Source organism: Nonomuraea sp. NPDC048916 (genome assembly GCF_040649575.1).
GTDB lineage: Bacteria > Actinomycetota > Actinomycetes > Streptosporangiales > Streptosporangiaceae > Nonomuraea.
Map to the genome: position 1 here is coordinate 1 of NZ_JBEZFS010000053.1, position 44742 is coordinate 44742.

General features: G+C 70.8%; 43 protein-coding genes. 11 read left to right on the forward strand and 32 right to left on the reverse strand.

Translation table 11 applies throughout. The features are described 5' to 3' along the window. Positions 1-906: 906 nt before the first annotated feature. The gene (locus AB0C16_RS36165) at positions 907-1533 is read left to right on the forward strand and encodes a hypothetical protein (RefSeq protein ID WP_357689951.1); all 627 of its coding nucleotides are present in this window, start codon (positions 907-909) and stop codon (positions 1531-1533) included. 23 nt (positions 1534-1556) lie between these two features. Here AB0C16_RS36165 and AB0C16_RS36170 read toward each other — a convergent pair whose 3' ends face one another. After that, the gene (locus tag AB0C16_RS36170; protein ID WP_357689953.1) at positions 1557-2150 is read right to left on the reverse strand and encodes an HAD family phosphatase; all 594 of its coding nucleotides are present in this window, start codon (positions 2148-2150) and stop codon (positions 1557-1559) included. Between the two features lie 133 nt (positions 2151-2283). Between AB0C16_RS36170 and AB0C16_RS36175 the strand changes: the two genes are divergently transcribed. Continuing rightward, on the forward strand, positions 2284-3609 hold the full coding sequence (locus tag AB0C16_RS36175) for a glycosyltransferase family 39 protein (RefSeq protein WP_357689955.1): 1326 nt from the start codon (positions 2284-2286) through the stop codon (positions 3607-3609). 37 nt (positions 3610-3646) lie between these two features. On the opposite strand, the gene tyrS is transcribed toward AB0C16_RS36175, so the two are convergent. Then, a complete protein-coding gene (tyrS, locus tag AB0C16_RS36180) occupies positions 3647-4912 on the reverse strand; it encodes a tyrosine--tRNA ligase (protein ID WP_357689957.1) in 1266 nt (421 codons plus the stop codon). Between the two features lie 83 nt (positions 4913-4995). Here tyrS and AB0C16_RS36185 point away from each other — a divergent pair, with 83 nt between their 5' ends. Then, positions 4996-5397, forward strand: coding sequence for a PH domain-containing protein (locus AB0C16_RS36185; protein WP_357689959.1), 402 nt, complete (start codon positions 4996-4998; stop codon positions 5395-5397). Here AB0C16_RS36185 and AB0C16_RS36190 read toward each other — a convergent pair. From AB0C16_RS36190 to argC, 9 genes are all read right to left on the reverse strand, one after another. Beyond that, positions 5337-6044, reverse strand: a complete 708-nt coding sequence (locus tag AB0C16_RS36190) for a DNA-3-methyladenine glycosylase (RefSeq protein WP_357689961.1) — start codon at positions 6042-6044, stop codon at positions 5337-5339. The two genes, AB0C16_RS36185 and AB0C16_RS36190, sit on opposite strands and share 61 nt — an antisense overlap. Continuing rightward, a complete protein-coding gene (gene argH, locus AB0C16_RS36195) occupies positions 6026-7468 on the reverse strand; it encodes an argininosuccinate lyase (protein ID WP_357690023.1) in 1443 nt (480 codons plus the stop codon). The genes AB0C16_RS36190 and argH overlap by 19 nt, the downstream gene beginning before the upstream one ends. 79 nt (positions 7469-7547) lie before the next feature. Continuing rightward, positions 7548-8747, reverse strand: coding sequence for an argininosuccinate synthase (locus AB0C16_RS36200; RefSeq protein ID WP_357689963.1), 1200 nt, complete (start codon positions 8745-8747; stop codon positions 7548-7550). Positions 8748-8870: 123 nt separating this feature from the next. Next, positions 8871-9440 carry an arginine repressor gene (locus tag AB0C16_RS36205; protein WP_357689965.1) on the reverse strand — a complete coding sequence of 190 codons (570 nt, stop codon included), beginning with the start codon at positions 9438-9440 and terminating at the stop codon, positions 8871-8873. Then, a complete protein-coding gene (gene argF / locus AB0C16_RS36210; RefSeq protein WP_357689967.1) occupies positions 9437-10360 on the reverse strand; it encodes an ornithine carbamoyltransferase in 924 nt (307 codons plus the stop codon). Before argF ends, AB0C16_RS36205 begins: the two co-directional genes overlap by 4 nt. Then, positions 10357-11535, reverse strand: a complete 1179-nt coding sequence (locus AB0C16_RS36215) for an acetylornithine transaminase (RefSeq protein ID WP_357689969.1) — start codon at positions 11533-11535, stop codon at positions 10357-10359. The genes argF and AB0C16_RS36215 overlap by 4 nt, the downstream gene beginning before the upstream one ends. Beyond that, positions 11528-12406 (reverse strand): acetylglutamate kinase, encoded by an 879-nt coding sequence (gene argB / locus AB0C16_RS36220; RefSeq protein ID WP_357689971.1) that lies wholly within the window; start codon positions 12404-12406, stop codon positions 11528-11530. The genes AB0C16_RS36215 and argB overlap by 8 nt, the downstream gene beginning before the upstream one ends. Beyond that, the gene (argJ, locus tag AB0C16_RS36225; RefSeq protein ID WP_357689973.1) at positions 12403-13554 is read right to left on the reverse strand and encodes a bifunctional glutamate N-acetyltransferase/amino-acid acetyltransferase ArgJ; all 1152 of its coding nucleotides are present in this window, start codon (positions 13552-13554) and stop codon (positions 12403-12405) included. The genes argB and argJ overlap by 4 nt, the downstream gene beginning before the upstream one ends. Then, positions 13551-14573 carry an N-acetyl-gamma-glutamyl-phosphate reductase gene (argC, locus tag AB0C16_RS36230; RefSeq protein WP_357689975.1) on the reverse strand — a complete coding sequence of 341 codons (1023 nt, stop codon included), beginning with the start codon at positions 14571-14573 and terminating at the stop codon, positions 13551-13553. Before argC ends, argJ begins: the two co-directional genes overlap by 4 nt. Before the next feature lie 229 nt (positions 14574-14802). Here argC and AB0C16_RS36235 point away from each other — a divergent pair, with 229 nt between their 5' ends. The 4 genes from AB0C16_RS36235 to AB0C16_RS36250 all read left to right on the forward strand — a co-directional run bounded on the left by AB0C16_RS36235 (position 14803) and on the right by AB0C16_RS36250 (position 18906). After that, a complete protein-coding gene (locus AB0C16_RS36235) occupies positions 14803-16464 on the forward strand; it encodes a class I adenylate-forming enzyme family protein (RefSeq protein ID WP_357689977.1) in 1662 nt (553 codons plus the stop codon). 264 nt (positions 16465-16728) lie between these two features. Then, complete coding sequence (locus AB0C16_RS36240; RefSeq protein ID WP_357689979.1) at positions 16729-17130, forward strand: hypothetical protein; 402 nt, start codon at positions 16729-16731, stop codon at positions 17128-17130. A 184-nt stretch (positions 17131-17314) separates the two neighbouring features. Beyond that, positions 17315-17521 carry a hypothetical protein gene (locus AB0C16_RS36245; RefSeq protein WP_357690025.1) on the forward strand — a complete coding sequence of 69 codons (207 nt, stop codon included), beginning with the start codon at positions 17315-17317 and terminating at the stop codon, positions 17519-17521. 92 nt (positions 17522-17613) lie between these two features. After that, positions 17614-18906, forward strand: coding sequence for an MFS transporter (locus tag AB0C16_RS36250; RefSeq protein ID WP_357689981.1), 1293 nt, complete (start codon positions 17614-17616; stop codon positions 18904-18906). Between the two features lie 33 nt (positions 18907-18939). On the opposite strand, the gene AB0C16_RS36255 is transcribed toward AB0C16_RS36250, so the two are convergent. Next, a complete protein-coding gene (locus AB0C16_RS36255; protein ID WP_357689983.1) occupies positions 18940-19173 on the reverse strand; it encodes a hypothetical protein in 234 nt (77 codons plus the stop codon). Positions 19174-19315: 142 nt separating this feature from the next. On the opposite strand from AB0C16_RS36255, the gene AB0C16_RS36260 reads away from it, so the two are divergent. Next, complete coding sequence (locus AB0C16_RS36260) at positions 19316-19894, forward strand: Uma2 family endonuclease (protein ID WP_357690027.1); 579 nt, start codon at positions 19316-19318, stop codon at positions 19892-19894. A 55-nt stretch (positions 19895-19949) separates the two neighbouring features. On the opposite strand, the gene AB0C16_RS36265 is transcribed toward AB0C16_RS36260, so the two are convergent. The 17 genes from AB0C16_RS36265 to AB0C16_RS36345 all read right to left on the reverse strand — a co-directional run bounded on the left by AB0C16_RS36265 (position 19950) and on the right by AB0C16_RS36345 (position 37522). After that, a complete protein-coding gene (locus tag AB0C16_RS36265) occupies positions 19950-22505 on the reverse strand; it encodes a phenylalanine--tRNA ligase subunit beta (RefSeq protein ID WP_357689985.1) in 2556 nt (851 codons plus the stop codon). Further along, positions 22505-23545, reverse strand: a complete 1041-nt coding sequence (gene pheS / locus AB0C16_RS36270; RefSeq protein WP_357690029.1) for a phenylalanine--tRNA ligase subunit alpha — start codon at positions 23543-23545, stop codon at positions 22505-22507. Before pheS ends, AB0C16_RS36265 begins: the two co-directional genes overlap by 1 nt. 128 nt (positions 23546-23673) lie before the next feature. Continuing rightward, positions 23674-24711, reverse strand: a complete 1038-nt coding sequence (locus AB0C16_RS36275) for a PAS domain-containing sensor histidine kinase (RefSeq protein ID WP_357690031.1) — start codon at positions 24709-24711, stop codon at positions 23674-23676. Positions 24712-24803: 92 nt separating this feature from the next. Then, positions 24804-25607: an RNA methyltransferase gene (locus AB0C16_RS36280; protein ID WP_357689987.1), complete on the reverse strand. Its 804-nt coding sequence runs from the start codon at positions 25605-25607 to the stop codon at positions 24804-24806. A 119-nt stretch (positions 25608-25726) separates the two neighbouring features. Beyond that, positions 25727-26110: a 50S ribosomal protein L20 gene (rplT, locus tag AB0C16_RS36285; protein WP_357689989.1), complete on the reverse strand. Its 384-nt coding sequence runs from the start codon at positions 26108-26110 to the stop codon at positions 25727-25729. A 23-nt stretch (positions 26111-26133) separates the two neighbouring features. Beyond that, the gene (gene rpmI, locus AB0C16_RS36290; RefSeq protein WP_189125704.1) at positions 26134-26328 is read right to left on the reverse strand and encodes a 50S ribosomal protein L35; all 195 of its coding nucleotides are present in this window, start codon (positions 26326-26328) and stop codon (positions 26134-26136) included. Positions 26329-26450: 122 nt separating this feature from the next. Further along, positions 26451-27038 carry a translation initiation factor IF-3 gene (infC, locus tag AB0C16_RS36295; RefSeq protein WP_357690033.1) on the reverse strand — a complete coding sequence of 196 codons (588 nt, stop codon included), beginning with the start codon at positions 27036-27038 and terminating at the stop codon, positions 26451-26453. Positions 27039-27429: 391 nt separating this feature from the next. Further along, positions 27430-28293, reverse strand: a complete 864-nt coding sequence (locus AB0C16_RS36300; protein WP_357689991.1) for a shikimate dehydrogenase — start codon at positions 28291-28293, stop codon at positions 27430-27432. Between the two features lie 48 nt (positions 28294-28341). Beyond that, positions 28342-29496, reverse strand: a complete 1155-nt coding sequence (mltG, locus tag AB0C16_RS36305) for an endolytic transglycosylase MltG (RefSeq protein WP_357689993.1) — start codon at positions 29494-29496, stop codon at positions 28342-28344. A gap of 232 nt (positions 29497-29728) precedes the next feature. Then, a complete protein-coding gene (gene mltG, locus AB0C16_RS36310; protein ID WP_357689995.1) occupies positions 29729-30796 on the reverse strand; it encodes an endolytic transglycosylase MltG in 1068 nt (355 codons plus the stop codon). A 46-nt stretch (positions 30797-30842) separates the two neighbouring features. Then, complete coding sequence (ruvX, locus tag AB0C16_RS36315) at positions 30843-31325, reverse strand: Holliday junction resolvase RuvX (protein ID WP_357689997.1); 483 nt, start codon at positions 31323-31325, stop codon at positions 30843-30845. Position 31326: 1 nt separating this feature from the next. Next, entirely contained in the window at positions 31327-33999 is a 2673-nt protein-coding gene (gene alaS / locus AB0C16_RS36320; protein WP_357689999.1) for an alanine--tRNA ligase, read from the reverse strand. Positions 34000-34016: 17 nt separating this feature from the next. Further along, positions 34017-34247, reverse strand: coding sequence for a hypothetical protein (locus tag AB0C16_RS36325; RefSeq protein ID WP_357690001.1), 231 nt, complete (start codon positions 34245-34247; stop codon positions 34017-34019). After that, a complete protein-coding gene (locus AB0C16_RS36330) occupies positions 34244-34618 on the reverse strand; it encodes a DUF948 domain-containing protein (RefSeq protein ID WP_357690003.1) in 375 nt (124 codons plus the stop codon). The genes AB0C16_RS36325 and AB0C16_RS36330 overlap by 4 nt, the downstream gene beginning before the upstream one ends. Positions 34619-34812: 194 nt before the next feature. Beyond that, positions 34813-35637: a hypothetical protein gene (locus tag AB0C16_RS36335; protein WP_357690005.1), complete on the reverse strand. Its 825-nt coding sequence runs from the start codon at positions 35635-35637 to the stop codon at positions 34813-34815. A gap of 55 nt (positions 35638-35692) precedes the next feature. Further along, positions 35693-37033 (reverse strand): replication-associated recombination protein A, encoded by a 1341-nt coding sequence (locus AB0C16_RS36340; RefSeq protein WP_357690007.1) that lies wholly within the window; start codon positions 37031-37033, stop codon positions 35693-35695. 9 nt (positions 37034-37042) lie between these two features. Continuing rightward, a complete protein-coding gene (locus AB0C16_RS36345) occupies positions 37043-37522 on the reverse strand; it encodes a hypothetical protein (RefSeq protein WP_357690009.1) in 480 nt (159 codons plus the stop codon). Between the two features lie 188 nt (positions 37523-37710). Between AB0C16_RS36345 and AB0C16_RS36350 the strand changes: the two genes are divergently transcribed. Beyond that, a complete protein-coding gene (locus AB0C16_RS36350; protein WP_357690011.1) occupies positions 37711-38607 on the forward strand; it encodes a peptidylprolyl isomerase in 897 nt (298 codons plus the stop codon). Between the two features lie 76 nt (positions 38608-38683). Here AB0C16_RS36350 and aspS read toward each other — a convergent pair whose 3' ends face one another. The 3 genes from aspS to AB0C16_RS36365 are packed head-to-tail and all read right to left on the reverse strand — an operon-like array spanning position 38684 to position 42356. Next, positions 38684-40420 (reverse strand): aspartate--tRNA ligase, encoded by a 1737-nt coding sequence (gene aspS / locus AB0C16_RS36355; RefSeq protein ID WP_357690013.1) that lies wholly within the window; start codon positions 40418-40420, stop codon positions 38684-38686. After that, positions 40417-41676, reverse strand: a complete 1260-nt coding sequence (gene hisS, locus AB0C16_RS36360) for a histidine--tRNA ligase (RefSeq protein WP_357690015.1) — start codon at positions 41674-41676, stop codon at positions 40417-40419. Before hisS ends, aspS begins: the two co-directional genes overlap by 4 nt. Beyond that, entirely contained in the window at positions 41676-42356 is a 681-nt protein-coding gene (locus AB0C16_RS36365) for an MBL fold metallo-hydrolase (protein WP_357690017.1), read from the reverse strand. The genes hisS and AB0C16_RS36365 overlap by 1 nt, the downstream gene beginning before the upstream one ends. A gap of 139 nt (positions 42357-42495) precedes the next feature. Between AB0C16_RS36365 and AB0C16_RS36370 the strand changes: the two genes are divergently transcribed. Together AB0C16_RS36370 and AB0C16_RS36375 are read left to right on the forward strand one after the other, a co-directional pair. After that, on the forward strand, positions 42496-43365 hold the full coding sequence (locus AB0C16_RS36370; RefSeq protein WP_357690019.1) for a peptidylprolyl isomerase: 870 nt from the start codon (positions 42496-42498) through the stop codon (positions 43363-43365). Positions 43366-43426: 61 nt separating this feature from the next. After that, positions 43427-44656, forward strand: coding sequence for a DUF349 domain-containing protein (locus AB0C16_RS36375; protein WP_357690021.1), 1230 nt, complete (start codon positions 43427-43429; stop codon positions 44654-44656). Positions 44657-44742: the final 86 nt, after the last annotated feature.

A 44742-nucleotide genomic window follows, 5' to 3' on the forward strand; every position in this document is an offset into this window, starting at 1 on the left:
ACTCATGAATGTCAACCAAAGGAATCCGTCACCAAAATGACGGGGTTGTGCATCATGCACTGGCTTTTAACACACTGTTGAGTTCTCAAGAAACGGACGCGTACACCCTCACAGAAACCCGGAAAACCCAGACCCCGCTCAGAGGCGTTCATTTCACGTTTAAACTTTAACAGGCGCTCCGTCTGTGTCAAATCCGAAGACTTGCGGGAGATGGATCGAACCTGTCTAGAATTGAGCACCCCGTCTCCGGGGCAACCCTCGTAACTTACCGTGCCATCCTGAGCCTGTCGAATCAACCGATTTTCCGGTGACCTGAACGTGCCCGCGACGGCTCGGCCTGAGCGCGATGGAGCGCCTCGACCAAGTGGTTCGCTTCTCAAGGGGCTTGCCCTGGGGCCCGTCCGCCTGTGGCGTCCGGCTCACTCCCGGGGCGAAGTGAAAGATTAGGTCGCGATCCGCCAGTCGTCAAATCGCGGCGGACGCCACCGGCGCCCCGGCCCACGCGGCCATCTCTGAGCGTACCGGTCTACCTGGACAGACACCCGACAAGGCCTCGGCCACTCAGCCGCTACCTCGCGCGCCCGGCTGCCCTCTGGGGAGTCCCGCCACACGACCGATGACCCGCCAGATCGGCCGGCATCCCTCCGCACGACCGACGCCCCATCAGGTGGATCGGCGTCCCGCCGGACGGCCATCAGCCCATCAACGAGTCGATCGCCGACCCCGTCTGTCATCGAGGTCCTCCGCGGGTGTCACCACAGGGGCATCACGAGTGCCGCGTGGAGCGCGGTGACTGTGGATCAGCCGTACCGTTGTCCCTGAAATGCGGGCGATTCGACACCAGGCCCGCCGTACCAGCGTCCGTTGATGACGATCACTACGGGCCGGTGACACGGAGGGGGCGCCATGGCGCGAGCGGTACTGGGGGTTCGTGACCACTGCGGGTGGGCGGTGCTCGTCGGGCTCGGCGGTGAGGTGGCTGCGCCGCGGGTGCTGCTGCGCGAGCGGATCACGCTGCTGGACGACCCCGCGCTGCCCGACCAGCCGTATCACGCCGCCGCGGGGCTCGCGCTGGGTGAGGCGGCGTCGCTGATCGCCCGGGTCGAAGGGTCCGCTCGTGCGGCGGCGCGGGACGCGCTGGCCCGGGCCGCCGGTGAGCTGACCGATCGCGGGCACGAGCCGGTGGGGGTCGCTCTCGATCTCGGGGCCGTGGGGGCCGGGCGGATGGCGTTGCCCGAGGATCTGGGCGCGGTGCTGGGGAAGCATCACTTCCTGCACGGGGCCGAGGGCGAGCTGTACCACGAGGCACTGGTGGACGGGGCGCGGAGTCTCGGGCTCGCTGTGGGGCGCTACGACTTCAAGGTGCTCGGCGACACGGCCGCCCCGGTGCTGGGCCCGGGAGCGGCAGACCTGGTCGGCTCGCTGCGGGCCCAGGTCGGGCCGCCGTGGACGCGCGATCACAAGGACGCCGCCCTGGCCGCCCTCCTTCTCCTCGCGGCAGGACCTCATGGCGGGGCTCTCCCGACGGGCTGAGGTCGTCGACGCCGCGCCGCGTGTCAGCGTCCTGCCGTGAGGGCGCGGACCTGGTCGGCCGAGGTGAACAGCTCCGCCATCATCCCCGTCTCGCGCGCGGCCAGCACGTTGGCCTCGTTGTCGTCGAAGAACAGCACGTCCGAGGGGTGCGTCCCGATCCGCTCGGCGCAGATCTCGTACGCCCGGCGGTCCGGCTTGGCGACCCCGATCCGGCACGAGTACGTGCGCGAGGCGAAGCGTCCCAGCCACGAGCCGTGCCGGGACTCCCAGATGGGCACCAGGTCCTCGATGATGTTCGACAGCAGGCCGAGGGTGCGACCCTGGTCGGCCAGCTCGCACACCAGCGACACCATCTCCTCGTCCACCCGGCACCAGCTGTCGAGGTCGGCCTCGATCAGCGCCGCGACGTCGGCGAACGAGGCGCCCAGGCGCTCCGCCACGGTCGCCCAGTAGGCACCGCTGTCCTGGCCCGCGTCGTAGGCCGGACGGCAGGCCCAGTACGCCTCCCAGAAGCTCTCCCCCGGCACACCGGCGAGATCGACGAGACGCTGTTTGGCCGCGTCCGTCTGGATGCGGGCGATCACTCCGTAAAGATCGAACACGATGACTTCAGCCATGTACTGAAGCTTATGCGCGTATCCTGCCCCGATGATCAACACGGCCACACCGACTCCGTCTGCCCCGCCTGCCTCGTTAGCCGTGCCTTCTCGTCGGCGAAACCCTTGGTGGACGGGGCCGCTGGCGGGGGCGGTGGCGCTCAGCGGGTCGGGCTCGGCCTCACTCAACGGCGACGAGCTGGCGACGCTCAGCGCCGCCGGCCGCTCCCTGTCCGGGCTGTGGGAGCTGGCACGGCACATTGACGGACATTTCCTGCCGTACTACCTGTTCATGCACTTCTGGATGAAGATGGGCACGGCCGAGTTGTGGCTGCGGCTGCCGTCGGCCCTGGCGATCGGCGTGGCCGCGTGGTTCCTGTGCGATCTGGGGCGGCGGCTGCACAGCACCCGGGCGGGGGTGACGGCCGCGCTGCTCCTGGCCCTGCTGCCGTCGGTGTCGTACTACGGGGCCTATGCCCGTTCGTACGCGTTCGCGGCGGCGGCCGTCGTCTTGTCGTTCTGGGCTCTGCACCGGGCGTCGAGGGGGCGCGGGTGGGTGCTGTACGGGGTGTCGGTCGCGCTGGTGTGCTGCACGCATCTGTTCGCGGTGCTGGTGCTGCCCGCGCAGCTGCTGGCCGCCGTGGCCGGGCGCATGCGCCTGGCGCGGATGATTCCGGCGATGGCCCTCGGCGGGCTTCCGGCGCTCGTCCTCGGTTCGGTCGGGTACGGCGAGCGGCACGCGATCAGCTGGATCACGCAGAGGGGGCCGGAGGTGCTGCTGAAGTTCCCCAAGATGGCGGCCGGAGCGGCAGAGGTGGGGGTGCCGCTGTTCGCGGTGGCGCTGGCCGGAGCGGCGCTGCTGCGCGACAGGCCCTGGGCGGGAGCGCTGCTGGGGTGGCTGGTGCTGCCGCCGCTGCTGTTGCTGGCCGTGTCCCACCTCGTCACGCCGGTCTACGTGGACCGCTACCTGTTCGTCGCAGCGCCCGCCCTGGCGTTGCTGGCGGCGATCGCCGTCGCGAGCGTGCCCCGGGCGAGCGTGGCCTCCTGCTGCGTGCTGCTGGTCGGGGCCGGAGCCGCGGGCCTGGCGCAGCAGGTCGAGTCACGTGCCTTCAACGGGCGGTTCGAGGACTTCCCCGGCGCGGTCCGGAGGGTGGACGCGCGGGCCGGGGACGCGATCGTGTTCGGTCAGAGCCCGGTCCGGGCGGGTTTCGACTACTACGCGCCTTCCGGCATGCCGGACGACGTGCTCCGGCTGGGCCGCGAGCCCGACGCCCGGGGTTTCGCCTTCCCGGAGCGGCGGGACATCGGCGAGGCGCTCGCGGACCGTCGCCGGGTCTGGATCGTGTGGCGCGGCACCAGGCAGGCGGGCCTGAAGCTGCCGAGGGTGAAGGCCGTTCAGGAGGCCGGCTTCGCGATGGCCACGTCCTGGCATTCGGCGGAGCTGCCCGGCCTCACGGTGGCGTTGTTCGCCCGGCGGTGACGCGGGCCTCTCCCCTCCGAAGAGACCCGCTCACCCGTCAGCCGACCTCGACGCCGCCGATCGCCTTCTTGCCGCGGCGCAGCACCATGAACCGCCCGTGCAGCAGGTCGCCGGCGGCCGGAACGTAGGACTCATCGGTGATCTTGACGTTGTTGAGGTAGGCGCCGCCCTCCTTGACCGCGCGCCGGGCCGCGGACTTGGACTCCACCAGGCCGCTGTCGGCCATCAGGTCCACGAACGGCGCCCCGAGCGCGGGGACGGCCGCCTTGGGCACCTCGGCCAGCGCCGCCTCCAGCGTCGAGGCGGGCAGCTCCTCCAGCGAGCCCTGCCCGAACAGCGCCTTGGACGCGGCGACCACCGCCGCCAGCTCGTCGGCGCCGTGCACGAGCGTGGTCAGGTCCTCGGCCAGGGCGCGCTGCGCCACCCGGGCGAACGGCCGGTCGGCGACGGCCTTCTCCAGCTCCTCGATCTCCTCGCGGCTCCGGAAGGTGAACACCTTCAGCAGCCGCACCACGTCGCGGTCGTCGGAGTTGAGCCAGTACTGGTAGAACGCGTAGGGCGAGGTCAGCGCCGGGTCGAGCCAGACCGCGCCACCCGCCGTCTTGCCGAACTTGGTGCCGTCGGCCTTGGTGATCAGCTTGCCGGTGAGGGCGTGCACGTGGGCGCCCTCGACGCGGCGGACCAGGTCGACCCCGGCGGTGATGTTGCCCCACTGGTCGCTGCCGCCGACCTGGAGCGTGCACCCGTGGCGCCGGTAGAGCTCGAGGTAGTCGTTGGCCTGCAGGATCTGGTAGCTGAACTCGGTGTAGCTGAGCCCGTCACCGCCGAGGCGGGCGGCGACCGACTCGCGGGCGAGCATGCGGTTGATCGGGAAGTGCTTGCCGATGTCGCGCAGGAAGTCGATGGCCGACATCTCGGCAGTCCAGTCGAGGTTGCTGACCAGTGTCGCGGCGTTGGGCCCCGGGTCGAAGGAGAGGAACCGCTCCACCTGGACCCGGATCTTCGCCACCCATTCGGCCACGACGTCGGAGGTGTTGAGCACCCGCTCGGTGCTGCGCCCGCTGGGGTCGCCGATCAGGCCGGTCGCGCCGCCGACCAGGCCGATCGGCCGGTGGCCGGCGCGCTGGAATCGGGTGAGGATCAGCAGCGTGGCCAGGTTGCCCATGTGCAGCGACGGGGCGGTCGGATCGAAGCCGGCATAGACCGTGATCGGACCCTCCGACAGCGCCCCGCGCAGGGCGTCGACGTCGGTGGTCTGCGCGAGAACGTCGCGCCATTCGAGCTCATCCAGAATGTCGGTCACGGTGCTGGCTTTCCGATAGACGTCAGTGGTTACAGCCTGCCTGATCGCGCCTGATGACCGCTACTTGGATACTCTCGTGCCCCATGTGGAAGGTCCGTCGCGAGCCGGCCGTTTTCAAGATCTTAGGGGCTCTGGCCTGTGCCGGTCTCGCCGTGTACTGGTACGCCGGCGGTGATGTGCGCGGCGTGATCCTCGCCGTCCCCGCGGCCGTCCTGCTGGGCGGAATGGGGCTGCGCGATCTCCTCGTCCCGGTGCGGCTGGCGGCCGACGAGAGCGGCATCACCGTGGTGCACGGCTACGCGGGCAGGCGGCACGTGCCCTGGGAGCGGATCGAGGAGATCACGGTGGACGTGCGCAGGAGGCACGGGCTGCGCAGCGAGATGCTGGAGATCGACACCGGTGACGGCCTGCACATCTTCAGCGCTCACGACCTGGGCGCCTCTCCCACCGAGGTGGCCGCGGAGTTGCGCCGGCGCGGCACGTGAGCGCGATACGGCGACACGGTGGGGTCGCCGTCGATCCAGAACCTCCAGGGTGTGTCCTTGGCGGTCGAGATCCCGGTCCGCGGCCCCGACCTGATCGCGCCGGGCTCGGGCGGGCTGCCTTCGAGCACGACCGCGGCCCCGGCAGGCCGGCCGGACAGACGTCCGGGAGCGCCGGCCGGGCCCCTTCCCACGGCGTCGAGCCCGTTGTGCTCGCGCCCCAGCCCGAGTGCCACCGCCAGCCTGGCCGGGCCCCGGGCGAGATCGCGCTCGGCCACGGGCCTGCCGCCGGACCGGCGGGCGCGGGCGACCTCGGCGCCGGCCACGACCTGCCCGGCTCGTAACAGCACGGCCGCGCCGTGTCCTTCCGGCAGGCACACCAGGTTGGCGCAGAAGTGCATGCCGTAGGTGAAGTACACGTACAGGTGGCCCGGCGGGCCGAACATGACCGCGTTCCTGGGCGTCTTGCCCCGGTAGGTGTGGGCGGCGGGATCCTCGCCGGGCCCGCCGTACGCCTCGACCTCGGTGAGCCGCACCGCGACCGGGCCGTGCACGAGCACGCGCCCGAGCAGGTCGGGCCCCACCTCGGGCGACGGCCGGTCGAAGAACCCGCGCGGCAGCGGCGCGGAGCTCAGGAGCCCGCTGCCCATGCCGCCTGGGCGTCGACCGCCTCGCGCAGCGCCACGAGCTGGTCGCGGACGCGGTCGGGGGCGGTGCCGCCGTGGGCCTTGCGGGCGGCGAGCGCGCCCGGCACGTTGAGCACGTCGCGGACGTCGGGGGTCAGGTGCGGCGACACCTTGACCAGCTCGTCGTCGCTCAGGTCGCCCAGGTCCTTGTCGTTGACCTGGCACCACACCACCAGGTGCCCGACGGCCTCGTGCGCGTCGCGGAACGGCACCCCGCGGCGCACCAGCAGCTCGGCCAGGTCGGTGGCGAGCGCGAACCCGTCGGGGGCCGACTCCTGCAGCCGCGCGGTGTTGACCCGCATGGTCGCGACGAGGCCGGCCATCGCGGGCAGGACGAGCAGCAGCGTGTCGACGGTGTCGAACACGGGCTCCTTGTCCTCCTGCAGGTCACGGTTGTAGGTGAGCGGCAGGCCCTTCAGCGTGGTGAGCAACGCCATGAGGTTGCCGATGAGGCGCCCCGACTTGCCGCGGGCCAGCTCGGCCACGTCGGGGTTCTTCTTCTGCGGCATGATCGACGAGCCGGTGGAGTAGGCGTCGTCCATCTCGATCCAGCGGAACTCCTGCGAGGCCCAGAGCACGATCTCCTCGCCCAGCCTCGACAGGTGCACGCCGACGAGAGCCGCGGCGAACAGGAACTCCGCCGCGAAGTCACGGTCGGCCACGGCGTCCATCGAGTTGGGCGCGGCGCTGTCGAAGCCCAGCTCGGCGGCCACCGCCTGCGGGTCGAGCGGCAGCGACGAACCGGCCAGCGCGCCGGCGCCGAGCGGCGAGACGGCGGCGCGTTTGTCCCAGTCGGTGAGCCGGTCGATGTCACGGGCGAAGGCGTGCACGTGCGCGAGCAACTGGTGGCCGAACGACACCGGCTGCGCGTGCTGCAGGTGCGTCATCCCAGGCGCGGCCGTGTCGGCGTGCTGCTCGGCCTGGGCCATCAGCGCGGTCTCCAGCTCGACCAGCCGCGAGACGATGGTGCGGGCGTGGTCGCGCAGGTAGAGGCGGAGATCGGTGGCGATCTGGTCGTTGCGGCTCCGCCCGGCGCGCAGCTTGCCGCCGAGCGATCCGAGCCGCTCCAGCAGGCCGCGCTCGAGCGCGGTGTGCACGTCCTCGTCGGCGACGGTGGGCCGGAACTCGCCCGCCTTGCAGGCGCGCTCCAGGTCGTCGAGCGCGCCGATCATGCGCTCGAGCTCGTCGTCGCTCAGCAGTCGCGCCTTGTGCAGCACGCGGGCGTGCGCGCGTGACGCCGCCAGATCGTACGGCACCAGCCGCCAGTCGAAGTGCACGCTCACCGACAGCCGCGTCAGCGCGTCGGCCGGGCCCCCCTCGAAACGCCCGCCCCACAGCCTCATCGGCTTGCCATCACTCACCACTGTCTCCTTCACGTCGGCTTTCATGGTCGCGCCCGCTCGGGTGCTCGTCGGCATGGCGCCCGGCTCACTCCTCCGAGCCCCCCGGGCGCGACCTTAGTGCACATCACCCGCGCTTCGCGTCCCGGGCCGCGGCGATCTTGGCCGGCAGGCTGAACAGCTGGACGAAGCCCTTGGCCAGGGACTGGTCGAAAGTGTCGCCGGTGTCGTAGGTGGCCAGGGAGAAGTCGTACAGCGACTCCTCGGAGCGGCGCCCGGTGACCGTGGCCCTGCCGCCGTGCAGCGTCATGCGGATGTCGCCGGAGACGTACTTCTGGGCGTCGGCGATGAGCGCGTCGAGGGCGTTCTTGAGCGGGGAGAACCACAGACCGTCGTAGACGAGCTCGCTCCAACGCTGGTCGACGCCGCGCTTGAACCGGGCCAGGTCACGCTCGACGGTGACGTTCTCCAGCTCCATGTGCGCGGTGATCAGCGCCATCGCGCCGGGCGCCTCGTACACCTCGCGCGACTTGATGCCGACCAGCCGGTCCTCGACCATGTCGATCCGGCCGACGCCCTGCGCGCCGGCCCGCTTGTTCAGCTCCTCGATGATCTGGTACGGCGTGAGCGCCCGCCCGTCGATCTTGACCGGGACGCCCTGCGCGAAGGTGATGACGACCTCGTCGGGCTCGCGCGGCACGGACGGGTCGGCGGTGTAGGCGTAGACGTCCTCGGTGGGACCGTTCCAGATGTCCTCGAGGAAGCCGGTCTCGACGGCCCTGCCCCACAGGTTCTGGTCGATCGAGAACGGGTTCTTCTTCGTCGTCTCGATCGGCAGGCCCTTCTGTTCGGCGAACTCGATGGCCTTGTCGCGGGTCCAGGCGAAGTCACGGGCCGGGGCGATGACCTTCAGGTCGGGCGCGAGCGCCGCCAGGCCGGCCTCGAACCGCACCTGGTCGTTGCCCTTGCCGGTGCAGCCGTGGGAGACGACCGTGCCGCCGAACTGCTTGGCCGCCGTCACCAGATGCTTGACGATGAGCGGCCGCGACAGCGACGACAGCAGCGGGTAGCGGTCCATGTAGAGGGCGTTGGCCCGAAGGGCCGGCACGCAGAAGTCGGCGGCGAACTCCTCCTTGGCGTCGACGACGACGGACTCGACGGCGCCGCAGTCCATCGCGCGCTTCTGGATCTCCTCCATGTCCTCGCCGCCCTGGCCCAGGTCGACCGCCACCGCGATCACCTCGGCGTCCATCTTCTCGGCGAGGAACGGGATGGCGACGGATGTGTCGAGCCCTCCGGAGAAGGCGAGAACCACTCTCTCGGTCATGTCGATGTCTCCATGCTCGGTCTTGTCAACGGCGAGCCCGCCTTCCGGAGGGTTGCCGGCGGGCCGCTGGTGTCTTCGGTCGGTGTGTTCGGTTGGTGTGTCCAGTTGGTTCGGTCGGTGTGTTCAGACGGTCTCTTCGGGGCTCGGCGGCACCGGGCCTCGCTCTCTGCCGCCGGGCTCCTGGGCCGCACGCCGGTCGGCCGCCTTCAGCAGGGACTCGGCGACCGAAGGGCCACCCTGCGGATCACGGCTGATCACGAGGATCGTGTCGTCGCCGGCCACGGTGCCGAGGATCGACTCCCAGTCGGCGTGGTCGATGGCCGAGGCCAGGAACTGGGCGGCTCCCGGCGGGGTCCGGACGATGACGAGGTTGGCCGAGGCGTCCGCCGAGACCAGCAACTCCTCCGCGATGCGGTGCAGCCGCGCGGCCGGCGACTCGCCACCGGTGCCGAGTCTGGCCAGCGGGATCCGGCCGCCGCCCTCTCCGGGCAGCGCGTAGACGAGCGAGCCGTCCTCGGCTCGCAGCTTGAGCGCGCCCAGCTCGTCCAGGTCGCGCGAGAGCGTGGCCTGGGTGACCTCCACGCCGCTCTCGGCGAGCAGTTTGGCCAGCTCCGGCTGCGAGCGCACCGGCTGCCGCTGCAGCAGGTCGGCGATCTTCGCCTGCCGCGCGACCTTGGTCATCGGGATGCTCATGAGGTGGCCACCAGCCAGTGGAGCAGTGCCTTCTGGGCGTGCAGGCGGTTCTCGGCCTGGACCCACACCGCGCTGTGCGGGCCGTCGATCACCTCGGCGGTGATCTCGTAGCCGCGGTAGGCGGGCAGGCAGTGGAGCACGATCGCGTTCTCCGCGGCGTGCCCCATGAGCTCGGAGCACACCTGGTACGGCATCAGCGCCGCCACCCGCTCGTCCTTGCCGCTCTGGCCCATCGACACCCAGGTGTCGGTGGCGACGACGTGCGCGCCGTGGACCGCGGCGACCGGGTCGGACAGCGACACCACCGAGCCGCCGGTGGTCGCGGCGATCTCGGCGGCCCGGACCAGGATGGTCGCGTCGGGCTGGTAGCCGATCGGGGCGCCGATCCGCACGTGCATCCCGGCCGTGGCGCAGCCCAGCAGGTAGGAGTGGGCCATGTTGTTGGCGCCGTCGCCCAGGTAGGTCAGCGTCAGCCCGGCCGTGCCGCCGAACCGTTCGCGCACGGTCTGCAGGTCGGCCAGGATCTGGCAGGGGTGGAACTCGTCGGTCAGCGCGTTGACCACGGGCACGGTGGTCCCGGCCGCCATGGCGTCGACGCGTTCCTGCCCGGAGGTGCGCCAGACGATGGCGGCCACCTGCCGTTCGAGCACCCGGGCGGTGTCCTCGACGAGCTCGCCCCGGCCGAGCTGCGACGATCCGCCGTCAATGACCAGCGGCAGCCCGCCCAGCTCGCCTATGCCGACAGAGAAGGACACCCTGGTCCTGGTGGACGGCTTGTCGAAGAGCACCGCGACGGTCTTCGGCCCCTCGAACGGCCGGTAGCCGTAGCGGTCCTTCTTCATCGCGTCGGCCAAGTCGAGCACCTCGGCCTGCTCGGCGGGCGAGAGGTCGTCGTCGCGCAGGAAGTGTCTGGTGGTCACTTGGCAGCCTCCATGAGGATCGCGGGGAAGGCCGCCACGAGCGCGTCGATCTCGGCGGCCGTGACGACCAGCGGCGGCGCGAGCCGTACGGCGTCCGGTTGCAGGGCGTTGACCAGGAAGCCCGCGTCGGCGGCGGCCCGCTGCACCTCGGCTGAGCGCGGCTCGCTCAGCACGGTGGCCAGCCACAGGCCGCGCCCGCGCACGCCCTTGAGCAGCGGGTGATCGACCGCCTCCAGGCCGGAGCGGAGCCGCTCGCCGGCCGCCTTGACGTGGTCGAGGTCGAGGTTGTCCAGCACGGCCAGCGCGGCGGCGCACGAGACCGGGTTGCCGCCGAACGTCGAGCCGTGGTCGCCCTTGTCGAACAGGGTGCCGGCGTCGCCGAAGCCGATGCACGCCCCGATCGGCAGGCCGCCGCCGAGGCCCTTGGCCAGGGTGAGGATGTCGGGGGTGAAGCCGTCGGCCTGGTGGGCGAACCAGTGGCCGGTGCGGCCGATGGCGGACTGGATCTCGTCGGCGACCAGCAGCGCGCCGGTCGCGTCGCAGATCTCGCGGGCCGCCACGAGGTAGCCGTCGGGCGGCGGGACCACGCCCGCCTCGCCCTGGGTCGGCTCCAGGAAGACCGCGATGCAGTCGCCGGTCACCGCCTCCTTGAGCGCGCCCGCGTCGCCGTACGGGACGAACCGGACATCTACCGGGAACGGCCCGAACTGGTCGCGGATGGACTGCTTGCCGGTCAGCGAGAGCGCGCCGATCGTGCGGCCGTGGAAGCCGTTCTCGGCGGCGACGAAGTAGCTGCGGCCCTCGCGCCTGCCGTACTTGAGCGCGAGCTTGTAGGCGGCCTCGTTGGCCTCGGTGCCGGAGTTGGCGAAGAACACGCGGCCGGGAGCGCTCAGCAGGCCGAGGAGCCGCTCGGCGAGCAGCACCTCGGGCTCGTGCAGGTACAGGTTGCTGGTGTGGGCGATCGTGGCGACCTGCCGGGAGACCGCCTCGACCAGCGCCGGGTGGGCGTGGCCGAGCGAGCTGACGGCGATGCCGCCGACGAAGTCGAGGTACTGACGGCCGTCGACGTCCCACACCCGGGTGCCCTCGCCCCGGGCCAGCGCCAGCGGTGGGATGCCGTAGTTGGGCATGAAGGCCTGTTCGAACCTGTCCTGAAGGCCGCTGTTGTCACTCATTGGGCGTCACCATGGTTCCGATTCCCTCGTTGGTGAAGATCTCCAGCAGCAGCGAGTGGGGCACCCGGCCGTCGATCACGTGCGCCGCCGGGACGCCGCCCTGGACCGCGGTCAGGCACGCCTCCATCTTGGGGACCATGCCGCTGGACAGGGTGGGCATCAACGCGGCCAGCGCGTCGGCGTCGAGATGGTCGATCACGTCGGTGTCGGCGGGCCAGTTGGCGTACAGGCCCTCGACGTCGGTGAGCACGACCAGCTTCTGCGCCTGGAGCGACACGGCGAGCGCGGCGGCCGCGGTGTCGGCGTTGACGTTGTAGATCTCTCCGTCCTCGCCGCGCGCGATGCTGGAGACGACCGGGATGCGGCCGTGCTCGACCAGGGTCTGGACGGTGCTGGGGTCGACCTTGACGATCTCGCCCACCTGGCCGATGTCGACCTGCTCGCCGTCGACCAGCGCGTGCTTGCGCTCGGCGGTGAACAGGTGGGCGTCCTCGCCCGACATGCCGACCGCGAACGGGCCGTGCCGGTTGATCAGGCCGACCACGTCGCGGTTGACTTGGCCGACCAGCACCATCCGGACCACCTGCATGGCCTCGGGCGTGGTGACCCGCAGCCCCGCGGTGAACGTGGACTCGATGCCCAGCCGGTCGAGGTGCTCGTTGATCTGCGGGCCGCCGCCGTGCACGACGACCGGCCTGAGCCCGGCGTAGCGCAGGAAGACGATGTCCTCGGCGAAGCCCTCCTTGAGCGACTCCTCGGTCATCGCGTTGCCGCCGTACTTGATGACGACGGTGGCGCCGTGGAAGCGGGCCAGCCAGGGCAGCGCCTCGATCAGGGTGCCGGCCTTGGTGTGCGCGCTGGAGGCCCTCATGACGAGTACGCCGAGTTCTCGTGGACGTAGTCGGCCGTCAGGTCGGTGGTGTGGACGGTGGCCGAGGCGGCCCCGGCCGACAGGTCGATGGTGATCGTCACGTCGCGGGGACGCATGTCGACCTTGGACCGGTCGTCGCCGACCGCGCCGCCCCGGCAGACCCAGATGCCGTTGATGGCGACGTTGAGCCGGTCTGGCTCGAACTCCGCGTCGGTGGTGCCGACGGCGGACAGCACCCGGCCCCAGTTGGGGTCTTCGCCGTGGATGGCGCATTTGAGCAGGTTGGAGCGGGCGACGGCACGCCCGGCCTTGACCGCGTCGTCCTCCGAGGCGGCGCCGACCACCTCGATCGCGATGGCCTTGGAGGCGCCCTCGGCGTCGACCAGCAGCTGCCTGGCCAGGTCGGCGCAGACCTCGGTGACCTTCTGCTCGAACTCCGCGAGATCGGGCGTCACGCCGGAGGCGCCGCTGGCGAGCAGCAGCACCGTGTCGTTGGTCGACATGCAGCCGTCGGCGTCGAGCCGGTCGAACGTCCTGGACGTCGCGGCGCGCAGCACCGTGTCGAGTTGCCCGGGGGTCAGGTCGGCGTCGGTGGTGATCACGCACAGCATGGTCGCCATGGCCGGCGCGAGCATGCCCGCCCCTTTGGCCATCCCTCCGACCATGTACGCGTCGCCGCGCTTGAAGGAGATCTTGGAGACCGTGTCGGTGGTGCGGATGGCGTCGGCCGCGGCCAGGCCGCCGTCGCGGGCCAGCTGGGAGGCGGCCAGCCGCACACCGGGCAGCAGCGCGTCCATCGGCAGCCGCTCGCCGATCAGGCCGGTGGAGCAGACCGCGATCTCACCCGCCGAGTCGCCGAGCGCCCCGGCCACCTCCTCGGCGGTGGCGTGGGTGTCCTGGAAGCCCTCGGCGCCGGTGCAGGCGTTGGCGCCGCCCGAGTTGAGCACGACCGCCCGGACCCTGCCGCCGCGCAGGACCTGCTGCGACCACAGGACGGGAGCGGCCTTCACGCGATTGGCGGTGAAGACCCCGGCGGCGGCGCGGCTCGGCCCGTCGTTGACGACGAGGGCGAGGTCGCGCGCGTCGCCGGCCTTGATCCCGGCGGCGATGCCCGCGGCCCTGAAGCCGAGGGGGGCGGTAACGCTCATGGAGAAACTCCTGTCAGGGGAAGGCCGAGCTCTTCCGGCAGGCCGAGGGCGAGGTTGGTGCTCTGGACGGCGCCTCCGGCGGTGCCCTTGGTCAGGTTGTCGATGGCGATGACGACGATCAGGCGGCCGGCGCGCTCGTCGAGCGTCACCTGCATGGCGGCGGTGTTGGCGCCGTAGGTCATCGCGGTGGAGGGCCAGACGCCCTCGGGCAGGAGCCGCGTGAACGGCTCCTTGGCCAGCGCGCTCTCGTACGCCTCGCGCACGGCCGCCCTGGTCAGCCCGGGCACGGCGGGGGCGGTGCAGGTGGCGAGGATGCCGCGGCTCATCGGTGCGAGCGTCGGGGTGAACGACACCCGCACCGGCGTGCCTGCCACGGCCGCGAGCCCCTGCTCCATCTCGGGCGTGTGCCGGTGGACCCCGCCGACGCCGTAGGCGCTGACCGAGCCCATGACCTCGCTGCCGAGCAGGTGGGGCTTGAGCGACCTGCCGGCGCCGCTGGTGCCGCTGGCCGCGACGACGACCACGTCGGGCTCGGCCAGGCCGGCGGCGAACGCGGGCAGCAGGGCGAGGATGACGGAGGTCGGGTAGCAGCCGGGCACCGCGATGCGGCGGGCGGTCTTCAGCACCTCACGCTGGCCGGGTAGCTCGGGCAGGCCGTACGGCCAGGTGCCGGCGTGCTCGCCGCCGTAGAACTCCTGCCAGGCGGCGGGGTCGGCGAGCCGGTGGTCGGCACCGCAGTCGACCACGACGACGTCCCGGGAGAGCCCGGCGGCGACGGCGGCGGAGTGGCCGTGCGGCAGGGCCAGGAAGACCACGTCGTGCCCGGACAGCGCCTCGGGGGTGGTCTCCTCGATGACCCGGTCGGCGAGTTGGAGCAGGTGGGGCTGGTGGGCGCCGAGCGGGCTGCCCGCGCTGGAGGCTCCGGTGAGCGCGCCGATCTCGAACTCCGGGTGGCCGAGGAGCAGCCTGAGCAGCTCGCCTCCCGCGTAGCCGCTGGCTCCCGCCACCGCCGCCCTCATCTCCGAACCTCCTGCATGTTCATGCATCAACCCTCATGGGTTTGCTTGTGAAAATGATGCACTCATCAGGATGGATATGCAAGCCGCGGGCATGGTGTGTCCGTATGACTGGACGCGTGAACCATGATCGTATCCGCCCGTCACGGCTCCGGAATGATGCTCTAGCGCGCGTACCGGCCGGTCGGTACTGTGATTTATCCGACAGTCGTCCACTACGGGAGTTGTACGCATGACCGTCACGCATGCCCAGGTCCAAGCCCAGCTCACGGGACCTGGCCAGCTTTTCGAGGTCGAAGAGATCGGCGACACCGGGGTGCGGACCTGGAAGCATGCCCCCGGACACTTCCGCGCCCTGCTCGAGATGAGCCGTTTCCACGGCGACAAGGTCTTCCTCATCTACGAGGACGAGCACATCACCTTCGAGGAGCACTACCGCCGGGCGGCCACGCTGGCCAACCGGCTGGTCGACGAGTACGGCGTCACCAAGGGCGACCGGGTGGCCGTGGCCATGCGCAACTACCCCGAATGGGTCATCTCCTTCTCGGCGGTGCTGGCCGCCGGGGGCATCGCCGTACCTCTCAACGCGTGGTGGACCGAGCCCGAGCTGGCCTACGGCGTCAGCGACTCCGGCGCCAAGGTGCTGATCGCGGACGGCGAGCGGGCCGGCAGGCTGGTGGCGACGGGCGTGCCGCTCATCGTGGCCAGGGGCGAGGCGCCCGAGGGCGCGCGCTCGTTCGAGGAGGTGCTGGGCGAGGTCACCGCCGAGGTGATCCTGCCGGACGTCGAGCTGTCCCCCGAGGACCCGGCCACGATCTTCTACACCTCCGGCACGACCGGGCGGCCCAAGGGCGCGCTGGGCAGCCACCGCAACCTCGGGCAGTCGCCGATGACCGTCGCCTACGGGCTGCTGCGCGCGGTCGCGATGGCGGGCAAGGATCCCGGCGAGGTGGCGGGGGTGCGGCGCGTGACGCTGCTGACCGTGCCGCTGTTCCACGTCACCGGCTGCTTCTCCGGGCTGACCACGACGATGTTCACCGGCGGCGGGCTGGCGCTCATGTACAAGTGGGACCCGGAGCAGGCGCTGCGGTTCATCGAGCGCGAGAAGATCACCACGATGATCGGCGTGCCGACCAACGCCTGGCAGCTCATGTCCCATCCCGACTTCGGCAAGTACGACCTGTCGTCGCTGACCACCCTCGGCTACGGCGGCGCGCCGGCTCCGCCCAAGCTGCTGGAGCGCATCACCCAGAACCTGCCGAACCGGGCGCCGTCCAACGGCTACGGCATGACCGAGACGACCGCGCTGGCCATCGGCAACGGCGGCGCCGACTACCACGCCAGGCCCGACAGCATCGGCCTGCCCTCGGCCGTGGTCGACGTGCGGGTGGTCGACCCCATGGACAGGGAGCTGCCTCCCGGCGAGGTGGGCGAGCTGTGCGTACGCGGGCCCAACGTGATCCTGGGCTACTGGAACAAGCCTGAGGCGACCGCGCAGACGTTCATCGGCGGCTGGCTGCACACCGGCGACCTGGCCAAGATCGACGAGGACGGCTTCGTCTACATCGTCGACCGGGCCAAGGACATGGTGATCCGGGGCGGGGAGAACGTCTACTGCGCCGAGGTCGAGGCCGCGCTGTTCGAGCACCCGGCGGTGGACGACGCGGCGGTGATCGGCGTGCCGCACGACGAGCTCGGCGAGGAGGTGGGGGCCGTGATCCGCCTCGTCCCCGGCGCCTCGGTCACGCTCGGGGAACTCCGGGAGTTCCTGGCCGGCCGGATCGCCAAGTTCAAGATCCCGGCGCACGTCTGGTTCCGGGACGGCGAGCTGCCGCGCAACCCCGGCGGCAAGATCCTCAAGACCCACCTGCGCAGGGAGGTCCTGGGCTCCTGACCCGCTGCCGGGCTCCCGGCTCGACCTCGTCCTGGACTCGCGGCCCGCCCCGGGCTCGACCCCGTCCAGGACGGAACCCCGCATCCCACCGCCCCGGCGTCCCCGGCAGGCCTCGCGCCCGCCGGGGACTCGCCTTTTCCGGGGCTGTTCGCCCAGGTCGAGCCGGACATAGGCGGGCCACTTACCTCGCGCGTAATCGCGCGGGCGACCGGCCGGATGGCACCTTTCCCTTGTCGGAACACCCGTAGAAGGAGTGCCAGAAAGATGACCGCCTCGACCGTCACCACCAGCCGGTCCACGTTCCTGCGCCTCGCGCTCGCCCTCGACGCCGTCGTCACCGGTGTCAACGGTCTTGGCTATCTCGCCGGCGCGGACCTTCTCACCGACCTACTCGGCCCCGGCACGGCTCCGCTGCGCGGGATCGGCGCCTTCCTCGTCGTGTACAGCCTGGCCGTCGGCCTGCTGGCCCGCCGGAAGTCGGTCAACCCGGCGGCCACCATGACGGTGATCGCGCTGAACATCGCCTGGGCGCTCGGCAGCGTCCTGGCCGTGGTGACGGGGTTGATCGGGTTCACCACCGTCGGCGCGCTGTGGGCGGTGGCCCAGGCCCTGGTCGTGGGCCTCTTCGCCGCCCTGCAGATCATCGGCCTGCGCAGGCTGCGCTGACGGGCCCCTCGCCCGGAAAGTCATTTGAAAGGACGAAATATCATGACCGCCAACCTGGTCGAACGCTACGTCGCCGCCTGGAACGAGACCGACGCCGACGCCCGCGCCAAGCTCGTGGCCGAGCTGTGGACCGAGGACACCATTTACGGCCGAGGTCACCGGCCACGCCGGGATCGCCGCCGTCATCGAGGGCGCGCAGGGCATGTTCCCCGGCTTCGTGTTCACCCCGGGCGAGGTGCACGACGCCCACCACCAGATCGCCAGGTTCACCTGGCACCTCGGCCCCGCCGGCGAGGAGCCGGTGGCCGTCGGGTTCGACGTGGTGGAGATGGCCGAGGACGGCCGGATCGCCAGGGTGCTGGGGTTCTTGGACAAGGTCCCCACCGTCTGACCCCGCCCGCGGAGGGCCCCGGGAGCCCGGGGCCTTCCGCCTGTTCGAAAAGCATTTGCCCGGACCATCGGCCCCCCGGACAATGTGAGCTCGTGTCAGAACGACTCAAAGGCCTGATCCGCCGGCTCGTGCCGGATCTGGGGCCGCTGCGTGACTCCCGCGACTACCGGCTGCTGATGGTGTCGGGCGTCGTCACCATGTTCGGCACGTTCATCACCCTGGTGGCCGTTCCCTTCCAGATGAAGGAGCTCACCGGCTCCTACGTCGCGGTCGGCCTCGTGAGCCTGGCCGAGTTCGTGCCGATGGTGGTCTGCGGGCTGTGGGGCGGCGCGATCGCCGACGCGGTCGACCGGCGCAAGGTCATCCTGCTGAGCGAGCTGGGCCTGGCGGCCACCTCGGCGATGCTGATGGTCAACTCGATGCTGCCCGACCCGCAGATCTGGGTGCTGTACGTGGTCGGCGCCCTGTCCACGGGCATCGCCTGCCTGCAACGGCCCAGCCTGGAGGCGATGATCCCGCAGGTGGTGCGGCACGACCAGCTCGCCGCCGCCGCCGTGCTCACCAGCCTGCGCTGGAACTTCGGCGCCATCGTCGCGCCCGCTCTGGGCGGCCTGCTCGTCGTGTCGTTCGGCACGGCCCTGGCCTACGGGCTCGACACGGTGAGCTTCCTGCTGTCGCTGGTGCTGCTCTGGCGGATGAGCTCGCTGCCGCCCGCCGAGGACGCCTCGCCCGCCTCGTTGCGGTCACTCGTCGAAGGCGTGCGCTACGCCGTCGGTCGCCGCGACCTGATGGGCACCTATCTGGTCGACATCGCGGCCATGGTGTTCGCCATGTCGACGGCGCTCTTCCCGTTCCTGGCCGACCAGATGGGCGCCCCGCAGGCGCTCGGGCTGTTCTACTCGGCCGGCGCGGTCGGCTCCCTGCTGGCCTCGCTGACCGGCGGCTGGACCTCGCGCGTGCACCGGCAGGGGCTCGGCGTGATCGTGGCCGCCGCGCTGTGGGGCGTGGCGGTGGCGCTGGCCGCGCTGATGCCCCATGTCTGGGGGGTGTTCGTGTGCCTGGCGCTGGCGGGCGCGGCCGACATGGTGAGCGGCGTCTTCAGGATGACGATGTGGAACCAGACGATCCCCAACGAGCTGCGCGGCAGGCTGGCGGGCATCGAGCTGCTCTCCTACGCCAGCGGCCCGATGCTGGGCAACGCGAGGGCCGGCCTGATGGCACAGGCCGGCGGAGCCAGGTTCTCGCTGGGGGTGGGCGGGCTGCTGTGCGTGGCGGCCGTGGCCGTGCTGGCCGTGGCGCTGCCGGGATTCAGGGCCTACGACGCCCGCACCGATGAGCACGCCCTGGCGGAGCAGGCCCGCCGCGCCGGACGGGCGACCGCCTGAGCTCCCGGCCCACGGCCGTGGCGGGCCGCCGGCTCAGCCCGGCTCGCGCCAGCCCGCGTAGCGCTCGACCAGCTCGTCCACCTCGGGCAGGATCTCCTCGTCGAGCCCCTCGGCCACGACCAGCCACTGCGCGTCGTCGGCGTCGTCCTCGCCCGCCAGCGTCTCCCGCACCACACGCGGCATCCCGAGCGCGGGGAACAACTCGGCCAGCGTCTCCGCGACCTCCTCCGCGTCGTCCCGCTCGGCGAACACGAGTAGCTGCCTCATGCACCCGCATTCTGCCAGCCCCGCCGCCGCACCAAGCACCCGATACGCGCATGCCGGTTCACAGAACGTGAACACGGTAGATTGCTACCGTAGGACCGTGACGGCCGAAGCGGTGAGCCTGGATGAAGCGGTGAGCCAGGATATGGAGCCATCTTCGCTACCCGACTGGGTCCTTCCGCCACCCCAAGGTTTCGCTGCGGAGGACCTCGATCGCATTCCGCAATTGCCTGCGCACACAGAGTTGATTGATGGAAGCTTGGTCTTCGTGAGCCCTCAGGCTTCCTTCCACACGCTCGCGTTGTCGCTGTTCGAGGTTGAGCTGCGCCGCATAGCGCCAACCGATGCGCGCGTGCGGCGGGAGATGAGCGTCATCCTCAACGAAAGCCAGCGCCCGGAGCCCGACATCAGTGTCATCAGCGCCGACGCTGAGCACAGCCGCGAGCAGACCTTCTACCGGGCCAAGGATGTGACGCTCGTCGTCGAGGTCGTCTCGCCCGAATCAAGGACGCGCGACCGTGAGCGGAAGCCGACTCTCTACGCCGAAGCCGGCATCCCCCACTTCTGGCGCGTCGAGAACGTCTCCGGCAGGCCGGTCGTCTACGTCTACGAGCTCGACGCCGTCACCCACACCTACGTGCCCACCGGGATCTTCCACGACCGGCTCAAGGTGACCGTGCCGTTCGACATCGACATCGACCTCACCGAGATCGACCGGCTCTGAGACAAGACCCGACACAACGAAAGGTCCGGTACGACGTACCGGACCTTTCGTGTGTTCAGGCGCCCCGCAGGTGGGCTCCCACCCGGTCGGCGGCCAGCGCCACGGCGGCGTCGCGGGCGGCGGTCGTCTCCTCGGCCGTCAACGTGCGGTCGGCGGCGCGGAAGCGCAGCGTGTAGGCGAGCGACTTGTTGCCCTCGCCCACCTGCTCGCCGGTGTAGACGTCGAACAGCCGGATCGACTCCAGCAGCTCACCGGCGCCGTCGCGCAGCGCCGCCTCCACGTCGGCGACCGGCGTGAAGTCGGGCACGATCAGCGCCACGTCCTGCGTCGCCACCGGGTAGGCCGACACCCTGGGCGCCTCGACCGGACCCGGCAGGACGCGCTCGATCCTCGACAGCTCCAGCTCCATCGCCGAGGTGCGCGGCGGCAGACCGTAGGCCTCGATCACGCGCGGGTGCAGCTCACCGGCGTGGCCGACGAGCGTGTCGCCCGAGTAGAGGGCAGCGCACCTGCCGGGGTGCCACGGCTCGTGCTGGTCGGCGGTGACGGACAGCTCGACGCCCGCCTCGGCGGCCACGAGCTGCGCGGCCCGCACCGCGTCGGCCCAGCACTCCTGGCGCCCCTGGCCCCACCAGCCGGACCGGTCGAACTCGCCCGCGAGCACGACCGCCACGCGATGCGGCTGGTCGGGCAGGGCCGCCTCGACCGACGCCAGCTCGTCGCCGGTGGGCTCGCGCTCGACGCCGAGCACCGGTGCGGTGCGGGGAGCGCCTTCGCGCGGCCGGTAGACGGCTCCCGACTCGAACAGCGCCACGTCGGAGAAACCACGGCCCACGTTGCGGACCAGGGTCTTGAGCAGGCCCGGCAGCAACGTGGTGCGCATCAGCGGCTCGTCCTCGGCCAGCGGGTTGGCCAGCCGCATCGCCCGGCGGCGCGCGTCGTCGGCGGGCAGCTGCAGGCTGTCGAAGTCGGCTTCGCTGATGAACGGGTAGGCGAGCACCTCGACGTAGCCGGCGGCGGCCAGAGCCCGGCCGACCCGCCTGCGCAGCCGCTGCCCCTCGGTCAGCCCGGCCCCGGCCGGAGCCTTGGGCAGGATGGACGGCAGGCTCTCGTAGCCCTCCAGCCGGATGACCTCTTCGGCCAGGTCGTTGGGATCGGTGAGGTCGGGCCGCCAGGACGGCGGCGTCACGGTGATCATGTCGTCACCGGTGACCGCCAGCTTGGCGGCCAGCTCACCGCCCGTCACGACACCGGTCGGGTCGACGCCACCCGTGCGCACGGCCGGGTCGCTCCCGTCGGTCACGGTGCAGCCGACCTGCTCCAGCCGGTGGACGACGGTCTCCTTGGAGTAGGTGACGCCCGCCACGTCGCCGGGGTGGCTCGCCGGGATCGCGATGCGGGCGGGCCGCACGTCGGCCTCGGCATGGGTGACCCCGGGCTGCACGGTCGCGCCGCCCAGCTCGGCCAGCAGCCGCACGGCCCGCCAGGAGGCGGCCAGCGGCAGCTCCCGGTCGACGCCGCGTTCGAACCGCTTGGACGCCTCGGACACCAGGTTGTGCCTGCGCGACTCGCGGGAGATGCCGGTGGCCGAGAAGTGCGCCGCCTCGATGACGATGTCGGTCGAAGCCTCGGAGATCTCGGTCTGGAGCCCGCCCATCGTGCCGGCCATCGAGATCGGGCCCGACTGGTCGGTGATCAGGATGTCGTCGGGATCGAGCTCGCGCACCACGTGGTCGAGCGTCTCGAGGGTCTCGCCCGGCCGGGCCCGGCGCACGACGATCTCGCCGGTCAGCTTGGCGCGGTCGAAGGCGTGCAGCGGCTGGCCGAGCTCCAGCATCAGGTAGTTGGTGATGTCGACGGCCAGCGACACCGGCCGCATCCCGGCCCGGGTCAGTCGTACGCGCATCCACAGCGGGCTCTGCGCGGCCGGATCGAACCCGCGGACCTCGCGCAGCACGAACCTGTCGCAGGCCGTCTGGTCGCCGATCGACGCCGGCCACGACGGCTCGGTCGCCTCGGGCAGCTCGATGCCGGCGGGGTCGTGGAACGGCACGCCGAACGCGGTCGCCGCCTCGCGCGCCACTCCCCTGATCGACAGCGCGTAGCCGATGTCGGGGGTGATCTCCAGCTCGATCACGTCGTCGCGCAGGCCGAGCAGCTCGACCACGTCGGCGCCGATCGGCGTGTCGGCCGGGAGCACCATGATGCCGTGGTGGTCGTCGCTCAGCCCGAGCTCGCGCTCGGAGCAGATCATGCCCTCGGACATGCGACCGTAGGTCTTGCGCGCGCCCACCTCGAACCCGCCGGGCAGCACCCCGCCCGGCAGCACGACCGGCACGCGGTCGCCGGCGGCGAAGTTGGTGGCGCCGCAGACGATCTCGCGCGGCGTCGCCTCGCCGACCTCGACCTTGCAGTGCCTGATCGGCTTCTTGAAGCCGGTGAGCTCCTCGACCTCGAGGACCTCGCCGACCACGACGTTCTTGACGTCGTGGCCGTGCGAGGTGATCGACTCCAGCTTGAGCCCGGCGGCGGTGAGCTTGTCGGCCACCTCGTGCGCGGTGACCGCCGGGAGATCGGCGTACTCCCGCAGCCAGGAGAGCGGGACCCTCATCAGATCTCCATTCCGAACGGGAGCGTGAAGCGCACGTCTCCCTCGACCATGTCGCGCATGTCCTCGGCGTTGTGGCGGAACATCAGTGTCCGCTCGATGCCCATGCCGAAGGCGAAACCCGAATATCTCGACGGGTCGATCCCGCAGGCGATCAGCACGCGCGGGTTGACCATGCCGCAGCCGCCCCACTCGATCCAGCCCTCCGACTTGCAGGTGCGGCAGGGCGGGTTGCCGGGGATCGCCGAGGCGCCGCGGCAGACGAAGCACTTGAGGTCCATCTCGGCGGACGGCTCGGTGAACGGGAAGTAGTTGGGCCGGAAGCGGGTGGAGATGCCCTCGCCGAACATCACCTCGGCGAACCGGTCGAGCGTGCCCTTGAGGTGGGCCATCGTCAGGCCCTCGTCGATGGCCAGCCCCTCGACCTGGTGGAAGACCGGGGTGTGGGTGGCGTCGAGCTCGTCGGTGCGGAACACCTTGCCCGGAGAGATCACGTAGCACGGCACCCTGCGCTGCAGCAGCGCGCGGATCTGCACCGGCGATGTCTGGGTGCGCAGCACCATGCCCGACTCGCCGGACTCGACGAAGAACGTGTCGTGCTCGGAACGGGCGGGATGGTCCGTCGCGATGTTGAGGGCGTCGAAGTTGAACCACTCGCCTTCGAGCTCGGGGCCCTCGGCGACCTCGTAACCCATCGCGACGAACGTGTCGGCGATGCGCTCCTGCATGGTGGTCAGCGGGTGGCGGGCGCCGCGCGGCTGACGGTCCCACGGCAGGGTGACGTCGACGGCCTCCTCCACGAGCACCCGGGCGTCGCGCTCGGCCTCCAGCTCGGCCTGGCGGGCGGCGAGGGCCTCGTTGATCGTCCGGCGGGCGGTGCCGACGCGTTTGCCGGCCTCGGCGCGGGCCGCGGGAGGCAGGGCGCCGATCTCGCGGTTGGACAGCGCGATGGGCGAGCGGTCGCCCGCATGGGCCAGGCGCGCCTGCTTGAGTGCGTCGAGGCTGTCGGCCGCCTTGATCGCCGCCAGGGCGTCGGCCTCCATGCGGGACACCTCGTCGGCATGCAACGGTGTCACCTCGACGGGGTCGTAGTCAGACAAGAGTGAGCTCCGTATCCAGGGCTTGAGCGGTCAAAAGTCTAACGGTGGATGCCCACCGGCCGACTCGGGCTTCAGGCGAAGTCGGGCGTGCCGGTGGGCACGGTAAATCGGAACTCCGCCCCACCCTCGGGCGCCCGCTGCACGGTGATCGTGCCGCCGTGTGCCTCGACCAGGCCCTTCACGATGAACAGGCCAAGCCCGGTGCCGCCGCGCCTGCGGCTGTTGCCGCGCCAGAACTGCCTGAAGACGCGCGGAGCCAGCTCGGGCTCGATGCCCTCACCTTCGTCGCGCACCGACACGGCAGCTCCCCATCCGACGGATTCGATGTCTATCGTCACAGTGCCACGGCCGTGGCGCACCGCGTTTTCCACCAGGTTACCGAGGATCTGATCGACCTTGTCCTGGTCAAGCCACATCTCGGGCAGGTCTGGGTCCGCGACGAGGCGGAAGCGATCTTCCGGCTCTCCGGCCGCCACGCGGCCCGCGATGATCCGGCGGGCTCTGGCGGGCACGTCGACGACCTGACGATGCAGCTCGAGCCTGCCGGACTCGATGCGGGAGACGTCGAGCAACTCGGTGATCAGCCTGGTCACGCGGTCGGCGTCGTTGTTGACGGTCTCGAGCATCACGCGCTTCTGCTCGTCGGTGAAGCGGGGCCACCTGGCCAGCAGCGTGGCGGTGAAGCCCTTGACGCTGGTCAGCGGGGAGCGCAGCTCATGGGCGACCGTGGAGACCAGGTCGGCGCGGCTGCGCTCCAGGCGGGCGCGGGCCCCGCCGTCGCGCAGCGTGATCGCCACCCGGGCGACGTCGCCGCCGCGGGCGGGCTCGCGGATCAGCCTGGCCGCGACGTAGAGCTCCTGCCCGCCCGGCAGGTGGAGCGGCCGCTCCGGCACCCTGCTGCGGGTGCGCAGACCGCCTTCGAGGTCGAGGGCCTTCCACCAGTCGCGGCCGTCGTGGTCGCGGAACGGGAACACCTCGTCCATGTCCTTGCCGACGGCTCGCCCGACGCTCACCTTGGTGAGCCGGACGGCGGCCCGGTTGACGGCGAGCACCCGGCCGAAACCGTCGGTCACGATGAGGCCGTCGGGAAGCTCGTCGATGGGGATCATGCACGCGGAGGCGAGCTCTGGACCATCGTCTGCGCCGTGCACGACCTCGCCTCCTCCGCCTACAGGGCCGACAATAGCGGGTTTCCCACCGCCTAGGGCACTCGCTGAGACCTGGCGGAGGAGTAAAGACACACCGCCGCGGCGGTGGCCAGGTTGAGGCTTTCGGCCTGCCCGTAGATGGGCACCCTGACCACGTCGTCGGCCTCGGCGAGCACCTCCTCCGGCAGACCCCATGCCTCGTTTCCGAAGATCCACGCGGTGGGTCCTGACAGGTCGACGTCGTCGAGCGTGTGCTTGCCCGCGCCGTCGGCCGCCAGCACCCGCAGCCCGCGCTCCCTGAGGTGACGCGCGGCCACCGCCGCGGGTGTACCGATGACGACCGGAAGGTGAAAAAGACTACCGGCGCTGGCGCGCACGCACTTGCCGTTGTACGGATCCACCGAGGCGTCCGTGAAGACCACGGCGTCGGCCCCCGCGGCGTCGGCGGTGCGCATGACGGTGCCGGCGTTGCCCGGGTCGCGCACGTGCGCGAGCACCGCGACCAGACGCGGCGTCGCGGAAACCGCCTCCTCCAGCGGCACGTGCACGAGCCGGCAGACCGCCAGCAGGCCCTGCGGCGTGACGGTCTGGGACAGCTCGGCCATGACCTCGCCGCTGGCCCGGTGGACCGGGACGCCCTGGAGCGTGGCCTCCGTCACGAGCTCGGGGTGGCGCAGCTCGGCCTCCGCGGTGGTGAACAACTCGAGCGTCACACCGCCGAGCCTGAGCGCCTCGCGCACCGCCTGCGGCCCCTCGGCCAGGAACTTGCGGTCCTGGTCGCGGAAGGCGCGCTTGGTGAGCCTCCGGGCCGCCTTGACCCGGGGCGACTTGAGATTGGTCAGCTCGGATCCCGCCATGCTTCCCCCTGGTTCGCGGGTACGGCACGGCGTACCCCTGGTGCTTGCCGTACATACGGCAAAGGGCCCACCGTCAGGTGGGCCCCTCGGCTAGAGCCCTGCCGGGCTCGTCAAGCGCTTCAGCCCGCGGCCGGCGCGTTCACGTTCGCCGGCAGCGCCTTCTTGGCGGCCTCGACGAGCGTGGCGAAGGTCTGGCTGTCGTTCACCGCGAGGTCGGCCAGGATCTTGCGGTCGACCTCGATGTTGGCCAGCCGCAGCCCCTGGATCAGGCGGTTGTAGGTCATGCCGTTCTGACGGGCGGCGGCGTTGATCCGCTGGATCCACAGACGGCGGAATGTACCCTTACGGTCCTTACGGTCCCGATAGGCATAGGTCATCGAGTGGAGCATCTGCTCCTTGGCCTTGCGGTACAGCCGCGACCGCTGGCCTCGGTAACCGGACGCCCTCTCGAGGACGACCCTGCGCTTCTTCTTGGCGTTGAGCGCCCGCTTCACGCGTGCCATGTTCTTCTCCCCGGGGGTTCGCGCTACTTGGCGAGCAGCTTCTTGATCTTCTTGGAATCTGCTTCGGACAGGACGACTTCATTCTTGAGACGGCGCGTCAGCGTGGACGACTTCCACTCGTTGTAGTGCGCGCGATTGGCACGGCGACGCTTGATCTTGCCGGTGCCGGTGAGCCGGAACCGCTTCTTCGCACCGCTGTGCGTCTTCATCTTCGGCATTTCGCCGTCTCTCCTCAATTCGGTCGTGCCGGTGGCCGGGCCGGTGCTGGCCGGCCCGGACGCGGCGTCTTCGTCTGCTCGAGGGCTGTTCGGGGTGCTGTAAGGCTAACCCGAACCGCGGGTCACGCTTCCTGTGCGGAAGGCTCCTCGCCGCCACGCTGCGCCTTGGCGGCCGCCTTCTCAGCCTTCGCCTCGGCCTTCTTCTTGTGCGGACCGATCACCATGATCATGTTACGGCCGTCCTGCTTCGGCTGGGATTCGACGAACCCGAGCTCCTGGACGTCCTCCGCCAGCCGCTGCAGCAGCCGGAAGCCGAGCTCCGGACGGGACTGCTCGCGACCACGGAACATGATCGTGACTTTGACCTTGTCTCCCGCCTTGAGGAACCGCACCACGTGACCCTTCTTGGTCTCGTAGTCGTGCGGGTCGATCTTGGGCCGGAGCTTGATCTCCTTGATGATCGTGTGCGCCTGATTCTTGCGCGCCTCGCGCGCCTTCATCGCGGACTCGTACTTGAACTTGCCGTAGTCCATGAGCTTGCACACGGGCGGTCGAGCCGTCGCCGCGACCTCGACGAGGTCAAGGTCGGCTTCCTGGGCGAGCTTCAGCGCATCGTGAATCGAGACGATGCCTACCTGCTCGCCGTTCGGGCCCACAAGGCGAACCTCGGGGACTCGGATACGCTCGTTGATGCGGGGCTCAGTGCTGATGGGGCCTCCTAGGTTGCGAATCCCTACGTGCTCGTCGTGCCGGGGAGCTCCGCGGAAACGCGAAAGCCCCGCACGTCGCGCATGCGGGGCCACTGAGCTCTTCGGCATCGCGGCCTGAAGCTCCCCGGAGTGAATCCGGCGTGATCCTGGACCCGGCCACCTCTCGGCGACTCAGGTGGGAGGAGACCTCCGCTTGCGCGTCCAGCAAGGCATGCCGGACCGATCAGAGAGCAACATTACCACAACCACGCAGGATCCCCGAATCTTCCCCCGCCCGCCGGGACGGCTCCCCCGAGCTCGTCCCGGCTTCATCCGGGGGCTTCCTCGGAAGCGTCCTTCGAGCCTGCTCACGGGCCTTTTTTCGAGGACGCGCCGTCAGGGCGACCAGGCTTCAGGACTGTCGGGGTGGGTGGCCGGCCCGCCGGAGGAGCTCGGTCTCGCCGGCCGCGCGCATGGCCTCGACCGGCACGTCGGCGCGGCCCGTCATCAGCTCCACCTGCCGCACCGCCTGGTGCAGCAGCATCGCGAAACCGCCCACCACCGTGCCCCCGGCGGCCCGCACCGCCGACGCCGTGAGGGTGGGCCACGGAGCGTAGATCACGTCGAACAGGGCGGGCACTCCGGCCAGCCGCTCCGCGTGGACGTCGGCCGCGCCGCCGGGCAGGGTGGACACGACCAGGTCGACCTGGAGCCGGGCGTCGAGCTTGTCGAACGTCTCCACCGCGAGCGCCACCCCCAGCCGCTCGGCCACCTCGGCGGTCTGCACCGCTCTGGCGGGATCGCGGACGAGCAGGGTGGCCGCGTGCAGGCCCAGATCACGCAGCGCCGCCAGCACCGAGGCGGCCGTGGCGCCGCCGCCGAGCACGGTCGCCGAACGGGGCGCGGGGACCCCGGCCTCGGCCAGCGCCTGCTCGATGCCGTAGACGTCGGTGTTGTGGCCATGGGCGGCGCCGTCGCGGAACACCACCGTGTTGGCCCCGCCCACCTCGACGGCCAGGTCGGAGACCGTGTCCAGGAGAGGCAGCACGGCCCGCTTGAGCGGCATGGTCAGCGACAGGCCCGCCCATGCGCCCTCGTCACCGGAGGTCTCGCCACGCACCGGCCGGAGCCGCCCGAGCATCGCGGGCAGCCCTGCCTCGTCGCATTCGAACGCCTCGTAACTCCACCCGGCCAGGCCCATCGCCTTGTAGGCGGCCCGATGCAGATGGGGCGAGAGGGAATGCCCGATCGGCGACCCCAGCACCGCGGCCCGCATGGTCCCCCCAGCTCTGTCTCGACTGGCAGCACTCTACCCGCCGCCGAATCAGCCGCCGTTGCGGCGGTACTCGTCGAGCAGCGCCTGGAACTCGGCGTCCGTGGAGGCGAACTTCGTGACGTTGCTCTTCGGGTCGGTGGCGACGAACCACAGCCAGTCGCCCTTGGCCGGCTTGAGCGCCGCCTCGATCGCGTCATCGCCGGGGTTGGCGATGGGGCCGGGCGGCAGGCCGTCGTACATGTAGGTGTTGTACTTCGACTTGCTCTCCAGCTGGGCGTGCGTGGCCGCCGTGCCGTAGGTGTTGAGCCCGTACATCACGGTGCTGTCCATCTTCAGCCTCATCGGCGGATTGTGGTTGAGGCGGTTGTAGATGACCCGGGAGATCTTGGGCATGTCCTCGTGCCGGCCCGCCTCGGCCTGGATGATGCTGGCGATCGTGACGATCTCGTGCGGGGTGTGGCCGAGGCTCTTGGCGCCTTCTGCCAGGCCGACCTTGTCCGCCGTCTGGCTGAACCGCTCGACCATCGCCCCCAGCATCTCGGACGGCGTGGTCTTCGGCTGGAAGTCGTAGGTGGCGGGGAAGGCGTAGCCCTCGAGCTTGCCCCTGGCGTAGGACGGCAGGTCCAGGGCGCCGGCCTTCTTGGCGGCGGCGGCGAACTCCTTCTCCTGCTTGCCGGTCTTCTTGGCCAGCTGGGTCAAGGTGTCGGACAGGCGCAGGCCCTCCTCGATGGTCACCCGGACGAGCATCCGGTTGCCCGAGTCGAGCAGCAGCACCGCGTTGGCCGCGGACATGCCCTTGCGCATGGCGTATTGGCCGGGCTGGAGCGAGTCGCTCTTGCCCGCGTTGGAGATCGCGTTGGTGAAGGCCCTGGCGCTCGCGACGACCCCCTGCCGCTCCAGCTCCTGCGCGACGTCGGACGCGCTCTGCCCCTGCTTGATCTCGACGATCACCTCACCCTTGCCCTGACCGGTGAAGTCGTCGGGGACCAGGGCGCCGCTGAGCCACTGGTAGCCGAAGTAACCGCCGCCGCCGATGATGCCGGCGAGGATGATGAAGGCGAGGAGCGGGGCGATGAAGCCGCCCCGGTTGCGGCGTCTGCGCCGCCTGCGGCTTCCGCGTCTGCCGGAACCACGGGTGCGGCGCCGGTCACGACCCTCGTCGTCCTCGGCGCCCAGCAGGAAGTCCATATCGAGCTCGCTCATAGGTGCGGTGGCCAATCTCCCGGTACGGCCCGCCCGGCGTCAAGTCGAAGACCTGCTCCGTTGGGTGTTGCCGAGTGGAATGGGGGGATCCGCCGGACATATACCCACGGCCAGCGGTAATCACTCAGGGTAACCGTACTGAAAGGCGGAAAGAGGACACGTGCCCCGGTGCGGGGGCTCTGCTTGGGGATCTCGGCGATCCCCTGCGGGATGAGGGGTCTCCCGGAGAGCATCAGTCAGTCCCGAGGTATTCGTTCAACTCTTCCCGGTATCTCACGAACTCGCTCTCTTTGTCGGTGAATTTGGTGATTCTATGCGCCGGATCTGTTGTAACAAACCAGTACCAATCTCCCTTCGCCGGGTACAGAGCCGCCATCAGCGCCTTCTCCCCAGGACTCGAGATCGGTCCGGGCGGCAACCCCCTGCGCAGATAGGTGTTGTACGGCGAGCGGATCCTCGTGTCGCTCTCCGAGACCTTCAGGGTCCGCCTGTCCTGGGCGTACAGCACGGTCGTGTCGAGCTGGAGCGGCATGTTCCGCCTGAGCCTGTTGTAGATCACTCTGGCGATCTTCGGGTAGTCGGCGTCCCTGCCACCCTCGGCCTGCACGATGCTCGCCACGATCACGGCCTCCAGCGGGGTCAGGTGCACCCGAGCCGCCCGTGCCTTCAGGCCGATCTGGGCCGCGGCCACACCGAACCGTTCCGCCATCGAGGCCAGCACGTCCACGGCCGTGGCCCCCGGCTCGACCTCGTACGTCGCCGGGAACAGGAAGCCCTCCGGCCCGCGCGCGTACGCGGGCAGCCCGGGGAGGGCCGAGGCGGCCTGGCGCAGCTCCTTCAACGGCAGCCCGGACTGCGCGGCGACACGCTCCAGCGTCTCGTCCACCCGCAAACCCTCGGGCACCATGACGCGCCGGACGATCCGGGAGTCCGGCGCGAGCAGCAGATCCAGCGCCGCGCCCGCGGCCATGCCCTTGCGCATGCGGTAGTGGCCCGGCTTGAGCCGGCCGGTCACCGCACGGGCCTCGGTCTCGTCGACGAACGACCGCACGCTCGCCACCACTCCGGTCTCGGCCAGTTGCGCGCCGATGTCGCTCGCGCTCGCACCGGGCGCGATCCGCACGGTCACCGCGCCCCTGCCGATGCCGTCGAAATCGTCAGGAACGATGTATGGCTTCAGCGCCCCGCAGGCGGCGACCCCCAGCGCCAGAACGGAAACGGTCACCCCGGAGACCAGCATCCCCACCCTGCGCCGGGCCTTTCGCCGCCGCGCGCCTCTGGACGGGGGGTGTCCGGTCAAGCGGCCACCCCCGGCCCGGTCATGCTGTGACGGACGCGGCGCCCGATCATGAGGCGGGTCCGCCGGCCGCCGCGGAGGGCGGATCGACGGGCCTGCCTGGTGGTCTGTCGGTGGCCCGCTCGACGTCGAGCGCGTCCTGCAGCAACACGACCGCGGCCGCCTGGTCGACGACGTCGCGCTGTTTCCTCGCCCGCACGCCGCTGGCTCGCAGCCCCTGCTGGGCCGCGACGGTGGTGAGCCGCTCGTCGAAGAGCCGCACCGGCGTCGGCGCGAGACGCACGGCCAGGGCCGAGGCGAACGTGCGCGCCAGCGCCGCCGCCTGCCCCTCACGGCCGGATAGTGAGGTGGGCAGGCCCACCACGACCTCGATCGCCTCGTGTTCCGCGACGATCACGGCGATGCGGTCGAGGTCGCCCTTGCCCCGCCTGACGGTCTCGACCGGCGTGGCCAGCACCCCCGAGGGGTCGCTGCGGGCCACGCCGATGCGTACGGATCCGACGTCGACCCCGATCCGTGAGCCGAACCGCATGTCAGCCGAGCTGTCCCTCGATGGCCTGCTCGACGAGCCGCAACGCGTCGCCGATCGCCTCCGGCCGGGTGCCGCCCCCCTGCGCGACGTCGTCCTTACCGCCACCGCCACCCCCAAGCGCCTTGGCGGCGACGCCGACCAGTCTCCCGGCCTTGAGCCCACGCTCGCGTCCCGCCTCGTTGACCGCGGCGACGACCACAGGCCGGTCGGCGGGAACACCGGCGATCACGATGATCGCGGGCCGGTCGGCCGGGAATCTGCCACGCACATCGAGCGCGAGCTTACGCAGGTCGTCGGCACCGGTGCCATCAGGCGCGCGGTGGGTCACCACGGAGACGCCCAGCAGGTCACGAGCCTGGGAGGCCAGCTCTCCGGCCACCTGGAGCACCTGCGCGGACCGGAGCCTCTCCAGCTCCTTCTCGGCGGTGCGCAGCCGGCCGACGATGCCCTCGATGCGCTCGGGAAGCTCCTCGCGGCGGGCCTTGAGCTGCTCGGTGAGCTGCGCCACCAGCACGCTCTCCCGCGCCAGGAAGCGGAACGCGTCGATGCCGACGAGCGCCTCGACCCGGCGCACGCCCGCGCCGACCGACTGCTCACCGAGCACCTTGACCAGCCCGAGCTGGCCGGAGCTGTGGACGTGGGTGCCGCCGCAGAGCTCGCGGGAGTAGTCGCCGATCTCGACCACGCGGACCTCGTCGCCGTATTTCTCGCCGAACATCGCCAGCGCGCCCATCGCCCTGGCCTCCGTCTGGGAGGTGTAGAAGGCGTTGACCTTGAGGTCGTTGATGAGCACGGCGTTGACCTCGTCCTCGACGTCGCGCAGCACGCTCGGCGGCACGGCGCCCGCGGCGGTGAAGTCGAAGCGGAAGCGGCCGGGCGAGTTTTCGGAGCCGGCCTGCGCCGCCGACTCGCCCAGCGCGTTCTTGAAGCCGCGGTGGACGAGGTGGGTGGCGCTGTGGCTGCGCGAGATCGCGCGGCGGCGCTCCAGGTCGATCGCCGCCTGGGCCTCGTCGCCGATCTTGAGCTCGCCGCCGCGGACGGTGCCGCGGTGCACGACGAGACCCGCGATCGGCGACTGCACGTCGAGGATCTCGACCTCGGCGCCGCCGGTGCGGATCACGCCCTGGTCGGCGAGCTGGCCGCCGCCCTCGGCGTAGAACGGGGTGCGGGCGAGCACGATCTCGACGGTCGTGCCCGTGCCCGCCGCCGGGACGGGCACCCCGTCGACGAGGATGCCGACCACGGTGGTGTCGGCCTCGGTCTGGTCGTAGCCGAGGAACTCGACCTTGCCGGCCTGCTCCAGCAGCTGCCCGAAGACGGAGATGTCGGCGTTGCCGGTCTTCTTCGCCGCCGCGTCGGCCTTGGCCCGCTGCCGCTGCTCCTTCATCAGGCGCCGGAAGCCCTCCTCGTCGACCTTGAGCCCGTGCTCGGACGCCATCTCGAGCGTGAGGTCGATGGGGAAGCCGTAGGTGTCGTGCAGCTGGAACGCCTGGTCGCCGGAGATGGTCGAGCCGGACTTGCGCTTGGTCTCCTCGACCGCGACGTCGAAGATGGCGGTGCCGGTGCGGAGCGTTCCGAGGAACGAGGCCTCCTCGGCGTCGATGACCCCGTGGATCTGCGGCGCGTCGGCCTTCAGCTCGGGATACTGCTCGCCCATCACGTCGATCGCGACGTCGGTCAGCTCGTGCATGTAGCGCTCGTCGCCCGAACCGAGCAGCCGCAGGTTGCGCACGCTGCGGCGCAGGATGCGGCGCAGGACGTAGCCGCGGCCCTCGTTGCCGGGCATGACGCCGTCGGCGACGAGCATGGTGCCGGTGCGGACGTGGTCGGCGATGACGCGCAGGCTGACGTCGGCGCGCTCGTCGCGGCCGTAGCGGGTCTTGGTGAGCTCGGCCGCCCGGTCGAGGATCTTGTAGGTGGTGTCGATCTCGTAGATGTTGTCGACGCCCTGCAGGATCGCCGCCATGCGCTCCAGGCCCATGCCGGTGTCGATGTTCTTGCTCGGCAGCTCGCCGGCGATGTCGAAGTCGACCTTGCTGCGGACCTCGCTCAGTTGGTACTGCATGAACACGAGGTTCCAGACCTCGAGGTAGCGGTCCTCGTCGGCGACCGGTCCGCCGTCGCGGCCGTACTCGGGGCCCCGGTCGTAGTAGATCTCCGAGCAGGGGCCGCCGGGACCGGGCACGCCCATGTGCCAGTAGTTGTCCTCCAGACCGCGGCGCTGGATGCGCTCCGCGGGCAGCCCGACCTTGTTGTGCCAGATGTCGAACGCCTCGTCGTCCTCGAGGTAGATCGTCGCCCAGAGCCGCTCCTCGGGGAAGCCGAAGCCGCCCTCGGACTCCGGCTTGGTGAGCAGCTCCCAGGCGAACGGGATCACTTCGGCCTTGAAGTAGTCGCCGAAGGAGAAGTTGCCGAGCATCTGGAAGAACGTGGCGTGCCGGGTGGTCTTGCCGACCTCGTCGATGTCGGGGGTGCGGACGCACTTCTGGGCGGTGGCCAGCCGTGACGCCGGAGGCTTGCGCTGCCCCAGGAAGTACGGCTTGAACGGCACCATACCCGCGTTGACCAGGAGAAGCGTCGGGTCCTCAGCGATCAGGCTGGCCGAGGGCACGATCTTGTGCCCACGCTCCTCGAAGAAGCGCAGGAAGCGGCGCGCTATCTCTGCCGACTCCATGGTGGCCATCCTTTGCGTTAGTCGTTGGTTTCAGCGTTGCCGAGCCCGAACCGGGCCCGCAACTCGATTTCGCGGTCGGCGGCCTCGCCGAGCGCGTCGGTAGTAAAGTCTCTCACCTGCGCGAGCATGCCCGCGGCGCCCTTGGCCGTCCGGCGGGCGACGTGCTGGGGGTGCAGGGCCTGCAGCCTGCGCATCATCCACAGCGTCAGGAACGCGCCGAGCGCGATGTAGAACAGCCGCCTGATCATGGCCGCCGCCTGCTCCTGGGCGGCCTGCGGGCCTCAATGGCCCTCCGCACGCCGTAGCCGATCGACGACACCTTGATCAGCGGCCCGGTGAAGACGGTCTGGGTCACCGCGCTCAGCTTGGCCGCGTGACCGCTGACCTGCTTGACGTCCCTGGCGATGGCCTCGACCGTGACGAGTTGCCTGTTGGTCTCGCTGACCGTGACGCTCATGTCGTCGAGCAGCGGCGTCATGCGGCTGGTCAGGTCGGAGACCGCCTTGGCCGTCTCGGTGAGCAGTCTCGCGAGCTTGACGAGCACCATGGTGAGCACGCAGACCAGAACCACCCAGCCCGTGGCCGCGATCAGCGCCGCGACCTCTCCAGCGGTAAGCATCCGCTCATCTCCCTCGTACGCCGCGCCGGAACGGCATGACCCTATCGCGTTCGAGGACCCAGGCTACTGGGCTCGGACACCTTGATCATGCCGCCACGTCGGCCGCGGGTCTTCCCGGGCCCGGCGCGTGTCCCCTCGATCCGCTCCCGCGCGGGGTGGGCGGTGTCGTCGCCGGCCTGTTCGGACCGGCCTGTTCAGAGCGGCAGCCGGGCGAAGGCGCGTACGGGCGCGCGGGCGCTCTCGACGCGCGGGGGGACGGCGCTGAACACCGCGCCGGTCGGCGGCAGCCGCTCGAGGCCGGTCAGCCCCTCGACGACGGGCACGCCCGCGTCGAGCAGCATCCGGCGCGCGGACCGGCGAGCACCGGCAGGCCCGGCGTCGCCGGGCCCGGCCTCATCGCGTCGGCCGGACCCGTCGGTGCCGACCAGGGCCGCGCCGTTCGCGGTGAGCCAGGAGGCCGCCGCGGGCGTGAGCGAGAAGCCGTCGGGCGCTCCGGTGTGCAGGAGCACCGCGGCGCCTCGTACGTCGAAGGCCGCCAGCATGCCCACGTCGATCAGCCGCTGCCCGGCTCCCGCCACGCGTACGACCACGGCGGGCAGGTCGGCGACGCATGTCAGGGGCAGCGCGGAAAGCGACCCGGGCGCCTCGATCAAGGTGCCTTCCAGCGGCACCCCCTCGGAGCGGGCCCCAGGCCCGGAGGCGGGCGATTCCCGGTCGGATTCGGCCACGGGCCCTCGGGCGGGCGACACCCGGTCGAGTTCCACCATGGGGCCGAGCGTGGGTGGGGGGCGGTCGGAGGGGCCGCCCCTGGTGCCCTTGTGCGGCTCGGCGAAGATCCGCACGTTGGCCAGCCTCACCTCGTCGGTCATCAGCAGGCCGAGCGAGGCGACGAACAGCGCGGCGATCTCGCTCTCGCCCGCGTCGGATGATGGGAGGTCGACGCGAAAGCCGTGGACGACCAGGTCTCCGCCGTTGCCGAAGGTGATGGCCGCGTCGAACGAGGCGCGGTGGTCGGTCATCAGGCGTTGTGCTCCCATGTGAGCCGGCAGTGGTTTCGCCCGGGGGCGGCGAGCGTCAGGAGCCCCGGAGGAAGTCGCGGATCCTGGCCCAGCGGTCGGCGACCGGGGCCTCGGCGCCGTGCTTGGTGGGCTGGTAGTAGCGCCGTTCGCGCACCTGCTCGGGCGCGTAGTCCTGACGGACCAGGCCGTGGTCGAAGTCGTGGGGATACTGGTAGCCCTCGCCGTGGCCGAGCTTGGCGGCGCCGGGGTAGTGGGCGTCGCGCAGGTGGCCGGGCACCTGGCCGATGAGGCCGCGCCGCACGTCGCCGATCGCCTCCCCGATCGCCTTGACGACCGCGTTGGACTTGGGCGCCAGCGCGCAGTGGATGACCGCGTGGGCGAGGTTGATCTGCCCCTCGGGCAGCCCGATGAGCTGCACGGCCTGCGCCGCGGCGACGGCGGTCTGCAGGCAGGTGGGGTCGGCCATGCCGACGTCTTCGGAGGCGAAGATGACGATGCGCCGGGCGAGGAAGCGGGGGTCCTCGCCGGCCTCGATCATGCGGGCGAGGTAGTGGAGCGCGGCGTCGGCGTCGGAGCCGCGCATCGACTTGATGAACGCGCTGATCACGTCGTAGTGCTGGTCGCCCTGCCGGTCGTAGCGGACGGCCGCCTTGTCGACGGCCTTCTCCACCACCTCGACGGTGATGGCGCCCGCTCCGGAGGGGGCCGGGCCGTCCGCGGGCGTGGCATCGGTCAGCAGCGCCGCGGCCTCCAGGTAGGTCAGGGAGCGGCGGGCGTCACCGCCGGCCAGCCGTACGAGATGGTCGAGGGCCTGCGGGGCGACGGTGGCACGGCCGGCCAGGCCGCGCTCGTCGGCCGCCGCGCGCTCCAGGACGGCGCGGACGTCGTCGTCGGACAGCGACTCCAGCGTGAGCAGCAGCGAGCGCGACAGCAGCGGAGAGATGACGGAGAAGAACGGGTTTTCGGTGGTGGCGCCGATGAAGGTGACCCAGCGGTTCTCGACGGCGGGCAGCAGCGCGTCCTGCTGGGCCTTGTTGAAGCGGTGCACCTCGTCGACGAACAGCACCGTCTGGCGGCCGGTCATGCCCAGCTCGCGCCGGGCGTTGTCGATGGCGGCCCGCACGTCCTTGACCCCGGCCGAGACGGCGGAGATCTCGACGAAGCGGCGCTTGGTGACATTGGAGACGACGTAGGCCAGCGTGGTCTTGCCGGTGCCGGGCGGCCCCCACAGGAAGAGCGACATCGGCGCCTCGCTCTCGACGAGCCGGCGCAGCGGGGTGCCGGGGCCGAGCAGGTGACGCTGGCCGATCACCTCGTCGAGGGTGCGCGGCCGCATCCGGACCGCGAGGGGCTGGGGTGTGGCCTCCTCAGCAGCGGAATCGAACAAACTCTCCACAACGCGAGATTACACGGCCCACACCGCTCTCGCTCCCGAGTCTCCGGCGCGGAAGACGTAGTAGCCGACGACGGCGGCGATGGCCACCGTCACAGCCGACACGGCGATGGTGGCCGCGCGGCCGAACCTGTCGCCGACCGAGTCCCGCGAGGACGTGGTGCCGTAGACCAGCACCAGCGCGGCGGCCGACAGCCCGGCCACGGACAGCAGCAGCGGGGTCGCGAAGCTCTGGTGGGTCGCGATCCGTTCGCCCAGCACGCCGTCCGCGGTGGCGAAGCGGGCCCGCCGGAGCGCTTCGCCGCTCTCCCTGGCCGCGAAGACAGCCGCGGGCGCGGCCAGGGAGAGCAGCACCACCGCCCACGCCAGCACCGGACGCCGGCGGGGCAGCAGCGCGTACGCGACGGCGACGGCGGCGAGCAGCGGCGTCAGCACGACGGCGAAGTGGATGATCAGCGGATGTGCGGGCAGACCGAAGATCTCGTCGAACATGGCAGATGCTCCTTAGTTCTCATTTCAACTACGTCTGCGCGCACGATATGGTTCGCGGTCCGCCACACACATTCACGGCCCTCCCGCACCACTGACCGGTTTTCGTCACTTACGTCCAGCACATTCAAGGGCCGGTAGCATTCGCGGAGTTGTTTGGTCATGTGTAGGCAAAACTGGAGGACATACCCGTGAGCGCCGACGACCGCCAGAGCGAGCTGGCGCGCGAGCACAAGGAGCGGCAGGCGCAGCGTGCGGCCGAGCAGTCCGCCAAGTCCAGGCGGAACACCTTCATCGGCGCGGGGCTGGCCGTCGTCGTGGTGGCCGGCGGCATCTACGCCGCGACCACGCTGGTCAACAGGGACTCGAGCTCGCCCGTGGCGGCCGAGAGCTCGCCCTCGCCCTCGCCCTCCGCTTCGGCATCGGTCCTGGGAGAGCTGGAACCGTCCGCCACCCCCACCAAGACCGGCCCGGTCAGCTGCACCTACAAGCGGGACACCTCCGATGTCCCGATGAAGTACGTGGGCATGCCGGGTGCGAAGCCCAACATGAGGCTGAAGACGATGACCATCGCCACCAACCACGGCAACATCGTCATCGACGTCGACCCCGCCGTGACGCCGTGCTCGGTCAACTCGATGGCCTTCCTGGCCAAGAAGAACTTCTACAACAACACCAAGTGCCACCGGCTGGTGACGCCCGAAGTGTCGGGGCTGTTCCTGCTGCAGTGCGGCGACCCGAAGGCCAAGGCCGACGGCAAGAACCCGACCGACGGCCAGGGCACCGCGGGCTACGTCTTCCGCGACGAGGCCGTCGGCGCGGTCCCCTACACGCGCGGCGTGGTGTTCCTCACGCAGCCGCAGGACGCGGCCGGCCAGAACAGCAGCCAGTTCGCCATCTCACTGTCGGACGAGAACGCGCAGATCGAGCCGCAGTTCTCGGTGCTCGGCATGGTGCGGTCGGGCCTGGAGATCATCGAGAAGGTGGCCAAGGACGGCGTCATCGTCAACGACGACGACATCACGGGCGACGGCGGCTCCACCGCGCCGAAGAACCCCATCATCATCAAGCAGGTCACGCTCCGCTGACCGCCCGCGCATGACGACGGCCGCCTGCCCGAGGGGAGGCGGCCGTCGTGTCGGCTCCGTGGGGCGGAGGCGGAGGCTAGGCCTCTGCCTTGGGCTGGGCGTCGACGCCCGCCTCCTTGCGCTGCTCGGCCGTGATGGGCGTCGGGGCACCGGTGAGCGGGTCGTAGCCCGAGGCCGTCTTGGGGAAGGCGATCACGTCGCGGATCGACTCGCCGCCGGACAGCAGCATGCAGATGCGGTCCCAGCCGTAGGCGATGCCTCCGTGCGGGGGCGGGCCGTACTTGAACGCCTCCAGCAGGAAGCCGAACTTGCTCTCCGCCTCCTCCTTGGAGATGCCGAGCACGTCGAAGACGCGCTGCTGCATCTCGGCGCGGTGGATCCGGATCGAGCCGCCGCCGATCTCCATGCCGTTGCAGACCATGTCGTAGGCGTAGGCCAGGGCCTCACCCGGGTGATCCTGGAAGGTGTCGGCCCACTCGGGCTTGGGGCCGGTGAACGGGTGGTGCACGGCCGTCCAGCCGCCCTCGCCGTCCTCTTCGAACATGGGCGCGTCGACGATCCACAGGAACGACCACTGGGACTCGTCGATCAGCCCGCGGCGGCGGCCGATCTCCAGCCGGGCGGCTCCCAGCAGCTCGCTGGAGGCCTTGCGGCCCCCCGCGGCGAAGAAGATCGCGTCACCCGGCTTCGCCCGCACGAACTCGGCCAGGCCGGACAGCTCCTCCTCCGACAGGTTCTTGGCGACCGGGCCGCCGAGGGTGCCGTCCTCCTGCACGAGCACGTAGGCCAGGCCCCTGGCGCCGCGCGAGCGCGCCCACTCCTGCCAGCCGTCGAGCTCCTTGCGGGTCTGCGAGGCCCCCTCGGGCATGACGACCGCGCCCACGTAGTCGGCCTGGAACACCCGGAACGAGGTGCCGGCGAAGTAGCCGGTCATCTCGACGAGCTCCTGGCCGAAGCGCAGGTCGGGCTTGTCGGAGCCGTAGCGGGCCATCGCGTCGGCGTAGGTCATGCGCGGCAGCGGCATCGGGATCTCGACGCCGAGGACGTCGCGCCAGAGCCGCTCGATCAGCTTCTCGCCGACCGCGATGACGTCCTCCTGGTCGACGAAGGACATCTCGACGTCGATCTGGGTGAACTCCGGCTGCCGGTCGGCGCGCAGGTCCTCGTCGCGGTAGCACCGGGCCAGCTGGTAGTAGCGCTCGAGGCCGCCCACCTGCAGCAGTTGCTTGAACAGCTGCGGCGACTGCGGCAGGGCGTACCAGCTGCCGGGCTGCAGCCGCACGGGCACCAGGAAGTCACGGGCGCCCTCGGGCGTGGACCGGGTCATCGTCGGCGTGTCGACGTAGACGAAGCCGAGCTCGTTCATCACCTCGTTGGCGAGGTAGGTGGCCTTGGAGCGGATCCGCAGCGACTGGGCGACCTGCTGGCGGCGGATGTCGAGGTAGCGGTATTTGAGCCTGGCCTCCTCGGACACGTCCACGTTGCCCTCGATCGGGAAGGGCAGCGGCGCCGACTCGCTGAGCACCTCGACCGTGTCGGCCACGACCTCGATCGCGCCGGTGGGCAGGTCGGGGTTGGCGTTGCCCTCGGGCCTGACCCTGACCTCGCCGGTCACCTTCACGCAGTATTCGGCGCGCAGGTCGTGGGCGTGGTCCTCCTCGCGGAAGACCACCTGCGCCGAGCCGGAGGCGTCGCGTAGGTCGATGAAGACCACGCCACCGTGATCACGGCGCCGGGCCACCCATCCCGCGAGCGTCACCTGCTGCCCGGCGTGCTCCTCTCGGAGCGACCCTGCCGTATGCGTGCGGATCACTGCACTTTCCCCTTCAGAATGTCGGCGACCTGGGCCAGCGGCACCTCGGTCTGCTCAGCGGTGGTCAGGTCTTTCAGTTGTACGGCCCGCGCGGCCAGATCACGCTCGCCCAGGATCAGCGCGAACCGGGCACCCGAGCGGTCGGCCCCCTTCATGGCGCCCTTCAGGCCCTTGCCGCCGAAGGCCATGTCGGCGCTGATGCCGGCCTGGCGCAGCTCGTTCAGGAGCAGGAACATGCGCCGGCGCGCGTCGTCGCCCAGCGGGACACCGTACACCTGGACACGACGCTCCGCGGAGTCGGTGAGCAGGCCCTCGGCCTCCATGGCGAGGTAGGTGCGGTCGACTCCGAGCGCCCAGCCGACGCTGGGCAGCGGCGGGCCGCCGAGCATCTCGCTCAGCCCGTCGTAGCGGCCGCCGCCGCCGACGGCGGACTGCGAGCCGAGCCCGTCGTGCACGAACTCGAACGTGGTGCGGGTGTAGTAGTCGAGCCCGCGCACCAGCCGGGGATCGTCCTCGAACACGACGCCCGTGGCGGTCAGCAGCGACCGGACCTCCTCCTGGTAGGCCTTGCAGGCCGGGCACAGGTGGTCGACGACCAGGGGCGCGCCGGTCAGCTGGGCCTGCACCTCGGGCCGCTTGTCGTCGAGCACCCGCAACGGGTTGATCTCGACCCGGGCCCTGGTGTCGTCGTCGAGGTCGAGGCCGCGCAGGAAGCCCTGCAGCGCGGCGCGGTAGGCGGGCCGGCACGTCTTGTCGCCGAGCGAGTTGAGCAGCAGCCGGACACCCGTCAGGCCGAGCGAGGAGTAGCCCTGCGCGGCGAGGAGGATCAGCTCGGCGTCGAGCGCCGGGTCCTCGGAGCCCAGCGCCTCGGCTCCGACCTGCCAGAAGTGGCGATAGCGCCCTTTCTGGGCGCGTTCGTAGCGAAACTGACTGCCGGAGTACCACACCTTGACCGGCAGCTGGCCGTTGTGCAGGCCGTGCTGCAGCACCGCGCGCACGACCGAGGCCGTGCCCTCGGGGCGCAGCGTCAGCGAGCGGCCCGCCTTGTCGGGAAAGGTGTACATCTCCTTGGAGACGATGTCGGTCGACTCGCCTACGCCCCTGGCGAACAGCTGGGTGTCCTCGAACACGGGCGTCTCGACATAGCCGTAGCCCGCCAGCCGCGCCGGGGCGGCGAGGGCCTCGCGGACCGCGAGAACCTGCTCGGAGCGAGGGGGCAGCCAGTCGAAGGTGCCCTTGGGTGCTTGGAAACTCATTAGATCCCTCGTGTGGGACCGGCGTGCGGCGCGGCCTCCTTGAGATAAGGGTTGGTGGCGCGCTCGCGGCCGATCGTGGTCTGTGGTCCGTGGCCCGGCAGGACGACCGTATCGTCAGGCAGCGGCAGGCACTTGGAGGCCAGGCTGCGCAGGATCGTCGGATAGTCGCCGCCCGGCAGGTCGGTGCGGCCGATGGAGCCGGCGAACAACAGGTCGCCCGAGAAGAGGATCTCGTCGTCGGGCACCCGGAAGCTCACCGACCCCCTGGTATGGCCGGGTGTGTGGTCGACCACGAACTCGAGGCCCGCCAGCCGCAGGTCGGCCCCGTCGGACAGCTCCCTGACGTCGTCGGGCTCGGTCAGCGTGAGGCCGCCGAACAGCTGCGTGGTGCCCGGCGACAGGCCGGCCGCCGGATCGCTCAGCAGGTGGCGGTCGTCGGGGTGGATCCAGGCGGGCACGTCACGCGCGCCGCAGACCGGCGCCACCGACCAGACGTGGTCGAGGTGACCGTGGGTGAGCAGCACCGCGACCGGCTTCAGCCGGTGCTCGCGCAGCAGCTCGTCGACTCCGTCGACGGCGTCCTGACCAGGGTCGATGATCACGCACTCCTCGCCCGGAGCGGGCGCGACGACGTAACAATTGGTCTGGAAGGCCCCTGCGGGAAAGCCTGCGATGAGCATCTGCCTCAGCTGATCTCGTCAAAAAAGCCAATGGGAATGTAACCGAAGGGTACCGGTGCGGGTCGCCGGGCTGCGAATCATTACCCATTGGCCGATACGATTCGCCCACCTCAGTTGATTGACTATGGGAGGCAAAGCGGTGGCCACGGGGAAGGACCGGCAGAAGCAGCTGGCACGTGAGCACTACGAGCGGCAGATCCAGCGCCGCGTCGAGCGCGAGCAGCGCGCCAAGCGCAACGCGATCATCGGCTCCACCGTGGGAGTCGTGGTCGTGGTGGGCGGGATCGTGACCGCGGTCGCGCTCATGGGCGGCGGCGACACCAAAAGCGAGGCCGCGGCGACGCCCACGCAGCCGGCGCAGGAGACCGCCTCGGCGTCGCCCGCCGCGCAGCCCAAGCCCTACGACGCCGGCACGGGCACCTGCGGCTACGTCGCCGACACGGCGGGCGGCAACGTCAAGGACGTGGGCATGCCGCCGGCGAAGGTGAAGCTCACGCCCGCCACGAAGACCATGACGCTCAAGACCAACCTGGGCGACATCGTGGTCAAGCTCGACAACGCCAAGGCGCCCTGCACGGTCAACTCACTGCAGTTCCTGGCGGGCAAGAAATACTACGACGGCAGCAAGTGCCACCGCCTGGGCAACGACAAGTTCCCGATGCTGCAGTGCGGCGACCCCTCGGCCAAGGCCGACGGCAAGAGCATGGACGGCTCGGGCGGCCCCGGCTACGTCATGGCCGAGGAGAACCTGGAGGGCGCGACCTACAAGCGCGGTGTGATGGCGATGGCCAAGACGCAGGCCCCGGGCACCACCGGCAGCCAGTTCTTCCTGGTGTACGGCGACATCGGTCTCACGCCGGACTACACCCCGGTGGGTACGATCACCAAGGGACTCGACATCCTGGACAAGGTCAACAAGGCGGGCGTCCTAGGCGATGCGGGCGACGGCACCGGAGCACCCAAGGAAACCATCGAAATCAAAGACGTGACAATCGCCGGCAAGAGCTGACGTAATACAAACTAGGGACGAGTAGTCCCGAAGGGTCTGATGGAAAGTGCGGGAGGACACGGTGAGCACCGACCCGTGGGGCCGGGTAGACGACGACGGCACCGTCTACGTGCGTACGGCTGAGGGAGAGCGGGCCGTCGGCTCCTGGCAGGCCGGTGAACCCGAGGAGGCGCTGGCGTACTTCCATCGCAAGTACGACGAGCTGGCCGGCCAGGTCGCGCTGCTCGAACAGCGGGTCAAGGGCACCGACCTGGCTCCGGCACAGGCCGAGGCCAGCATCGCCAAGCTGCGCGAAGCGGTCGCCGACGCCCACGCCATCGGCGACCTCGCCGCGCTGACCGCCCGCCTCGACGGGCTGTCGGAGCTGGTCGCGCACCGCCGCGAGGAGGTCAAGGCGGCCCGCGAGCAGGCTCGCGCCGAGGCCAGGGCGATCAAGGAGCGCATCGTCGCCGAGGCCGAGCGCATCGCCGACGAGACCACCCACTGGAAGTCGGGCGGCGAACGCCTGCGCCAGCTGGTCGAGGAGTGGAAGGCCGCCGACCGCATCGACCGGGTCACCGAGGCCGGGCTGTGGAAGCGGCTCTCGGCCGCCCGCACCGCCTTCGCCAAGCGGCGCAAGGTCTACTTCGCGGGCCTCGACGAGCAGCGCGAGGGCGTGCGCGCGGCCAAGGAGCGCATCGTCGAGGAGGCCGAGGCGATGTCCGGCTCCACCGACTGGGCCGCCACGGCGGCCGTCTACCGCGACCTGATGCAGCGCTGGAAGAGCGCCGGCCGGGCCTCACGCGAGGCGGAGGACGAGCTGTGGGCCCGTTTCAAGGGCGCGCAGGACCAGTTCTTCCAGGCGCGTTCCGCGGTGTTCGCCGAACGTGACGCCTCGCTCGCGGCCAACGCCGAGGTCAAGGAGCAGCTGCTGGCGGAGGCCGAGAAGATCCTGCCGGTCACCGACGTGCGCACCGCCAGGTCGGCGCTCCGCCACCTCGTCGAGCGCTGGGAGGCCGCCGGCCCCGTGCCGCGCGAGCAGCGCGACCGGCTCGAGGGCGGGCTGCGCAAGGTGGACGACGCCGTGCGCAAGGCGGAGGAGAACGAGTGGAAGCGGTCCAACCCCGAGGCTCGCGCCCGCGCCCAGAGCACGGTCGACCAGCTGCGCACCTCCATCGAGCAGCTGGAGAAGCGGCTGGCCAAGGCCGAGGCCGCCGGCCGCGCCAAGGACGTCAAGGAGGCCGAGGAGGCCCTGGCGGCCCGCCGCTCATGGCTTGAGGAGGCCGAGCGCACCCTCGCCGAGTTCAGCTGACCGCGGGCTCCTCAGGCCCGGCCTGCCCGGGGCGCTCCCGGGCGGACGGGGGGGGGGGGGGGGGGGGGGGGGGGGGGGGGGGGGGG

Excerpts from the sequence above, each read along its gene's own strand:
- rplT (WP_357689989.1), bottom strand. The coding sequence starts at position 26,110 with ATGGCACGCGTGAAGCGGGCGCTCAACGCCAAGAAGAAGCGCAGGGTC.
- AB0C16_RS36170 (WP_357689953.1), bottom strand. The coding sequence starts at position 2,150 with ATGGCTGAAGTCATCGTGTTCGATCTTTACGGAGTGATCGCCCGCATC.
- AB0C16_RS36345 (WP_357690009.1), bottom strand. The coding sequence starts at position 37,522 with ATGTTCGACGAGATCTTCGGTCTGCCCGCACATCCGCTGATCATCCAC.
- ruvX (WP_357689997.1), bottom strand. The coding sequence starts at position 31,325 with ATGCGGTTCGGCTCACGGATCGGGGTCGACGTCGGATCCGTACGCATC.
- alaS (WP_357689999.1), bottom strand. The coding sequence starts at position 33,999 with ATGGAGTCGGCAGAGATAGCGCGCCGCTTCCTGCGCTTCTTCGAGGAG.
- AB0C16_RS36330 (WP_357690003.1), bottom strand. The coding sequence starts at position 34,618 with ATGCTTACCGCTGGAGAGGTCGCGGCGCTGATCGCGGCCACGGGCTGG.
- hisS (WP_357690015.1), bottom strand. The coding sequence starts at position 41,676 with ATGAGTTTCCAAGCACCCAAGGGCACCTTCGACTGGCTGCCCCCTCGC.
- rpmI (WP_189125704.1), bottom strand. The coding sequence starts at position 26,328 with ATGCCGAAGATGAAGACGCACAGCGGTGCGAAGAAGCGGTTCCGGCTC.
- AB0C16_RS36325 (WP_357690001.1), bottom strand. The coding sequence starts at position 34,247 with ATGATCAGGCGGCTGTTCTACATCGCGCTCGGCGCGTTCCTGACGCTG.
- AB0C16_RS36235 (WP_357689977.1), top strand. The coding sequence starts at position 14,803 with ATGACCGTCACGCATGCCCAGGTCCAAGCCCAGCTCACGGGACCTGGC.
- AB0C16_RS36300 (WP_357689991.1), bottom strand. The coding sequence starts at position 28,293 with ATGCGGGCCGCGGTGCTGGGGTCGCCGATCGGGCATTCCCTCTCGCCC.
- AB0C16_RS36165 (WP_357689951.1), top strand. The coding sequence starts at position 907 with ATGGCGCGAGCGGTACTGGGGGTTCGTGACCACTGCGGGTGGGCGGTG.
- AB0C16_RS36260 (WP_357690027.1), top strand. The coding sequence starts at position 19,316 with ATGGAGCCATCTTCGCTACCCGACTGGGTCCTTCCGCCACCCCAAGGT.
- AB0C16_RS36240 (WP_357689979.1), top strand. The coding sequence starts at position 16,729 with ATGACCGCCTCGACCGTCACCACCAGCCGGTCCACGTTCCTGCGCCTC.
- AB0C16_RS36255 (WP_357689983.1), bottom strand. The coding sequence starts at position 19,173 with ATGAGGCAGCTACTCGTGTTCGCCGAGCGGGACGACGCGGAGGAGGTC.
- mltG (WP_357689993.1), bottom strand. The coding sequence starts at position 29,496 with ATGAGCGAGCTCGATATGGACTTCCTGCTGGGCGCCGAGGACGACGAG.
- AB0C16_RS36185 (WP_357689959.1), top strand. The coding sequence starts at position 4,996 with ATGTGGAAGGTCCGTCGCGAGCCGGCCGTTTTCAAGATCTTAGGGGCT.
- AB0C16_RS36190 (WP_357689961.1), bottom strand. The coding sequence starts at position 6,044 with ATGGGCAGCGGGCTCCTGAGCTCCGCGCCGCTGCCGCGCGGGTTCTTC.
- AB0C16_RS36200 (WP_357689963.1), bottom strand. The coding sequence starts at position 8,747 with ATGACCGAGAGAGTGGTTCTCGCCTTCTCCGGAGGGCTCGACACATCC.
- AB0C16_RS36265 (WP_357689985.1), bottom strand. The coding sequence starts at position 22,505 with ATGAGGGTCCCGCTCTCCTGGCTGCGGGAGTACGCCGATCTCCCGGCG.
- AB0C16_RS36365 (WP_357690017.1), bottom strand. The coding sequence starts at position 42,356 with ATGCTCATCGCAGGCTTTCCCGCAGGGGCCTTCCAGACCAATTGTTAC.
- AB0C16_RS36215 (WP_357689969.1), bottom strand. The coding sequence starts at position 11,535 with ATGAGTGACAACAGCGGCCTTCAGGACAGGTTCGAACAGGCCTTCATG.
- argB (WP_357689971.1), bottom strand. The coding sequence starts at position 12,406 with ATGAGGGCCTCCAGCGCGCACACCAAGGCCGGCACCCTGATCGAGGCG.
- pheS (WP_357690029.1), bottom strand. The coding sequence starts at position 23,545 with ATGGAGGCCGACGCCCTGGCGGCGATCAAGGCGGCCGACAGCCTCGAC.
- argJ (WP_357689973.1), bottom strand. The coding sequence starts at position 13,554 with ATGAGCGTTACCGCCCCCCTCGGCTTCAGGGCCGCGGGCATCGCCGCC.
- argH (WP_357690023.1), bottom strand. The coding sequence starts at position 7,468 with ATGAAAGCCGACGTGAAGGAGACAGTGGTGAGTGATGGCAAGCCGATG.
- AB0C16_RS36335 (WP_357690005.1), bottom strand. The coding sequence starts at position 35,637 with ATGACCGACCACCGCGCCTCGTTCGACGCGGCCATCACCTTCGGCAAC.
- AB0C16_RS36275 (WP_357690031.1), bottom strand. The coding sequence starts at position 24,711 with ATGATCCCCATCGACGAGCTTCCCGACGGCCTCATCGTGACCGACGGT.
- AB0C16_RS36280 (WP_357689987.1), bottom strand. The coding sequence starts at position 25,607 with ATGGCGGGATCCGAGCTGACCAATCTCAAGTCGCCCCGGGTCAAGGCG.
- AB0C16_RS36205 (WP_357689965.1), bottom strand. The coding sequence starts at position 9,440 with ATGAGCATCCCGATGACCAAGGTCGCGCGGCAGGCGAAGATCGCCGAC.
- argC (WP_357689975.1), bottom strand. The coding sequence starts at position 14,573 with ATGAGGGCGGCGGTGGCGGGAGCCAGCGGCTACGCGGGAGGCGAGCTG.